The organism is Desulfurobacterium indicum, from assembly GCF_001968985.1.
In the GTDB taxonomy this organism is placed as follows: domain Bacteria; phylum Aquificota; class Aquificia; order Desulfurobacteriales; family Desulfurobacteriaceae; genus Desulfurobacterium_A; species Desulfurobacterium_A indicum.
The window spans coordinates 57672-115342 of sequence record NZ_MOEN01000001.1 but is presented as its reverse complement, the minus strand read 5'-3'; the positions used below and the strand labels follow the sequence as shown (position 1 = coordinate 115342).

Sequence of the window (57671 nt, the reverse complement as noted above, 5' to 3'; positions counted from 1 at the left end):
AAGAACCATTTCTTCCTTTTCCCTTTTCAAAATTTCGTAAAGCTCACTGTTAGAAAAACTTTCTCTTTCAAGTTTTACAGCAAGCTGTCTTCCGCGATAGATGAGATTTTTTATAAGATTTGCCTCATCATCCGGAACCGAAAAATCCTTTAACAATCTATCCACTTCGTCTGCCGGAAGGCTTTCAAGAAAAGCAGCAAAGTAAAGAATGGAATAGTTAGCCTTATGTTTATTAAAAGTTAACTTATGCCAATTAACTATTTTTCTTATTCTCTCAAAAAAATCTCTCTTTTTTCTGTTCCATATAAATCTCGGGCTAAAAGCCTTAAGTATTCCGTACTCTTCCATGCGATTCACAATCCTTAAAGGGTTATCCTCTTCAAAAATATGTTTAAGCTCAAGATAAACCCTTTTCCCTTCAACCGTTCTAAAGAGGTTCTTTCGAACTGCAATCTTCAAAAGCTTTTCCGTATGCTTTCCTATGTTAAAGCGGTAGCGAACGGCAAACCTTAAGGCCCTTAAAATTCTTGTGGGATCCTCGACGAAACTTAAAGCATGAAGCACTCTTATCTTCTTTTCTTTTATATCTTTCAGGCCGTTAAAGAAATCTATAAGCTTTCCAAACTCCCTGCCGTTAAGTTTAACGGCAAGTGTGTTTATCGTAAAATCCCTGCGGAAAAGATCCTTCTTCAAAGGAGCAGTATCAACTTCGGGAAGAGCTCCGGGGGCACGGTAAATCTCTGTCCTTGCAGAAGCAAAATCTATCTTAAATCCGTCCGACAGAGTTACCGTAGCCGTTTTAAACTTGTCAAAAATGTGAACCTTACCCATAATTTTTTTAGCAAAAGCCCTTGCCAGCTCCGTTGCATCACCTTCAACAACTATATCAACATCAAGATTCTTTCTGCCTATAATCAAATCTCTTACAAAACCGCCTATTACGTAAGCGTTTATCCCCTTTTCCGTTGCAACTTCACCAACTTTCCTTAAAAGTTCGTAAACTTCAGATGGAAGTCTTTCTTTTAACATCTGCCTGATGTTCTTAAAGTGAGGAGAAGAAGAACGCCTCAAATAGAATTTTTCCGACTCGTCTATCTCATCACGATAAAGGTTAGTTAAAACATCCGTCCTTGTTATAACACCTACAACCTTTCCTCTGTCTATAACCGGCACAAGTGTCTGCTGATTTGAAACGATTATATCCTCAATCTCACTGACAGGCGTATCAGGAAAAACGCAGGAAAATTCCCTCTCCATCACGGTTGAAACAGGTTCATCGTCCATACCCATGTAATACGCTTTATCGATTAAGCTCCTGTTTATGATACCTACAAGCATCCCCCTATCATCAAGGACAGGTGCAGCGTTTATTCCCTGCTTCATAAGAAACGAAAGACACTCCTTCACCGTCATATCTTCTCTAACAGTCTGCGCCGGTGAAGACATAATGTCCCCTGCCACTTTTGCAGGATAAACTATCTCTTTAAGCACTTCTATTACTTTCTCTTTTACTTCGTAAACCGTCTTATCCCTGATTACGGCAGAAGCCGCTTCCGAATGCCCTCCACCGCCAAGTTTCTCTGCAAGCTTTGACACATCAATAAGAGGTGTTTTTGACCTGCCTATCACAAAAACCGTCCCTTCAACACCTGCCACGGCTATCAAGGCAGGATAGTTGTTGATGTCAAGCAGTTTACTGACAAGGTGAGCAATATCTCCCACATATTTATCAAACTGCACAGTGGTAAGAGCTATCCTGTTTCCATTAATCTCAAGAATTTCAACGCTATCCTTCAAAATCTTCAGTATATCAATCTCTTCAGGAGAAAATTCGCGGGGAAGATAGTGTTTTATTATTTCTGGATTTGCCCCTATGGAAAACAGATAACCTGCCGCTATGTGGTCGAGCGAAGATGTTCCCGGGAAGAGAAAACTTCCTGTATCGGAGTAAATTCCAAGAGCCATCACAGAAGCTTCAAGCGGCGAAGGAATTATTCCCTTTCCTTTCAAAATCATTGTTATGAGAGATGTTACAGCTCCAGTCTCTTTAAAGTAAAGTTTCACATTCTTAAAGCCGGAAGCTTCTTTTGTATGATGATCATAAACAATTACAGGAATATTCTTGCCTTCAATCCTTTTTTTCAAAATTTCAGGAATTCTTTCTATGTCCGACGTATCAACGACAATCAGCTTTTCTATTTCACCGTCAAAACCTGTTTCATCAACATAATCAAGCAGTTTCGGGTTTTCTTCAAGAACCTTAATAACATCCTTTCCCTTTGTTCCCGGAAGAACAACAACAGCTCCAGGATAAAGCTTTTTAACAGCAACAACAGCTCCGAGAGCATCAAGATCCATATTCTTATGAGCGGTTATAACAACAGCCATATCTCCCCTTTATTTAAACACAGTTTTAAAGGTATAATTTAGTTCATCATCTTCTATTTTAAACTACGGGGCAAGGTATGTTTGTAACAATAAGAAAATTTACAAAAAATGAACTTAAAAATTTCTTGCTCAACATCGGAAACACACATGAAGGTGCCGACATTCTTTCAAAAAAGGGTATCCTATATACATTTGTAATAGAAAACATAGACACAAGGGCAGCCAACATTCTAAAACAGGACGCAATAGCTTCAGGAGGCGACTGCGCTTTACCAAGAGAGGCTTCATCTTTTACATGTAAAACGTGCACTGCCGTCCTTATCGGTTCTCTCAGAACTATTGAAAAACTCCTTGAAAGAATGAAAAAGCAACCTTTCGGACTTAAAAAACTTGCTGACGAAATAAAAAGGTTAATAGAGGCCGATCTTAACACAAGGTTCGAGCTTAAAGCAAACGGGAAAACACTTTCTCTTGAAAGACCTGCAATAATGGGCATTTTAAACACCACTCCCGACTCCTTCTCCGACGGTGGGAAATGGACAACCGTCGATAGAGCCCTAAAGCACGCGGAGGAAATGGTAAATGACGGAGCAGCCATAATAGATGTTGGCGGCGAATCAACAAGGCCCGGAGCCAAGCCCGTTCCGCTTGAAGAAGAGATGAAAAGAGTTGTTCCAGTAATAGAAGCAATAAGGAAAAATTTTTCCAACGTGTTTATATCCGTTGACACTTACAAATCAAAAGTAGCAGAGGAAGCCTTAAATGCAGGTGCTGACATAGTAAATGACATAAGCGGTTTTCATTTTGACAGCAGAATGGCCAAACTTGTAGCTGAAAGAAACGTCCCCGCCGTTCTCATGCATATAAAAGGCACACCAAGAGATATGCAAAAAAATCCCTATTATGAAGACGTAATAAAAGAGTTGTGCCTTTACTTTGAAGAAACCATAAAAGAAGCAGAACAAAAAGGTGTGAAAAAAGAACAGATAATCATAGATCCCGGTATCGGATTTGGAAAACGACTTGAAGACAACCTTTCGATACTCAAAAGAATAAATGAGTTTAAAAGGTTCGGCGTTCCAATTCTTCTTGGCACGTCAAGGAAAAGCTTTATAAAAATGGTAACAGGAGAAGAAAACCCGGAAGAAAGAGTTGCAGGCTCTCTGGCATCAATAGTCAGGGGCATTTTAAACGGTGTAAAAATTGTTAGAGTTCACGACGTAAAGGAAACCAAACAGTTTCTGGACATACTACTTGCCATAGAGGAAGCTTAAATGCTAAACGTTTTACCACAGATAACAATAAGAGACCTTATAGACATAGGCATCGTCTCCTTCCTCATATATAGAGTTTTAATCTATCTATCCAAAACACGGGCAATACAGATTCTTTTCGGAATTATGACCATCGTCATGTTAAGCGTCCTGGCAAAGCTCCTTGATCTTTACACCCTTTCATTCCTTCTAAACAACGTCCTGACAATCGGAATTTTTGCCATCATCGTGATATTCCAGCCTGAGATAAGAAAACTGCTTGCAAGACTTGGTGAAGGACAGATGGGACTGTTTGCTCAGCGGTATGAAGCAGAAAAAGTCATCGATGAAATCGTCAGGGCTTCTGCCACTATGTCACAGGACAAAATAGGAGCACTAATAGTCATTGAAAGAGACGTAAAAACGGACAGCTACGCAGAAGCCGGAACAGAAATTGACGGTGAGGTATCAAAAGAACTGCTAATAACGATATTCTGGCCCGGGACTCCCCTTCATGACGGGGCAGTAATTGTAAGAGAAGACCGGATAAAAAAGGCAGGAGTTTTTCTACCGTTAACCCTAAATACCAAACTCCCACAGGTAGTAGGAACAAGGCACAGAGCAGCTATAGGAATAACGGAAGAAACCGATGCAATAGCTGTTATCGTTTCTGAAGAGACGGGAAACATATCAATAGCTTACCATGGCAAATTGATCAAAAACCTTGAACCCCAAAGGTTAAAGAGAATCTTAAAATCACTTCTTGTAAAAGAAATAGAGACGAAAAATGCGATTAAAGAACTAATCACTACCTTTCTGAAGGGCGAAAATGTTGAAAAAGATAGTCGATAAAATTTTCAAAAATTTCCATTATAAGCTATTTGCAGTAATATTTTCATTTCTGCTGTGGTTCTTGGCAGCAAAACAGGAATCCATTGTCTTAACAGTAAAGCTACCTTTAAAAATAGAAACACCACCTACCGTAAATGTGGCAGATTACACTCCTAAAAAAATAGCTGTTGAAGTAGAGGGAACTAAGAAATCCATAGAATTTATAAAAGAAGAAGGCAAAATTTACATAAAACTTCCACCCCGCCACATTAGAAGTAATGGAACTACTATCATATCCATTAATCCTTCCATAATAACTTTAAAACCTCAACTTCCTGATGTTTCTATAATAAATGTTAAAACAAAAAAACTCACCCTAAAACTTGAAAAAGTCATCAGAAAACTGGTACCTGTAAAAGTCGTTCTAATCGGAAAAAAAAGACGAAAATTCAAAGTGGAAAACACCACTCCTAACTACGTAACCATATATATACCCGAATCAAAAACATCCACAATAAACTCTGTTAAAACTGAACCCATAGATACAACTTATCTAAAATCAAACGGCACCATTTACGCTAAAATAGCATCACCTTACAGAACCTTCCCGGAAAGTGTAGAAGTGAAGTTAATCAGGAGGTAAAAAATGCCGAAGAAAAAACTTTTTGGAACTGATGGTATCCGCGGCGTGGCAAACGAATTTCCTTTAACCTGTGAAATGACGCAAAAAATCGGTGTAGCAACAGGATGCTACCTTAAAGCCAAGTATCCCGACAAAAAACATACAGTTGTAATTGGAAAAGACACACGCGCCTCTTCAGATATGATAATTTCGGCACTAATTTCCGGACTCACAGCAACAGGAATCGATGTTACATACCTCGGAACGACAACCACCCCTTCCATCTCCTATATGGTAAAAAACTTTTCTTTATCAATGGGAATTATGATATCAGCATCTCACAATCCCGCAGAATACAACGGCATAAAATTTTTTAACCGGAAAGGAAAAAAGTTTTCAGAGATGGAAGAAGCATCTCTGGAACTTGTAATATTTAACAAGTACGAACTCCCAAAAGCATCACCGCTTGAAATAGGCAGGATCTTTGACGGAAGAGGACTTTTAGAAAGCTACGCAAAGTTCCTTGAGGAAACTGGAACATACCTTGCTGGACTTAGAATAGCCCTTGACTGTGCAAATGGTGCAGCATACATGATAGCACCGGAAGTTTTTAAAGCCTTAGGTGCAAAAGTATTCACTTATAACGCAGAACCCGACGGCCTAAATATAAACAAAAACTGCGGTGCTACACATCCTGAATTTCTAGCAGAAAAGTTAAAAGAAATTAAAGCAGACGTCGGATTTGCATTTGACGGTGATGCCGACAGATGTGTTGCTGTTGATGAAAAAGGAAACATTATAGACGGAGACGAAATAATAGCCCTTTTGTCTGATTATTTTGGTGAATCCGAACCCGTTGTTGCAACCGTAATGAGCAATCTCGGACTTGAAAAATACATAAAATCAAAAGGTATAGAGTTCTACAGAACTCCTGTAGGCGACAGGTACGTATCAGAAAAGATGGAAAAAGTAGGTGCAATAATAGGCGGCGAACAATCCGGACACATAATAATAAAAAGATTCATGGAAACGGGAGACGGTATCTTAACCGCGATTCTTCTTGCTTCAATTCTTAAAAAAAGCGGCAAAACATTCAGCGAACTTACAAACGTTTTCCAGAAATATCCACAAAAACTTGTTAATCTCAGGGTAAAAGATAAAAAACCGATAGACAAACTGGAAGAAGTTAAAAAGGCAATAGCCGACGCCGAACTTACACTTGAAGACAAAGGAAGAGTGCTTGTCAGATATTCAGGAACAGAACCCTTGGTCAGAATAATGGTAGAAGCCGAAAGCGAAGACCTGATAAAAAAAACCATTTCAATAATTAAAAAAGCATTTAAAAAAGAGGGCATTGTTGAAGAATAGACTTCCAAGACTTAAAAAATCTCTTGGACAGCATTTTTTAAAGAATAAGAACATAATTAGAAAGATAGTTAACGCCGCCGGAATAGATTCATCCGACACAGTCGTTGAAATAGGACCCGGTGGCGGCGCTTTGACGGAAGAGATACTGAAAAGAAATCCGAAAATACTTGTATGTGTTGAAATAGACCCGGAAATGGTGGAATTCCTGAAGGAAAAATTCAAATCTCACGAAAATTTCAAAATACTCAACGAAGATGCCAAAAAGTTTGATTTTTCACAGGCAGGAAACAGTCTGAAGATTCTGGGAAATCTTCCTTATAACGTTTCTACTGTAATAATAAGAAACCTTCTAAATCACATTAATACAATCCACAGTGCAGTATTTATGACACAGAAAGAAGTCGCCAACAGACTTACCAGCACCTCCGGAAAGGATTACGGCTATCTGCCGGCACTGCTTCAAAACTTTTTCAAAATAGAGAAACTCTTTGATGTTCCTCCCAGTGCCTTTGTTCCACCGCCGAAAGTCTGGTCAACCGTCTTTAAAATGACTCCTCTAAACTTTCGAATGGAAGAGAAAGAACTCAAAGAGTTTGAGAATTTCCTGAAAAGAGCCTTCTCAAACAGGCGTAAAAAGCTAAAAAACAACGTAGGGAAACCACCTTCAACAGAATTAGAAGAGATATTTCAAAAGAGAGCCGAAGAAATACCGCCGACCGAGATGCTGTCCCTTTTCAGAAAAATCTGGCAAATGGCACCAAAATGAAATTTTTAGTAAAATCAAGTTATGGTTTCCAACGTTAAAAGCTACACATTGATAGGTGTTAATGCCGTTGAGGTTTTAGTTCAGGTTGATGCCAGCAGAGGCATGCCGGGTACCATAGTTGTTGGACTTCCGGATTCTGCCGTAAAAGAAAGTAGAGAAAGGGTAAAAGCAGCAATTGTAAATTCAGGTTATCCTTTTCCTGCAAAGAAAATTGTTATAAACCTTGCACCGGCAGATGTCAAAAAAGAAGGAACAATATACGACCTTCCCATATCAATCGGCATATTAGTGGCACAGAACATCGTATCAGGCAAAAGGCTAAACGAATATCTAATAGCCGGTGAACTTGGTCTCAAAGGCGAGATAAGAAAGGTCAAAGGCGCCCTTGCCGCAGCAATACTTGCAAAACAGAAAGATTACAGGGGAATAATTCTACCTGCAGAAAACGCAGAAGAAGCCTCACTCATAAGTGGTATTGAAATAATCCCGATTAAGCACCTCTCAGAGGCTGTTGCATTTTTAAACGGCGACATTCAGATAGAACCTATTACAAAAAACTTAATAGAAAATAACTTCAGCTTTACCATTGACATGTCAGACATTGCCGGCCAGTATCATGCCAAAAGAGCTGTTGAAATAGCGGCAGCCGGCGGACACAACATACTTTTTGTAGGACCACCAGGCTCAGGAAAAACAATGCTTTCAAGGAGAATCCCAACAATACTGCCGCCAATGACAGAAAAGGAAATCATAGAAACGACACAGATATACAGTGCCGCAGGAATGTTAAACGGCATAATAACAGAAAGACCCTACCGTGCACCGCACCATACTGTATCGGATGTAGCACTGATAGGCGGGGGAAGCAGTATCAAACCCGGCGAGGTGAGCCTTGCTCACAACGGTGTTCTCTTTCTCGATGAATTTCCAGAATTTAAGCGTTCTGCCCTTGAAGCCTTAAGACAACCGATAGAAGACGGAGAAGTTACAATCTCAAGGATTTCAGGAAGCGTAACCTTCCCGGCAAAATTCATGCTTGTAGCAGCCATGAACCCTTGTCCCTGCGGCTTTTATGGATTTGAAGATGGTGTTCATTATTGCACTTGTTCGCCTGCACAGGTAAAACGCTACCGTTCAAAAGTTTCAGGTCCAATACTTGACAGAATAGACATTCACGTATCCTTACCTGCTGTAAAGCCAGAAGAACTTGCAAAGATGGAAAAAGGCGAATCCTCTGAAAAAATCAGAAAAAGAGTCACAAAAGCCCACGAAAGGCAAAAAGAGAGATTCAAAAAACTGTCGTTTTCATTCAACGGAAAGATGGACTCAAAAGCCATAAAAAAATTCTGTAAACTTACAGAGCAAGCGGAAGAGATACTAAACCGCGCCGTTAAAACCTATGCACTATCTGCAAGAGCTTATAATAGAATCTTAAAACTCTCGTTAACAATAGCAGACCTTGATGGATCAGATGTAATCCAGCCAAAACACATAATTGAAACTCTGGGATTTAGAGAAAACATTTCGACAAACTAAAAATGATAGAGATAAAAAAGAGACCCAAAGATTTTATAGTCATTGAAGAAGCTTCTCTTGAAACGGATGAAAATGGAACACACTTTTTATACCTTTTAACGAAGAAAAACCTCACAACGAGAGAGCTTGCATCCTTCTTAGGCTTTTCCTATGCAGGACTTAAAGACAAAACAGCCATAACAGTTCAGCACGTTACATTCCCGGAATTTAAAGGCAACCATATAAGAGAAAACCTTAAAGACGGAACTTATTTTTTAAAATTTATCGGAAAAATAAAAAAGAAGATAAAAATCGGACACCTGAAGGGAAACCGATTTTACATAAAATTGCACGGGCAAAAGGTTAAACCTGCCGATTACTTCATAAACTTTTACGGAATCCAGAGATTGAAAGGAAACATTGACAAAGGAAAAAAACTTTTTAAAAAACTTATGGAAAAACCAAGGAAGCTAAAGTGGCGGGAAAACTTCCTCATAGATGCCTTCCTGTCATTCCTGTGGAACGAAACGCTGAACCTTTATCTATCTGAAACGGTAGAAGGAACATTTAAAACTCATGAAGATTTTCGCTTTTTTATTCCTTCAGAACCCTTTGAAAAAATCAGAGAAAAAGTGCCGAGATTCTGGACAATTGCAGGACATAAAAAGGATTACAGGGAAAGCTGGTCTTTTTACAAAAAGATATTACTAAAAGAAGGCATTTCAACAGATGATTTCATCAAAACCTTAAAGAATTTGAGAATAAAGGGAGATTTTAGAAAAACATACCTCCCGGTTGAAGCGAAAATTGAGAACGACTTTATCTCTTTCTCACTTCCAAAAGGCGCCTACGCAACAGTTTATCTAATTTTTTGTGGTTAAAAATAAGGGGAAACCTTCCCCTTTCTATCAACCTCAGCCAAACGGTGAACAGATATTGATGATGTTTATCACCTCAACATCATCCGAGCCGCATTCCGGACACTTAACATCAAGAACCTGAAGCGGTGCAAAGATTTCCACTTCAAACTCTTTTCCGCACTCGTTACACTTAAAAACGTAAATCTGCATTCTTCCTCCGAAAATTCAGACATCATATAATCATTACTTTAACTGTATTAGTAAATATATGACAAATACAATATTAGTGGAAGACTAAAAGAGTTAACTTCCAGATTTTACTTCTTTCATCGAAATCAAACTTCCGGCAGCTATAATTAAAAAAAGCTCCCAAAACCTGCCGAGCGGTAGGAACTTGAGAAAGAAAAAGATAGGCAAGAATAATTGCAAAAACTATATCAAAGTATTGCAATATAGAAGCAAACGAAACCTTAATATAATTAAGGGCATCATACCAGAGAAAAAGGGCAAGAGCTGTATGAATAATACCTGCAAAGAGAGTAACTAAAAAGCCGTTTACTGTGAAACACCAGTCAGTTAGGAATAGAAAAGGAACAGTAATAAAGATGGATATAAGTATCTGCCAGGCGGTAACTGTAACTGCTTTATGATGAATGGTGGAAACTTTTGAGAAAAATCCAAGAAACCCGTAGCAAGCAGGGCAATAACCGCACCTTTATCTATATTAAATCCGCCGCTGCTGACGACAACACCGGCAAAAGCTAAAAAAATAGAAACAACCGTAAAAAGATTCATCCTTTCTTTCAAAAAGAACGCTGCCAAAAGAATGGAAATCACAGGACCTGCATAATAGATAGTTACAACAGTTGCAATATCCGTAACTTTAACTGCCCAGAAAAAGAAAACCCAGTTAACTCCAAGCATGATACCGCTTAAAAGCAAAGGCCAATAAGGTTTTAAATTAAAAAATTCTTTTAAAGAACTTTTCCTGACGGCAAAGTAAAAAACAAAAGGAAACGCAAAGAGAACTCTAAAAAATACAAATACACCGCTCGGCAGCCCTGACCATATACCCATAAGAGGAACACTGCCCCATATGGAAGTAGCCCCTAACATCTCAAGAAAACCTTTAGATTTCATCAAATTCCCGAAATTAAAACTTAAAACAAAAATTATAAAACAACTTTCAGAAAAGCAATCACCACGCCAAACAGATAATCAGAAAAATATGACATTTTTAGTTCTTTGTTTTCTACTAAAGAAAGCAGCATTAGCAAGAACAATAATGGATAGAAAAATGGGAGGTAATTAAATCCGTTATAGCTACTTCCTGGATGTAAAAGTTTACTGAGAGTAGAAAAATCAACAGTCTCAACCAAGAATAAACTTAAAACTATCCAGTAAAAAAATAATATATCCCGCTAACCTTCCGGCGAAAAAATTTCAAGTTTTTTAAAATTATCTACCATCGTACATCAAATAACACTTGTAAAAATTTACAGAAATCCCTTTTCTTTATTTTTGCCTACCATTCACTTCACTCAGGATGACAAATAACCCTCTCACTTTTAAGGGCATTTCAACTGGAAGACCAATATTGGTCTTCAACATCCTATAGTGACCGGTCGCAATCCCTCTCACTTTTAAGGGCATTTCAACAATGAACAAGGATATATTCGTATTTATACCAGTAAGACTTAAAAGTCGCAATCCCTCTCACTTTTAAGGGCATTTCAACCAGCGAGGACGGCAGCATCATTTTAAGCGTAGTGAACCCCGCGGTCGCAATCCCTCTCACTTTTAAGGGCATTTCAACTTCTCCTCCCCCCAGAAGAGGAGGAGGAGGATTTGGAAGAGGTCGCAATCCCTCTCACTTTCAAGGGCATTTCAACGAGAAAAAAATGTCTCATACCGTAAAGGCAAAACTGTCGCAATCCCTCTCACTTTTAAGGGCATTTCAACAAAGGGATAACTGTATATAAAGAAGGTTATCCCTTGGTCGCAATCCCTCTCACTTTTAAGGGCATTTCAACGCTTGAAGGTTTTATAAAAAACTATTATCCGTCCTTAGTCGCAATCCCTCTCACTTTTAAGGGCATTTCAACAAGAATTCCTTCTTCTCTTCGTAGAGAAGGGGGAAATTAATCTCGTCGCAATCCCTCTCACTTTTAAGGGCATTTCAACTGCACCGAATTTTAGGCATGTACTTTCAAAGGTTTCGAAAGTTAAGTCTTTCATACTAATCTAAAACTCATTGAAAATCAGTATCTCTGAACATACAACTTTTAAAAAACCTTTTTGCATATTCAGATGTAAAAGATCACAGCTATTATACTATTTCAACTCCACAATCGTAATGCCGTCACCACCTTCTTCTATTTTTCCAGCACGAAATGATTTAACATAAGGAGAATCCTTCAGATATGTCCGAACAAGCCGTTTTAAAATGCCTGTTCCATGACCGTGAACGATTTTAACCCTGTGAAATCCTGCAATTCTTGCATCGTCAAGGAATTTTTCAACAGCATCAAGCGCTTCATCTCCTCTCATCCCGAGTAGTTTAATTTCAGGGAAAAAGTTTTGAGGCATTTTTGTGTCTATTCTTATTTTTCTTTCATCTATAACGGTTTCAATAACAGGCTCAAGCTGATTTAACTTCATGTCTATTTTCAAAGCACCTATCGCAACTTTTGCTGTACCTCTCTCTGTATCAACGGTTATAACTGTTCCTTTCCTTCCTGTCTTTTTTACCTTTACAATCATGCCGGGCTTTATTTCCGCAGCAGCTTTCTTTATCTCTTTCTCTTCAGCTGCTTCCACCTTCTTTTTAGCTTCCTGTATAAGCGCCCTTACCTTTTTTCTGAGTCTTTCGTCCTGAATTTCGGCAAGAAGCTTCTCGCTTTTTTCTCTAAACTCCCTTATGTAAGCCTGAAGGTTTTCAACACCTTTTTCTTTTAAAAGTTCTTTTTCCTTCTCAAGTTTTTCTCTTTCTCTCTCAAGTTCTTCCTTTAATTTTGCAACCTGCTCTCTCTCGCTCTGAAGGGCTCTATATTCAGATTCCAGCGCCGCAACAATTTCAGATGCAATTCTATCCTCCGAAGATAGAAGTTTCTGCGCCTTTTCTATAACAACATCAGGCATACCGTAGCGCTTGGCTATAACAAAAGCGTAACTTCTACCTATTACTCCGTAGGCAAGACGGTAAAGAGGCTTCAAACTCTTTTCGTCAAAGAGAACAGATGCAACCTCGTAATAGTCATCTTTATAAGCATAAAGTTTTATCGGCGTAAAGTGGGTTGTTATGATTAAAATGGCACCTTTTTCTTTTAAATATTCCAGTATCGCAACACCAAGGCTCGAACCTTCTATCGGATCTGTTCCGGCACCAAGCTCATCAAGAAGAACAAGGGTATCCTTATCAGCTTCGTTAAGAAGCTCAGAAATATTTTTAACATGAGCGCTGAAAGTGCTCAGACTCTGTTCAATGCTCTGCTCATCACCTATGTCTGCCCTTACTTTCTTGAAAATACGGATTTTACTGCCTTCCGCAGCAGGTATGAGAAATCCCGATTGAAACATCAAAGTGGAAAGTCCCAGAGTTTTAAGTATTACCGTCTTACCGCCGGTATTCGGACCAGTAATAACAAGGCCTTTTTCAACCTTTACATCAACAGGAATAACTTCTTTTTGTAAAAGGGCAAGAAGCGGATGTCTTGCATCTTTAAGTTCTATCCTGTCCGAAATCTCAGGAAGCGTGCCTTTCAACCTGCGGCTCATTTCAGCAACTGCGTATCGTCTATCAAGTTCAACAAGCGTTGAAAAGGCAGCAGAAATACGGAATCTGTTTTCCCTTATCTTTTTACTTATGTAGGTGAGAATCCTCTTTATCTCTTTCTCTTCTTCTGTCGCAAGTTCTCTTAACCTGTTGTTATCATCAACAACAAAGGCAGGTTCAACATAGACAGTATGTCCTGAAATAGACCGGTCGTGAACGATACCTGAAAACCGTTTTTTGTAGCTGTTTTTGGCAAGAACAACGTATCTGCCGTTTCGTATGGTTATAATTTGATCGGGACAGATATCTTCGTTCCTTCTGACAAGGGATTCAAGCCGTTTTTTTATACTGTCTGCAATCTGTCTCTTTTTCTCCCTTATCATTTTAAGGTTAGAAGACGCAGTATCAAGAATTTCACCGTTTTCATCAATGGAAGACTCAATAAGTTCCCTCAATTCAAGAAAACTTGAAAGAGAACTGGAGAAAGCCGAAAGCCTCGGGAATCTTTCCCTTATATTATTGAGGAACTTTTTAACAATTTTAGATTGAGAACAGACAGCATGAACGGAGAGAATTTCAGGAATTGAAAATATCACACCTTCAACTTTTGCCTTTTTTATAATTGATGAAATATCGGGGAAAGCTTCAAGGGGAAAAGATTTTTCTGTCAGAAGTCTTACAAATTCAAATGTAATAAGTGTCTCTTCTGTTATCTCCGAAACATCGGTAGAAGGTGTAATGGAGAGAACCGCCTTTCTACCAGATTCACTCCGGGCAAGGGAGGCAGTTTTCTCAAGGAGAGTATCAAAATCAAGGTGGCGCCACACTCCTTTGAACATTATGATGAATACCCCCTCCAATAGACCAAAGGAGTGCCAGCGCCACGATTATAAGCCATGGTAATTAACTTTCTCCTGAGAGAAGTTCTCTTGCAATCCTGTTAACAACAGAACCGTCAGCCTTTCCTTTAACTTTAGGAATTACAATTTTCATAATTTTACCTAAATCTTTCAGTGAAGAAGCTCCCGTTTCGGCTATAGCTTCTTCAACTACTTTACGAATCTCATCCTCTCCCATCTGTTCTGGAAGATAAGACTCAACAATTGCAAGCTCTGCCTTCTCCTTCTCTACAAGGTCCTGCCTGCCACCTTTTTCATAAAGTTCTATAGATTCACGCCTCTGCTTTGCATATTTCTGGAGAAGAGAAACAATCTCTTCGTCTGTAAGCTCACCACGCTTGTCTATTTCGGCATTCTTTATGAGAGAGTTTATCATCCTGATGGTGCTGAGTCTAACCTTATCTTTGGCCTTCATGGCCTCTTTCATGTCTTTAATAAGTTTCTCTTTTAATCCCATCAGTAACGCCTCTTAAATAATTACTTTTTCTTCTTCTTACCCCTCGGTGGAAGAAGACCGCGCTTCTTGAGAGCCTTGATAAGGCGCTTCCTTGCAGCCATTGCCTTTCTCTTTCTCTTTTCACTCGGCTTTTCGTAGTATTCTCTTCTCTTAATTTCGGTAAGGATACCTTCCTTTTCACACAGTTTTTTGAATCTCTTCAGCGCCTTCTCAAATGGCTCTCCGTCACGCACGTAAATTGTTGCCATTAAGCATCGCCTCCTTTGGTGGTAATTTTGCTAGTGCCATTATATTACCACGATTACCAATTTGCAACTGTTTTCAAGAGATTTAAACAGAGTTCAGGGGAACGACTATACGTTTAATTTTCGCTTTCCCGACGAATCTCTCACCGTCACACCCTCAGCATCAAGAAGTTCAAGATAAGGAATGGCGTGCTTCCTTGAAAGATTAAAAAGCTCCTTAAAATCACCGACTGTTATTTCGCCTTTTTGTTTTAAAAGGTCAACCGTTCTTCTTTCTATCTTCCGATAAACTTCAGGAGAAAGGAGAAATTCTCCTGCCGTTTTGTAACCTTCTTTTTTAAGAAAAGAGAGAAGGGTGTAAAAATCCTCTGAAGAAATATTGAGCTTTTCTCTTAAATTATCCAAACTCGGTGCGGAAAATCCACCCTTTCTAAGCTCTGAATCAAGCTTCTCTTTCAAATTTAAAAACTTTTCATCAAGATGAGGGACAAATCCTTTCTGCCTTATAACTTTTCTCTCTTCTTCAAGTCCTGAAGAAGAGAGAATCCTTAAGAAAAGTTCATCTCCGACATTTAAGAGACTTTTTAACGTTTCTCTATTTATACCTTTTGCCACAGGATATCTACTGTGATAATCTTCAACAATTTTCAGTGCTTTTTCAACCAGACCGCCGAAGGTTTCTGCGGTGTAAACAAGTCCATCTGAAACAACCACCTCTCCGGCCTTTTCAAACTTTTGAGCAAAATGCCTTGCATTATCTGGCGAAATGTTAAGAAGTTGCGGCAAAAGTTCAATTTTAAGAGGCTCCATCTCTTTTACAAACTCTAAAAAGGCATCTTCTCTGCCCCCGGAAAGGGCTTTCAATTTTTTCATAAAAACACCGGCAAACTTTTTCCGGTAACGCTTCTTTTCAAGAGGATGAAGAATTGTGCCGCCTCCTATAACTCTACCGGGGGAAATCGTTCTTACAACAAAGTTATCCCCGTAAACCGGATAAATTTCCCTGTCAAAAATAATCTGAGCAAAACATCTCTCACCGGGATTTAAAACATCTCTATCTATAAGGACTATCTCCGCCTCGGCCATGAGCGTAAGATAGTGAAAGTGCACCTTTATCCTTTTCTCAATAGTAGTTGCCGTTTTTGAAAGTGCAAATGTTACATCAACAATTCTTGAAGAATTCAAAATTCCGGGAAGAGTCAGGATGTTCCCTCTATGGACCTTCTCTTTCGGCACTGTAAGATTCGCAGCCGTCCGCTGACCGGGAAACGCAACATCCACATCAGCACCTGCCGTCTGCAAATTTTTAATCTTTGATTCAACTTTAGAAGGCAAAATCTCAACAACCTCCCCTTTCGAAAGTCTACCACCGGAAAGAGTACCCGTAACGACAGTGCCAAAACCTTTCACCGTAAATACTCTATCTACAGGCAGACGGGGAAAACTCTCTTCCTTTTGTTTCCTGATGGATTCTGCCAGTCTTTTCAACTCTTCTTTTAAAATGTCAAATCCTTCTCCTGTTTTGGAAGAAACTTTAACAAACGGAGCATCTTCAAGAAAAGTTCCTTTTAAAAAATCCTTTACATCTTCTTCAACAAGCTCAAGCCACTCTTCATCAACAGTATCAATTTTCGTAAGAACAACAATGCCTCTCTCTATCCCGAGCATCTCACAAACGGCAAGGTGTTCTTCCGTCTGAGGCATAACACCTTCATCCGCCGCGATAACAAAAAGAACACCATCTATTCCGTGAGCACCGGCTACCATATTTTTGATAAACTTCTCATGTCCAGGAACATCAACGATGCTTATCAGGTAGTCATCAAGGAAGAAATGGGCAAAGCCAGGTTCTATGGTCATGCCTCTCTCTTTTTCTTCTTTTAACCGGTCCGTATCAATGCCTGTCAATTTTCTTACAAGGGATGTCTTTCCGTGATCTATGTGCCCGGCAGTTCCTATCGTTACTACTTTCTTCATTCTTCCTTCACCGGTCTTGATAATAAATCAAGCATTATCTCTGAAGGTTTTTTCCCTTCATACAAGACAGCGTAAACAGCTCTGGTTATAGGCATTTCGACATTCAACCTCTTCGAAAGCTCCACGGCTGCCTTTACTGTGTGAACACCTTCAACAACATATTTTTTATCAACTTCTCCTTCGCCTCTTCCAATAGTAAGGCCGAACTGTCTGTTCCTTGAAAGATTACCGGTGCATGTAAGAATTAAATCTCCCATTCCTGAAAGACCATAAAAAGTCTTCTCTTTACCTCCAAGCCTGACTCCCAGATTTTTTATCTCATGAAGTCCTCTTGTTATCAATGCCGCTCTTGCGTTGTTTCCAAGCTCCATACCGTCAGATATACCGGCTGCAATAGCTATAACATTTTTCATTGCTCCACCTGTTTCAACGCCGATAAGATCATCGGAAGCGTAAAGGCGAAAAAGTTTTGTATTTAAAAGATTAACCACTTCAAAAGTCTTATCTATATTTTTTCCAGCGAGAACTGCTGCGGTGGGCTTTCCAAAAGCAACCTCCCTTGCAAACGTAGGACCAGAAAGGACAAAATAATCGCCCCCAACAACTTCTGCGTAAACCTGCGATAAAAGTTTTAAAGACGAAATCTCTATTCCTTTACTTGCACATATAACTTTTCTCTTTACAAGATACTCTCTATTAGCTTTCCAGAAATCCCCAGTAAACTGGGCAGGAATAACAGAGAAAACGATATCCTTCACTTTTGCAAAAAATTCTTCTATATCTGATACGGCTCTAACAGATTCAGGATAAGGAACACCACTAAGATACTTTCTGTTCTCTCTCTCTCTGTTTATAGAATCGGCAACTTCCTTTTCTCGACACCACTGAATCACATTAAAACCATTATTGCCAAAATGAATTGAAAGAGCAGACCCCCAGCTTCCAGAACCGAGAATACCTATAACCATAATTACACTCCAGCTAAAACACCAAAATTGAGATCTTTCATTTTAATTTTAAGCATACCAATGTCTATGTCAGGTTTATTATACCCGTGATAATCGCTACCGCCCGTGGTATAAAGTCCAAGGTCTTTTGCTATTTCCTTAAAATTTACAATCATTGAAGGAGTATGGTCAGAGTGAATAACTTCAATACCTTCCAGCCCTTCCTTTTTCAAACCGACAACAAAATCGTAAAGCTTCGAACATTTTAGTTTTAAAGTGCAAGGATGCGCCAGCACAGGAATTCCACCTGCTTCTTTAATCAATTTGAAAATCTCTCTATGGTCAAGCTTCCTTCTTTTGACTTTGAACCTTTTTAAAAGAGCAAAGGCACTTTCGCGAGAAGAGACTATATGCTTTTTAACAAGAACTGTAACGATATTTGGTTTTCCAAAATTCTTACCAAAAAGTTTTTCAAGCTCATCGTAATTTATATCAAAACCTTCCTCTTCCAAACGTTCAATAAGGATTCTGTTTCTTTCTTCCCGCGATTTTGAGAAAAAATCCACAAGTTCAAGCATTGATGGAGCAGAAGGATTAACAAAATATCCCAAAATATGAAACTCCGCTGACTCCGGAAGAGTGGAAGTATCCGCTGTTACTTCAATTCCCGGAATAACATCAACACCGTATAATTTCCCGGCACTCATAGCTCTATTTAGCCCTGCAACCGTATCATGATCAGTGATACTTATCAAGGAAAGTCCTTTCAAATAAGCAAGCCTAACGACATCTTCAGGTTTATCTGTCCCATCGGAACAGGTGGTATGGACATGAAGGTCAACCATTATTTCATTGCCGCTATAGCTATCCATTCATCTTCCCTTCTAATCTCATTAATAACAAGGCCTTCATTTTTAAGCTTCTTCACCATATCCTCTTCTTGATGCTTCAAAATGCCTGAAACAAGTAAATATCTTCCCGTCCTTTTGACAAGATCAGGTATTAACGGCTCTAAGAGGTGTTTCTCTATGTTCGCAGCAACCATATCAAAAGTCCCTTCAACAGCATCAACACTTCCGGGAATAAACTCTATACCAGAAACATTATTTATAGTCATGTTAAGTTCAAGCTCATCCTCAACCTCTTTCTGAATATCGCAAGCCACAACTTTTTTAGCACCCAGTTTTCTGGCAAGAATAGAGAGAATGCCGGTTCCGCAACCAACATCAAGAAACGAAAATCCGGGAAGCATAAACTCTTCTATAAGTTCCATCATCAACTTTGTAGTTTCATGAGTACCTGTGCCGAAAGTCTGCCCCGGATAGATGTATATAGGGATCCTGTCACCGGGATCAAAATCATCCTTCATCCATGAAGGAACAACAACAATTTTTTTTCCAATAGGCGTCGGTTTAAAATGCTTTTTCCAGTTTTCATTCCAGTTCTGCTCTTCTATTCTGAAAGATCCAAGCAGATAATCCTTAAGAGGTGAAACCTGAGGATTAAAATCGGTTTCACTGTCAAAATAGACACGAATATACGATATTCCATTCTCCTCTTTTAAATCCTCTATCCCTTTGCAACCAGCCTCAAAAAGTATGCAATCCGCTTTATCTCTCTCTTCGTTCGGAATGGCAAAGTCAAAAGCCATGTAATACCTTTCCATTTCCTCCCTCTCAAACTTTACTCTATAAATATTCTCTTAACCCTTGGACTGACATCACACATAATCTCGTATGAAATCGTGCCTGCTTTCTCTGCCATTTTATCAAAGGTTAGCTCTCTATCGGTAATGATAACTTCATCACCTGGAGAAGCCTTAACCCCTTCAAGTGAAACAATCGTCATATCCATACAGATTCTTCCTCTAACAGAACACTTCCGGCCGTTAATTTTCACAGACCAATTACCAGAAAGACTTCTCATCAAACCATCAGCATACCCAAAAGCAACAACTCCCACCTTCTCTCGTGAAGAGGTAACATAAGTCCTGCCGTAAGAAATTCCCCATCCTTCCGGCAGAGTTTTTACCTGTATCAATCTTGACTTAATCTCCATGACCTGCTCAAGTTTTACAGGAAAATTGGAACTCGGCTTACTTCCGTAAAGAGCAAGACCAATTCTTGAATGTGTCAGTAACGAATCAAAATGGTAAGGAACAGCCGCACTATTATCTATATGAACTGCAACATTTCTATTAACTTTTAGAACTTCCTTAATAAACCTTAAAAAAAACGAAAACTGCTCTTTAGTAAAACACTTATCCTCATCAGAAACAGGAAAATGACTCATAATACCTTTAAAAAGAGGAGACTTAAAAATTTCTGTTAACCTCTGAAAATCTCCGGGCAAAAAACCCAATCTGCCCATACCTGTATCTAACTTTATATGAAATGGAATTCCCGTTTCAAGAGCAATACCTAAACTCTCAAAATCAAAAATTACAGGTGTTAATCTATATTCCAGAAAGTTACGGGCATTTTCAAAAAGAGGATTACTCATCACAATAATAGGTTTTTCCACCCCTCCTTCTCTGAGCTCTATACCCTCGAAAACTGTAGCAACAGCAAAGGCATCTACATCAGTTTTCCTTTCAAGGAAAGAAGCAACTTTTACACTTCCGTGCCCGTAAGCGTTTGCTTTAACAACTGCAATTATTCTTTTATGCCCGGTAAACCTCTTCAGATTCTCGTAATTTCTCTTTAATCTATCAAGATAAACTTCCGCCCATCTCAGCATCTATCTTCTCTCTCAATTTTCTGGCATTCAGGAAAGGGTCTCCGTCAAAAACCGCTCTGACAACTGCGACACCTGCAGGTTTACACATAAGAATACTGCCAATATTATCCGAATTAATCCCTCCAATTGCAATAACCGGATGAACGGATTTTTTCACAGCTTCACATAAACTGTCCACTCCAACTACCGGATCAGGATTCTTCTTCGTATTTGTCGGAAAAACAGGACCAAAACCTATGTAATTAACTTCTTCTTTATTGGCATTTTCAACCTGAAACAAATTGTGAGTTGAAAGCCCCACTATAAAATCTCTTCCTACAATTCTCCTTATAACAGAAACCGGCAGATCGGTCTGTCCGACATGAACACCATCGGCAGACACAGCAAGGGCAATATCCAGTCTGTCATTAACGATAAACGGAATCCTATATTTTTTGGTAACATCCCTAACAATCAAAGCTTCACGATACATAACAACAGAATCTTTACTTTTGGCTCTATACTGAATAACAGAAACACCACCCTCTATTGCCGCTGCCACTTTATCGGCTATATTGGTTTCATCCATAAAACGTTCATCAGTAATTGCATAAAGCCTTAAATCCATTAGAACACCTTTCATAAACGAAAATGTGGAAAAATCAAATCAAAGTAATAGTATAATTTAGTATTACCAGACGTTCAATAGCTAAAGGAGTAAACTATGCTCGGTTTTTTTAAAAGAAAAGGCTTAAGAGAAGAACTGAAAGAAAATCCAAACCAGCCGGAAAAGTGGTTAAAACTGGCCGAGAAAGAAAACGACGGAGAGGCACTTTCAAACGCAATTATTTACAGCAACGGAAACCTTGTTACCGAAGCGGTTAAAATTGCAAAAGAGAAAAAATTAATAGAAGAAACACTAAAACATATTCCCGATTCCGAAAAGGAGATAAAAGCTCTGTTTGCCGGACTTAAAGAGAAAGAAAACAACAAACTCTCAAGGGCTCGTAACTTTTTTGAAACCGCATTTCAATCTGGAAACAAAAAGGTAAAATTTTTTGCCGGATATAATATCGCAGAAATACTAAAAGAAGAGGGGTTAAACGAAGAAGCTCTTAAAATAGTCAAACAGATAGAGGCTATAACTCCCGACAGCGAAAAGAAAACTCTACAAAAGCTAAAAAAAGAGCTGGAAGAAAAGACAGGCAAAAGAAAAGCAGGATTTTTTAAAACCTTTAAAGAAGGCTTAAAGAAAACACGAGAAGCCCTGAATTTCTCCGTTTTTAAAGGAAGAGAAATAGATGAAGAACTGTTTGAGGAATTGGAAGAGAGATTAATTCTTGCAGATATAGGAGTAAAAACAAGCCTTCAGCTTATAGATGAACTTCGGAAAGAGACTAAAAAGAGAAAACTAAAAACCTCAGATGAACTTCTTGAAGTCCTCAAAGAAAAGCTGAAAAATCTGCTGTCAAACTATGCCGGAGAATTGAGAACAGAAAACAGTCCGTCTGTCATTCTGGTTCTTGGCGTTAACGGGGTCGGAAAAACAACAACAATAGGAAAACTGGCAAAGCAGCTTAAAGACAAAGGCAAAAGCGTTCTCCTTGCAGCAGCCGACACATTCAGAGCAGCTGCAATAGAACAACTTGAGGTGTGGGCTGAAAGGGCAGACGTAAGAATAGTAAAAGGAAGCGAAGGGGCAGATCCTGCTTCCGTAGTGTTTGACGCTGTCCAAAGCTTAAAAGCCAGAGGAGAAGATATCCTGATAGTTGATACGGCTGGCAGACTTCACAACAAAGATAGGTTAATGAAAGAAATCAAAAAGATAAAGAAGGTTATAAGCAGAGAGATACCCGGTGAACCTTCCGAAATTCTCCTTGTTCTTGATGCAAACACGGGACAGAACGCAATATCTCAGGCAAAAGCTTTCAAAGAGATAACAGACGTAACAGGTATCGTGCTTACAAAACTTGACGGTACAGCAAAAGGCGGAATAGTAGTCGCGATAGCAAGCGAACTAAAAATACCGATAAAGTATATCGGCATAGGTGAAAAGATAGAAGATTTAAGACCTTTCAACCCTGAAGAATTCGTAGAAGAACTTTTCAGCTAAAGCCTCTAAAAGGAGAAGGCAATGGAATTTCTCATAACAGGTGCCCTTAACGGAAATGAAGAAAGGTTAAAAGGACTACTAGAAGTCTCCGGCGCAGACATAAGCATCTCTTTAGGGCCGTTAAACTTAAAAAAACCTTTAATTTTAAGGAGAACATGGTTTTACATTCACGGAAAAGAGAAAGACTATGAAATCCTCTCAAAAAGTGACGGTGTTGACATAATGTCAAGGATTTTCAAATATAAAGGAATCTATTTCTGCGGGCTCAGCGGTATCTACCATCCACAAACGTGGAAATTCACAAGACAGGAATGGGCAAAAAGAAACAATGGAAAATTTCCGAAGAAAGACACAGGCTATATATTTGCCGAAGATATAGCCGCTCTTTTCGCCACATTCCAGAAACTGAAACTTGAAAGAGTTCAGATATTCGTTTCCAACCTAAAACCCGAAAATCCCATATTTAAAGAGATTATAAAAACCATAAAACCTGAATACTGCCTATTCCCCTCAGACACTTTCAAAAAATTCAAAGAAAACGGAACAAAGTTTATAGGCCTTGAAGAAGCAACATCATTCAACGGAAAATACATAATCCATTTTCAGGAGAAGGAAAAATGAAACATAAAGATTCCTGCGGTGTCGGATTTATAGCAAACATCAACGGAGAAAAAAGCCATGAAATACTTAAAAATGCACTTAAAGCCGTTTCCAATCTGACCCACAGAGGCGCTGTTCTATCAGACGGAAGAACGGGAGACGGCTCCGGTGTCCTATTCCAGCTTCCAGAAGAATTCTTTAAAAAAGAGGCTAAAAAAATTGGAAAAGACTTTCAAGACAATGACATCGCCGTTGGAACAATATTTTTAGATAGAAAAACAGCCGACGGTTCAATAAAAAAACTTGAAACTCTCCTTAAAGAAGAAAAGGTAGATTTTGCACTCCGGGAAGTTCCGATAAAAGTGGAAGAATGTGGAGAAATAGCCAGAAAAGCTATGCCTCTCATCGTCCAAATTATCATCCCATTCTTGGGAGACATCGGACTTTACATACTTCGCAGAAAATTAGAAAAGGCTCTAAAAGAGGTTGCAAAAGAAAACTACATTCTATCTTTATCAAACAATCTGATAGTCTATAAAGGAATGCTCCTTGCACCTGACCTTGAAAAATTTTACCCGGACCTTAAAAACGAAGAATTTAAAACGGCAATTGCGCTATTCCATCAACGATACTCAACAAACACAAACCCCGAATGGAAACTTGCACAACCCCTAAGAATGCTCGCTCACAACGGCGAAATCAACACAATAACTGCAAACAGAAACTTTATAAAAATTGTTGAACCGATAATAAAAAGTTCCCGTTTCGGAACACAGATAAGAGAAATCCTTCCGCTCGTAGACTTTAATGAAAGCGATTCAGCATCCCTTGATAGAGTTTTTGAACTTATGGTGCTTGCCGGATATCAACCGGAAGAAGCCATAAGCGTCCTAATACCGCCTGCATACGAAATGCTTGACCTTGACGAAGATGAAAGGGCATTTTTCCTCTATCATCTTCTTCTCATGAAACCGTGGGACGGACCTGCAGCAGTAGTATTTACAGATGGAAAAACGGTAGGCGGAAAGCTTGATAGAAACGGATTAAGACCTGCAAGATACATAATAACAGATGATAACCTGATTGTCTTTGGCTCTGAAGAAGGAATGATAGAAATCCCGGAAAGCAAAATTGTTTCTCATAACAGACTCTCCCCCGGAGAAATCCTCGTTGTAAACACAGAATTTGGAACGGTAGAAACAAACAAAGAAGTTTTAAGAAAAATCGCCCTTCAGAGAAACCTTAAAAAAGAGATAAGGAGAAAGCTTTTTAAACTTTCCGACTTTTCAACACCTTGCACATTTGAGAAACCGGAAGAAGAAAAACTGAAAAAAGAACTGATGAAGTTTGGTTTTTCAAAAGAAGACCTTGAATTTATTATTGACGAAATGGCAGAAGAGGCAAAAGAACCTGTATATTCAATGGGAGACGACACACCACCACCTTTCATGTCAACAAATCCCTGCTTACTCTTTTCCTGCTTCAAGCAAAAGTTTGCCCAGGTAACAAATCCACCGATAGACCCGATCAGAGAAAGAGTTGTTATGTCCCTGAAAATGAGACTGGGCGGCAAGGTAAACTTCCTTGAAAGAGAAGGGAAATTGCCCAGAAGAGTAGAACTTAAATCACCACTGCTCACACCTTCAGAATTTAAAAGTCTGAAAAACCTTGAATTCATGAAAACCGCAACGTTCAAAATGGAATTTGAATCGGATCTTAAAGAAGGACTCTACAAACTGTTTGAAACGATAGAACTTGAAATCAAGAAAGGTGCCGACATAGTAATTCTTTCCGATAAAGACACCCAAAAACCAATTCCTTCGCTGCTTGCAGTATCAGGACTTGTAAACTACCTGAAGAAAAAAGAACTTATGCATAAAGTTTCCATTGTCGTTGAAACGGGAGAGGTAAAAAATACCCACGAAATTGCCGCTCTTATAGCTTTTGGAGCAAGCGCAGTTTACCCCCATCTGGTTTACAAATATCTTAAAACACGAGAAATTGAACTCAATCTACCGTTTGAAACACTTGTTAAAAACTACAAAACAGCAGTAACCAAGGGACTTCTAAAGATAATGTCAAAGATGGGCATATCCCTCATATCATCCTACCATCTTGGACAAAACTTCGACATTATAGGCCTCTCAAAAGAAATTGTTGAAGAATTCTTCCCGAATACATTTTCCCCGATAGGCGGAATGACATTAAAAGACATAGAAAAAGAGATAAACAAAAGACTCGAAATTGCCGAAAAACTTGATGAAATTCCGGAAAGCGGTGAACTTTATTACCGTCCGGGCAAAGAAAAACACGGATTTTCAGTCCAGGTTGTAAGAGCCATACTGAAATCTTCAAAAACAGGGAACTTTGACGAATATCTGAAAATTTATGACTACTATAAAGAAAACCCCGTCTATATAAGGGATCTTCTGAAAATAGAATCAGACAGAACACCGATTCCGTTAGAGGAATTGGAATCAGCAGAAGAGATTATGAAACAGCTCATGGTTCCCGGCATGTCCGTGGGAGCACTTTCAAAAGAAGCACACGAAGTAATAGCCGAAGCGATGAACAGGATAGGTTCAAAAAGCTGTAGCGGTGAAGGTGGTGAAGACCCCAAAAGATACGGAACCATTAAAAACAGCAAGATAAAACAGGTGGCATCAGGAAGGTTTGGAGTCACCCCGGCTTATCTTTCATCTGCCGAAGAAATTGAAATTAAAATAGCACAGGGGGCAAAACCGGGAGAAGGCGGACACCTACCAGGAAAAAAAGTTACTCCTTACATAGCATCACTTAGATTTTCTGTTCCCGGCGTTACTCTTATATCTCCACCGCCCCACCACGACATCTACTCTATAGAAGACCTTGCACAGCTAATATACGACCTGAAACTTGCAAACCCTGAAGCAAAAATAGCCGTCAAACTTGTTGCAGAATCTGGAGTTGGAACTGTCGCTGCCGGCGTGGCAAAAGCAAAAGCCGATGTTATCCAGATATCAGGATGTGACGGCGGAACTGGAGCATCTCCTATAACCTCAATAAAAGGAGCTGGACTCCCATGGGAAATAGGCCTTCCCGAAACACATAGAGCCCTCAGTGAAAATGGACTGAGAGAAAACGTAATCCTTAGAGTTGACGGAGGAATAAAAACGGGAAGGGATGTCATAATAGCAGCATTACTCGGTGCCGAAGAATTCGGCATAGGGACGGCAGCTATGATAGCAGAAGGTTGCGTAATGGACAGAGAGTGTCATACGAACAGATGTCCAGTAGGAATAGCAACACAAGATGAAGCTTTGAGGAAAAGATTCAAAGGGAAGGTTGAAGCTGTAATAAACTATTTCCGATTCATCGCAGAAGATGTGAGAAGATTCCTGGCAAAGATGGGATATAGAAGCCTGAAAGAGATAACAGGAAAAAGCGGACTTTTAAAACCTGACGTGGAAAAAATTAAAAAGTTCACAAAAGCCTCAGAACTTGACTTAAGTTACATTCTTAAACCCTCAATTCCGTTTGAAAGGCAGTCCTACCCTTACAATGCTGTTGAATCACCTCTAAACGACAGAATCGTTCAAGATGCAGAACCTTACATAGAACACGGAGAACCTTTTATCGGAAGATACATCATCAAGAACACAGACCGCGGTATCGGTATTCCCCTTTCAAACCTTCTTATAAGAAAATTCGGAAAGGAGATTCCAAAAAATATTATTAAACTATACTTTGAGGGAACTGCTGGACAGAGCTTCGGAGCTTTCCTTTCAAAAGGAATAAATCTTTTTCTCAAAGGCGTAGCTAACGATTACGTAGGAAAAGGACTGGGCGGTGGACTCATAGTTATAACATTTCCGGAAAACTTTAAAGGAAATCCGTCAGAAAACGTTATAGCAGGTAATACTCTGCTTTACGGAGCCACGGGAGGTGCACTCTTTGCAGCTGGTAGGGTAGGCGAACGATTTGCCGTTAGAAACAGCGGTGCCATTGCTGTCGTTGAAGGAGCAGGACAACACGCCTGCGAATACATGGTAAGAGGTGTCGTTGCCGTCCTCGGAAAGGTAGGAATGAACTTTGGAGCAGGAATGACAGGCGGTGTGGCTTACGTTTTTGACGACGAAATAGAGAAAAAGATAAACAGTAATTACGTAACCGTAAAAGAACTTTCAAGAAAAGATGTCGACTTTCTAAAAGTCCTCCTCAATAAACATTACAGATTTACAAAAAGCGAAAGAGCTGCGGAAATTCTGGAAAATCACTTTATGTTCGAAAGAATCAGAAAAGTTGTGCCCATAGGAGCAAAAGAGGTTGAGCTTGCAACAATAGGAACGACAGGACTACCAGATTAACAAATTGTTATAATTTTGAATGGTGTATAATACCGCAAACTTTCAGATTCAAACAGGAGGTTTAAAGTGGCATCTATAGATGTAAACCAGATATCAAAAGGTATGAAGTTAGAAATAAACGGCGATCCATACGAAATAGTTGACTACCAGCATGTTAAACCAGGAAAAGGACAAGCTTTTGCAAGAATAAAACTTAAAAATTTAAGAACTGGAAATGTCGTTGAAAAAACCTACAAGGTTGGCGAAAAACTTGAAGTAGCAGATTTTGAAGAGAGAGAGATGGAATATCTGTATAACGACGGAACGTTCTACTATTTTATGGATACAAGAACTTACGAACAGATTCCTGTTCCGGCAGAGAATTTAGGTGAAAAGGCAAACTTTTTAAAAGAAAATGACACCGTTCAGGTTCAGTTCTATAAAGGTGAACCACTATCTGTTAAACTTCCTAAAACTGTGGTTCTTCAAGTTGTAGAAACTGAACCGGGATTCAAAGGCGACACAGTAAACAACGTTCTTAAACCGGCAACTCTTGAAACGGGAGCTGTTGTTCAAGTTCCCACATTCATAAACGTAGGCGAATACATAAAAGTAGAAACAGAAACAGGAAAGTATCTCGAAAGAGTTAACAAGTAATTCGGAGGCCATTGTGATAGAAAAAATCGAAAACCTGTTAAAATCCCTTGAAAACAGTAGCATAGAAGAAGTTGAAATAGAGCTTGAAGGTCTCAAGGTAAAAGCACGTTACTGCCGCCAGAAAGCTTCTCAACCGTTAACGGTTGAAAGAGTTATTGAAACAACTACCGCTCCAGAAGCAACTTCGGAAATAACAAAACCATCTGCAGAACCAACAGAAATACCGGAAAACATACATATTGTTCGCTCACCTATTGTCGGAACATTTTACAGGGCACCATCGCCGGGAGCCGAACCTTTCGTTAAAGAAGGAGACTTCGTAGAGAAAGGACAGACACTCTGCATAATAGAAGCCCTTAAAGTGATGAATGAAATAGAATCAGATGTTTCAGGAAGAGTCGTAAAAATACTCGTTGAAAACGGACAACCTGTAGAATTTGATCAGCCACTATTTTACATAGAGAAAGTGTGAACCGGAGTAGTCTATGTTTAAAAAAATTCTGATAGCAAATAGAGGCGAAATAGCCGTTAGAATAATAAGAACCTGCAAAGAGCTTGGCATAAAAACGGTAGCTGTTTATTCAACCGCAGACAAAGATTCACTTCCTGTGTTTCTGGCAGATGAAGCCATCTGCATAGGAAGTGAACGCCCTGCCGCAAGTTACCTTAACATTCCTGCAATAATATCAGCAGCAGAAGTTTCAGGTGCTGACGCAATACATCCCGGATACGGATTTCTATCCGAAAATCCCGGATTTGCAGAAGTTTGCAGAGCCTGTGGTGTAGAGTTTATAGGACCTTCTTCCGAAACAATGGTTGCTATGGGAGACAAAGCACAGGCAAGAGCGATAGCTCAAAAAGCAGGAATCCCCGTAGTTCCCGGCAGCGAAGCGATGAAAGACCCGGCAAAAGTTCTCGAATTTGCCAGAAAAATAGGATTTCCCGTTCTTGTAAAAGCTGCTCACGGAGGCGGAGGCAGAGGAATGCGCGTTGTTGAGACAGAAGAGGGAGCCGAAGAAACAATAAGAACCGCAATGACAGAAGCTGAAGCAGCTTTCGGAAATGGAGAGGTTTACGTAGAAAAATTAATTCTGAATCCAAGACACATAGAAATACAGCTAATAGCCGATAAATACGGAAATGTTACGATTTTTGGTGAAAGGGAGTGTTCCCTTCAAAGAAGACACCAAAAAGTTCTTGAAGAATCACCCTCACCTTTTGTAGACGAAACTTTAAGGGAAAAACTATACGAAGCTGCAAGGAAACTCGCACTTGCAATAAAGTATGAAGGTGCTGGAACAGTCGAGTTTTTAGTTGACAAAGACAAAAATTTTTATTTTATAGAAATGAATACACGAATCCAGGTAGAACATCCTGTATCTGAAATGGTAACGGGAAAAGACCTCATAGCCCTTCAAATTAAAGCAGCTGAAGGTGAAAAACTTGAAATGGCAGACCCTAAATTAAACGGTCACGCAATTGAATTCAGGATTAATGCCGAAGATTACAAGAGGAATTTCAGACCATCTCCAGGAAAAATAGAGAAACTGTTGCTGCCTGGAGGATTTGGCGTAAGGATTGATACACATGTTTATGAAGGCTATTCAATACCACCTTACTACGATTCTCTCATAGCCAAACTAATCGTTCACGGTGAAACAAGAGAAGAGACAATAATTCGTGGAAAGAGAGCTCTATCAGAATTTTTTATAGAAGGAAATCTAAAAACAACAATACCTTTCCACTTAAAACTTGTGGAAGATGAAGATTTCGTTAAAGGAAACCTTGACACAAAAATATTAGAAGATAAAATTTTAGATAAGATAGTTTCTAATTAAGTAAGAAATATAAGTTAATTGTAACTATTTCGAAAGGATATTTTGTTGAAAAGCATGCTGTTAGTCATTTTCTGTTTAACCATTTTTATTTTTCATTTTCTCACCATTAAAATCTAAATACTATTCAGGAGGTGTAATGTCCGCCGTTGCCAAACATGAAATGGTAAAAAACTGGATTCGGCAGTATTTAAAAGAATTCGGCGAATATACAGGAACATTTGAAGAGCTCGCAAATCTGACAAAAACAAGTAGCTATCTTGTAAAAAAAGCAATAAACGAGCTGGAAGAAGAAGGCTTCTTAACGGCCGAATCTAAAAGAGGAAAGGGATTAACCCTGAAACTCAAAGATAAAGAAAGTGAAGAAATAACAGTTCAGAAAAAAACAACTGAAGAAACTGAACCCAAAAAGGAAGAAGAGATTAAACAAGAGAAGAAAAAAAGAAAAATATCTCTTCAGGATGAAGTTCTTTCATCTCTTTTAGGAAAAGATATAACTGTATTTTTGGTAAGTGGCACCAGACTTGAAGGAAAACTTTTAGATTTTGATAACTTCACACTGTCAATGACTGCTCCAAAAGGAAGATCCTTAGTTTACAAACACGCAATAGCAACGATAATTTATGGATGAACGGGATGAGAAGACACAAAACACTGGAAGAATTACAACTTGAACTAATAGAATTACTTGAAGAGAAAGGTGAATTTAGAGGCTCCGTTTCAGAATTTATGGAGTTACTGGACGTTAGGCAGGAAGTCGTTATTCCCCTGTTAAACAGCCTAAAAGCGTCAGGTGATATAAACTATGAAATAAACGGTGAAGAAATAATAATCAGACCTGCTTCCTTTGCTACCATTCCTGCCGTGCTTACAGAAGAACAGGAAAAAGAAATCAGCAAAAAACTTAAAGAAGGTTATAAACTTATCGCTTCATCAACCCTTGGCGGTGTTCAGAGCAGAACACTCAGAAACATCATAAATAAAAGAATTATCATATTTTTTAGAAATGGCTCAAAAGTCGAAGGGAAACTCAAAGGATTTGATAGGTATGTTCTCAGAATCAACTCATTCATGGGAAAAATGATCGTTTACAAACACGCAATCACAACAATAATATACAAGCCGTAGAGGCAAAGCCTCTACGGCTTTAAAATTCACCTGCTTCCCACCTTCATGTTATGACATGTCATACAATCCATTTTTGTCTTGTAAATACCAGGAGCACTTACAGGCTTAAATGTCCCTTTATGGTAAGCATTGAGAAGTTCAACAGTCTTTTTAGCAACATCTGCTGTAAGTCTTGCACATCTTTCAGATCGCGCCTTACTATCATAGGCAAAACCTGTTTTTTCTATCCATTTCATAACGGAAATGTGACAGAGGGGTGATGTTGCAACACTTGCTGCAAAAACACCTTTATATTTAGCAGGATGTTTTGGATAATACATAGGAAGAGGTGTTTCCTCATACCATCTATATAGAGCATCAATTACCTTTTTCCAACCTTTACAGGAGATAGATATAATGGCTGCTGCTCCATTTAAAGTTCCGCAGATTGTTCCCCAACCGTTGATTCCGCCCCTTCCAAATTCAAAAAGCTCTCCTGGAATACCAAGATAAGGACCGCCAACACTTTCCTTAAGAGTATCAAGAATAGAAGCAAAAACACCGTAAGCACAGTGTCCCTTTAAATAATATCCGTAAGCTTTTTCAGCAATCATGTCAGGATCGATAGACTTATAAGGATAAGGTGGTTCCATTTTCTTAGATCCCGCTGCTGCTGCACCGGAAAGACCACCAACGACAAGACCAGCAGTTCCGATAAGGCTTTTTACAATGAATTCTCTTCTTTTGTTACTCATAATTCCCTCCCTTGCTTTATCTTATTTTCCTTTATTATAGTGCTTTCTTTTTTTAAAAGAAATAACCACATGGTTTAATATTAGTAAATTTTAGTTAAAATCCATTTTAATTTTCTGAGAAAGATTAGCGAATAAAAACGAACCTTAAATAATTTACAAAGAATAAGGATTTAAAAATCAAATTTAATATTTTAAATTAAGCAACAACCAAACAAGCAATCTATTTTTGTAGTTTTACATCAAAATAATCTCTCAAACCATCGCCAAAAAGATTAAAAGCAATTATGACTAAAAATATGGCAATACCCGGAGTGAGAAGCCAGGGGAAAGATGAAAGTTTTGTTATATTTTGAGCCTCCGCAAGCATATTACCCCAGGAAGGGTAAGGTTCCTGAACTCCCAGACCGATCAAACTCAGCGCAGATTCTCCTAAAATGTAACCAGGAATAGACAGGGTAGCAGCAACAACAATGTAAGAAAGAGTATTCGGAATTACATGCTTTCTTACAATGTAAAAACTACTTGCCCCCATCACCTTTGCCGCTTTTACAAAATCATTTTCTCTTATAGAAAGTGCCATCCCCCTAACAACCCGGGCAAGCCCCGTCCATCCAAGAAGGGATAAAATTGCAATAATTATGAAAAAAACAGTAATACTCGGCATATCAACAGGAAACATAGAACGCAAAGCAAGTAAAAGATAAAAATAGGGAAAGACCATCAAAAGCTCCACTATCCGCATCGTAACGGTATCAATCAGACCACCGTAATAGCCTGCTATGGAACCTATTATCAGTCCTAAAGAAAAAGAGATAGCAACACCGATCAAACCTATAGTGAGAGAAATTCTCGTTCCGTAGATAAGCCGGGAAAAAATATCCCTTCCCACACCGTCCGTCCCAAGAAGAAAAATCTTACCTGGAGATTTAACCCCGAAAAGATGAATATCTGTCTTTATAAAACCGAAAAGATAATGGGGTTCACCCTTAACAAAAAACTCAACTGGATAGGTCTCATTCCAGCAGGTTGTATAGATCTTAAAAACGGGATCTACCAATTTATGACCGTAAACAAAAGGTCTCAAATGAAAATGTCCTTCGCTGTCAAAAAAATGAATGGGCGTTGGAGGCTGATACGGATTGTGCCTAAACTGAATGTCGTAGGGATAGGGAGCTATAAAATCGGCAAAAACAGCAACAAAATATAGAATAAGCAAAAAAACAAAAGCAATAAATCCAGTTTTGTGTTTTTTATAAAGTTCTATTAAAAAGCTCCTCACCTTCTGCCCTCTATCTCTCTCTCCCTGATTCGTGGATCGTTAAGGGCAAGTAAAATATCAGCGATAAGATTACCTATAACAAGCATTATTCCTCCTATATATAAAGCACCCATAACGACAAAAAAATCCTGCAACATAACAGCTTCAAACATCAATCTTCCCATTCCCGGCCATGCGGTGATTATCTCAATTAAAGCAGCTCCAGACAACAATCCTGCTATATCAAAACCTATAAGTGTTATAAACGGATTCATTGCATTCCTTAAAACATGCTTAAAAAGAATTACCCTCTTTGGAAGACCCTTTGCAACAGCAAGTTTGACATAATCTTTATGAAGTTCATCAATAACTGTCCCTCTAACCAGACGAACAAGACCCGAAATACTACCAACAACCATCGCAGTAAGCGGAACAACCATGTGCTTTAATCTATCAATTATCTTTCCCGTCAAGCTCAACTTCTCATAATTTTGAGAAACTACACCGCCAATCGGAAGAAGCCCCGTTTTCGCTGCAAAAAACATAAGAAGAAATGCAACAAAAAAACCGGGAATTGAAAGCCCCACAAGAGACACTGAAGTTATAATCCTATCCACAAATTTATTCCTGTAAAAGGCTGCAATTATTCCAAGAGGCACGGCAAAAATCCATGTAATAAAAAAAGCTGTTACAGTAAGCGACAACGTGTTAGCAATCCTATCAGCTATAAGCGAAGTAACAGGCCTGTGGTATGCAAAGGAGTAACCTAAATTAAAGTGAAGAGCATTCCAGAGCCACAGAAAATACTGCTTGATAACAGGCTGATCAAGACCGTAGCTTTTTCTCAAAGCTTCAATCGTCTCTTTTGATATTGAGGGATTCATTTTAAGAGAGGTTAAAAAATCACCTGGAGCGAGCTTAATAATGAGAAAGGAAATAAATGTCATTCCAATTATAAGAGGTATCAGGTGAAGAAACCTCTTTAAAACATATTTAACCATTTTTAAACCTTAAAAGGGGCAAAAGCCCCAAAAGTTACTTTCTAACATATTCTGTTATTACCTGATTACCGCACTGAAAGACTCTTTTAATTTCATACTTCTTAACAAGCTCAAGTCTCTTGAAACCTTCTCCGGAAACGAGAGAAGGAACGTTATCACCACCAACAACAACGGGAAGATGGATGAGTCTTATCTCATCAACAAGATCATTTTTAATAAGTTCCCAGTTAACTTTTGAACCGCCTTCAACCATCAACTTTTTGATACCGCGTTTATAAAGTTCCGGTAAAAGCTGAGTAAAATCAACTTTATCTTTTCCTGCAACTATCACATCGGCACCTTTAGCCTTTATAGTTTCTATTTTCTCTCTCGGTGCCCTTTCGCTCACGGCAATAATTGTAGGAGCCTTCTCAACATTAAGAACGTTTGAACCAAGCGGAATATCAGCGGTTGAAGCAGGAATAATCCTCGTTGGATTCTCACCTTCAACATACCTTACTGTAAGATTGGGATTATCTATCCGAACCGTATTTGAACCAACCATAATACCGTCACATTCTGCCCTTATTTCATGAAGATATCTATTTGCCTCTTCATCCATCAGTTTCATTATCTCCTTGCTCGAAACACCCTCATCAAGCGTCAGCTTTCCATCAATCGTTACCTCGGAAACTATCACAACGTAAGGTCTTTCCATATCTTACTCCTCGTACTCTTTTCCATAATGTTTGTAAAGATAAATAATTCTCTGCATAAGTGACATAAAACTCATAATACCAATAAACTCGATACCATATTTTAAAATGGCGTGATTAAAAGGATATAGAAGTGACGCAATAAACAGCGTTATAAACGTCTCAGGCCTTCCGAAAAACCCGGTGCTTTCAAGAGGATCTTTTATTTTCCCTGTCTCCCTGACCTGATAACCTATCTCTGAATAAACAACAGGCTTAATAAAGGTATGAAGCATTGAAACGACAACCACAAACAGGGCAATCCAGTTTCCGGCATATCTCAAAGCAACACTTCCAAGAACAAATCCGTCAACCCACTTATCCGCAATCCAGTCAAAGACAGCTCCAAATTTAGTAGCCTTTCTGTTATTGACAGCAACATAACCGTCACACAGATCAAGGACACCTGAACAGAAAAGTAAAAAAGCTCCTATAACAGGATGACCCTGATAATATACAAACGCAGCTATCGTTCCTAAAATTAAAGCTGCAAGCGTTATTACGTTCGGATGAATGTTCGCCTTTGCAAAAGCATAACCGAACGGCGAGTATAACTTTTTAAGAATATCTCTTTTACTTGTAATATTCATTTACTGCCTCTTTTTCACGGTTTTCCTATACCTTCATACTTCTCTGTGTATCTTCTCACGATAGAAGGTTCCCAGAGATTCCTTCCATCAATTATAACCTTATTCCTGAACCTTTCAAAATCAACGTCTTTAAACTCCGACCACTCCGTAATAAGAAGAAGGGCATCGACGCCCTCAAGTGCCTCATATTTATCTTTTACAAATATAAGCTTTTCAGGATATTTTTGTAGTTCTTCTTTAAACACTTTTCTGGCATTTTCCGTAGCAACAGGATCGTAAGCCTTAACTGTAGCACCTGCAGAAAGCAATCTCTTAATAATAGGAATGGAGGGAGCTTCTCTCATATCGTCAGTATCAGGCTTAAAGGCAAGTCCCCAAACACCAACTATCAGACCGGAAAGAGATGGATAATACTTTTTAAGCTTTTCAACCAGAACGAGTTTCTGCCTCTCATTAACATCAAGAGTGGCCTCAAGAAGTTCAGGTTTAACATCATACTGTTTCGCCGTGTAAACAAGTGCCTTAACATCTTTTGGAAAACAACTACCACCAAAACCGCAACCTGCGTTTAAAAAGTGAGGACTAATTCTATGGTCAAGCCCCATTCCTCTTGCAACGACAGTAACGTCAGCACCGGCTTTTTCGCAAATGTTGGCTATCTCATTGATAAACGAAATTTTTGTAGCCAGGAAGGAGTTAGAGGCGTATTTGATCATTTCAGCTGTTGGAAGGTCGGTAATAATCATAGCTGGCTGAAGTTTTTCATACAAAGATGCAACCATACCGGCATAATCTCTGTTGTCGGCTCCTACGACTACTCTGTCAGGCTTCATAAAGTCTTCTACCGCTTTGCCCTCCCTCAAAAATTCCGGATTAGAAACAACCTCAAAATGGTCTTCGGGATTTTCTATTCCCCTATTTCTTAAAAGATCTGATATAAATTTTTTAGCCCATCTACCGGTCCCAACCGGAACGGTAGATTTATTGACAATAATTTTAAAATCCCCCTGTTCTATTTGACTAACAATACTCCTGTAAGCACTTTCAACATAAGAGAGATCAGCCGAACCATCCTCTCTTGAAGGTGTACCCACCGCAATAAAAATAAAATCAGAATTTTTAACAGCATGAGAGTAATCTGTTGTAAACTCTATGTTTCCGTTATCTATCGCCTGTCTCAAAATCTTGTCAAGACCAGGCTCATATATGGGAACTTCCCCTTTTTTCAACCGCTCTATCTTTTCAGGATCAATATCAAGACCTATAACTTTATGTCCGAGATAGGCAAAACACGCCCCTGAAACAAGACCAACATAACCGGTTCCAATCACTGCTATCTTTTTTGACATTTTTTAGCCTCCCTTAAAGCTAATCCATATAAAAGTCCGAGCTCACTGACTGTTATTTTCTCTATGCCGAATACTTCACAAAAAACTTTAAAGAACGCAAGGCCTGGAACTATCACGTCGGCCCTTCCCTCTTCAAGTCCAACAATCTTTTTTCTCTCTTCAACAGAAACAGAGGAAACTCTCCTATACCACTTATCAATAAGCTCACAGGTAACCTGATATCCGTGAACTTTCTCAGAATCGTAAACAGTCATGGCCTCTTCCATAGCTACAACCGAGGTAATTGTACCTCCAACTCCGAAAACCTCAAAAGGCAGTTCTATTCCCGCCCTATTCTTAAAACCTTTGAGCTGTTCCTCAATAAACACTTCAAGAGACAAAAGCTCCTCTTTAGCAGGCGGATCACTCTTTATAAACTTCTCAAGAAGGACAACAACACCAAACTTCAAGCTTTCATAGTAAATTAAATTTTCTCCTTTACCGTAAGCTATTTCCGTGCTTCCTCCACCAAGATCCACGGTAACGGCAGGAACCAAAGGCTTAAAGTGAGAAACATTCGCTATATAAACAAGCTCAGCCTCTTCTCTATCAGAAAGAATCTTTATTTCAATACCGAGAGCCTTTACCTTATTCAAGAATTCATCGGCATTTTTTGCAAGTCTGGCAGCTTCTGTCGTCACAGCAACAACTTTTTCAACACCAAACTCTTCTATCTTTTTCTTAAACTCTTCCAGAACAGCTATCGTTCTCTCTATGCTGTCTCTACTCAGATAACCGGTCTGTTTTACTCCCTGTCCCAACCTTGTTACCTTTCCCGTTTTATAAAGAGGTTCAACTTCTCCATTCTTAACTTCTGCAATGAGCAATCGGGTAGAATTCGTTCCTATGTCTATCGTTGCTATCCTCAATCTTCTCCCCGCAAACGTTATAATTTGAAGGTGTCTTGCAATTTTACCACGAGGAGATGAAAAAATGTTTACCGGCATAGTAGAAGAGATTGGAAAAATAAAAGAGATAAAACGCTCAGGAAAGGATGCTGTTTTAACGATAAAATGCTCCAGAATAATAGAAGGAACAAAAAACGGTGACAGCATAGCTGTAAACGGAATATGCCTGACCGTAACCTGCATCGGTCCAGAAGAGCTGACCTTTGACGTTTCGTTTGAAACTATAAACAGAACATCCTTCAGGTATTTTAAAGCGGGAGATTTTGTAAATCTTGAAAGAGCTCTTCAGGTTGGAGACAGACTCGGCGGGCACATTCTCCAGGGACATGTTGACACTGTAAGTAAATTGTTATCGGTAAAAAGAGTTGAAAAAAGCTATCTCTTTTTATTCAAACTTCCACCTGAATTTAAACATCTTGTTGTTAAAAAAGGTTCTATCGGTATAGATGGTATCAGTCTGACGGTAGCCGAGCTCTATCCTGACAGTTTCTCGGTAGCTGTAATTCCTACTACATTTAAAGAAACAACACTGCAGTTTAGACATCCCGGAGCAATTGTAAATCTTGAATTTGACATCATAGGAAAGTATGTTGAAAGGATGATGGAAAGCAGAGTAAAATTGTAAAATAGTAAGGCTAAAAATCAACCTAAGGAGTCCGCAATGAAAGAAAAATTCTATGTAACGACACCTATTTACTACGTTAACGACGTCCCTCATCTGGGGCATGCATATACAACCACCGCTGCCGATATAGTTGCAAGGTTTGAAAGGTTTTGCGGAAAAGATGTGTTCTTTCTGACAGGAACGGACGAACACGGCCTTAAAATCCAAAAAGCCGCAGAGAAAAAAGGACTGTCACCAAAAGAGTTTGTAGATTCTCTCGTTCCAAGATTCAAAGAGCTGTGGGAAAAACTTAACATTTCTTACGACAGATTCATCAGAACAACAGATAAAGATCACATAAAAGCCGTTCAGCACATATTTACGAAGTGTTACGAAAACGGTGACATTTACCTTGGCGAATATGAAGGATGGTATTGCGTCCCATGTGAAACATACTACACGGAAAAAGATCTTCTTGAAGGCAATTTATGTCCCATGTGCAAAAGACCTGTGGAAAAAGTAAAAGAGGAATCCTACTTTTTCCGTCTCTCAAAGTATGAAGACAAGCTGCTGAAACTCTACGAAGAAAATCCAGACTTTATCAAACCGGACTTCAGGAGAAACGAAATAATAAACTTTGTAAAACAAGGATTAAAGGATCTCTCCATAAGCAGAACAAGCTTCACGTGGGGCATCCCGGTACCTTTAAACGAAAAACATGTTATATACGTGTGGTTTGATGCTCTGACAAACTACCTGACTGCCGTCGGATATCCGGACGATATGGAAAAAGTAAACCGCTACTGGCCGGCAGACCTTCACCTTGTAGGAAAGGATATTTTAAGATTCCACACTGTCTATTGGCCTGCATTTCTCATGTCAGCCGGCCTTGATATTCCGAAAGAGGTGTTTGCACACGGATGGTGGACTGTTGAAGGTGAAAAGATGAGTAAATCAAAGGGAAATGTCGTTAATCCATATGATTTAGTTGAAAAATTTGGCGTTGACCAGGTAAGATTTTTCATGTTCAGAGAGGTAACATTCGGATTAGACGGAGACTTTTCATACTCAAAGCTCATTGCAAGAATAAACGGAGAACTGGCAAACGACCTTGGAAACCTTTTCAACAGAACACTCTCCATGATTAAGAAATACAGAGGAGGAGTGATTCCGGCACCTTCAGGAAATGAAGATGACCTTGATGTAAAAATCGGAAAAAAAGCAGTAGCAACGGCCGAAAAACTTAAAGAGATAATCCCAAAAGGTGAACTTACAAAAGCTTTAGATGAAATATGGCAGTTTATAAACTTTGTTAACCTTTACATTGACAGAAGAGCTCCATGGAGCCTCAACAAAGAAGGGAAAGAAGAACTTAACAGAGTTCTTTACAACATGGCAGAAGCTTTGAGATTTATAACCGCCTTTATATACCCTTACATGCCTTCATCAGCAGAAAAAATGGCAACAATGCTAAATCTTGGTAAGAAAGCTTCCGAACTATCCGTTGAAGAATTTGCAGAGTGGGGAGGATTAAACGCTGAAAAAGAGATTGGAAAGCCGGAGATACTCTTCCCACGGATAGAATATGTTGACGGCGAAGTAAAACTGGCAAAAACAAAGAGAGGTTAATTTGGGGCGTTACGCCCCTTTTAAAATGCAAATTCCCTCTCTTTTTCAGGTCTTTTCAGATCATCAAGCCATCCTGCATTAGGAGTAAGAATCCTTTTAAAAAGCTTTCCTACCTTCCTGTAATCCTTTGCCTGATGGTATTTTAAATATATCTCTTTTCCGATTATGCCGACTATCTCTATCTTCCCCGTTTTGTGAGACATGACGTATTTAAAACGTTTACCGAAACCGTCAAGTCTCTGTTTTGCCTTTTCAACAATCTCGTATCCTGTTTTCAGAGGAACCTGAAAGTGACTCTTAACCCTCTTAACAGGACGACACTGAAAAACATAGTAAGGGAAAACGCTAATAGAAACAATAGATTTCATAAGAGATGAAAGCACTTCCGGGCTATCGTTTACACCTTTTAGAAGAACGGTTTGATTGCTAACAACAACCCCTGAACGGGTAAGCGCCTTTATAGCTTCCGCCGCCTCTCTGGTAACCTCTTTCTGATGATTAAAATGAGTAACAACATAAAGAGCTTTTTCTTTTGAAAACTTCTCAAAAATTGACAGCAGTCTGCCGTCCTCGTAAATTCTCGCAGGGTAAAAAACGGGAATCCGGCTCCCGATCCTTATAAATTTCAAATGGGGCACTTTTTTAAGCTCTTCTAAAAAGTAATCAATTACCTGTGTCGGAAGAGTTAAAGGATCACCACCGGAGATAAGAACGTTTGTTATTTCCTTGTGTTCTTTTATATAATCAAGGGCCATATCAAAAATTTTGACAGTCTCCTCCGTAGGAATACCAACCATTCTTTTCCTGAAACAGTGTCTGCAGTAGCCTGCACATCTGTTTGTAACAAGCAGCAGGGCAGTTTCCTTGTATTTATGCTGAAGCCCTGTAAGAACAGTATTTTCCTTTTCTCCGCTTGTATCGTAAGAACCCGAAACGTTAAGCTCATCAACTGATGGAAAAACCATCTTTTTAAGCGGATCTTCGGGATTATCCCAATCTATAAGGTTTGCGTAGTAAGAAGAAATAAACATGGGGTGTTTCTTTATAACCTTCCTGAGCTTATTCTTATTTTCAAAAGCAACCTCAAAAAGGGACTCTATCTCCTCAAGGGACGAGAATCCCGGTATTTTCAAATTCACCTCCTTTTAAAAGATTTTGATAAATAGAACAGGCAGCTGGAGGGCAATCTACATAAAAATATAAGAATGAAAGGTTAGACTGTCAAGAGCTTACAGGAGAAAGGTTAGAAGGGAAGGTCACACCTTCCCTTTTATAACATCAACAAGAGCAGGACCTATTTCAACAAGTCCCAGTTCAGTGATGTTCATTATGTGAAGTCTTGTGTCATGCCCGCACATTCTGCAACCGTCTATTCTGAAAAGCCTCACAATATCCCCAAATTCAACTTTGTAATTTTGAGCTCTCGTCTTTGATAGAACTATCTCCTTTGAAAGAACCATTGTAGAATCAACAATGTGTCCGACGGCATAGCCTCCTGCAGCCTCTGCAGAAAGCTCTTCGTGCCCGCTCCTTTTCTGCGAAACAAATATCGCAGTCTGATACCACTTTTTCATAAAGTTAAAAAAAGCTCTGACAACTGACCTTGCCAACATCTCTTTTGATTCAAAGAGTCCTGTAATTGAATCTATAACCGTTCTGTGTGCTTTATAAGTTCTGTAAACGTAAGCAAGCGTATCAAGCATAGTAGGAATATCCTCTCTTAACCTTGAATTACTTGCAGCATCTATAAGAATAATGTTGTTCTCTATCTTCTCAAACTCAACACCCATGGCAGTAGCTCTCTCTTTCAAAGAAGCCGCCACAAATGAAGCCGGACTTTCAACGGTAATAAAACAGACCTTCTGACCAAGAGAAGCTTGCTTTATAGTAAACTGTTCAGCAATCAAACTTTTACCTGTATCAGGCATTCCGGTCAGGTTTACAACACAGTATTCAGGAATACCTCCGAGGGGCTTTTTAACAGGCTTGCCCTCTTTCCATTCAACGGTAAAAAACAGATCATCAAGTCCCTTAACACCTGTCGGAACACCCCTCAATTTCGGAGCTTTTTCCATTGCCTCTTTAAGAAGATAGACATTATCCTTCATAACCTGCGGCTCTCTTTCTCTGAAATAGTCCCCCATGATCTTTACCCCCTGATCAATCTACTCTCTTATAAATATACTCCACATTTGTGGCACTTTCCTGAAGCGTGTAATCCTTCAAAAACGGAAACAGATCCTTTACGCCCTTGTTAATTTTTATTACAACCCTTTTTCGGGCAACTCTTTCAGCCTCTTTCAACGTTTCCGGTTCTATAAAATCCTTAACAGCAACATCTCTAAAAGGCTGCATAACATCACATTTCCACTTAGGTTTTATAAACATCGGAGAAAAATAGACAATATCAAAAGAGTTATCGGACAAACTTTTAAGAAATTCCCTATTATCTCCCACCTTTACCTCTACCCTTCTAAAAGCATCTTTTGCAATAGAAAGTTTTCCTTTCGGCTCATAGCTTCTAAGCCCCCTCTTAACTATCTCTGCTATTACAGGATCTTTTTCAACTCCAACAACCATTTTCTCCGAAACAAAAGCAGAAATTACAGCATCTTGAGCAAGGCCAAGATTACAATCAAGAACCGCATCTCCCTTTCTCAAATCCATTGCTTTAACCATCGCTTCCTTACCTGTTTTCAGGTAATTCAAAAGACGTATCTTTAAAAGTCCAGGATGGAAAAAGAGTTTACTGCCCCTAAGTGTATGAAGAACAAGACCTTCTGATGTCACAACGAGAACATTTTTTCTATAATGCTTTTTAAAACTTTCAATGGTATTGTGGCGTCTTGTTACATAAGAAGTTTTAAACTTCCTTGCAAGTTTTTTAGCTTCCTCTATAATCTCTAATGAAGGTCTCTTTTCAGTTGTAACTATAACTTCCAAAACTTCCTCCTCAAGAGGTAAAAATTATGAACATAAAGATTATAAGCCTTGAAACGGTAGATTCCACAAATGAATACCTGAAAAGAGGAAATCGCAAACCTATAACCGTCGTTACCGCCAATCATCAAACAGGCGGAAAGGGAAGGCGGGGAAAAAAATGGATATCACCGCCGGGGAAAGGACTTTACGTATCGTTTTTATTTGAAAAACCGAAAAATTTCTTAAATGTTCAAACAGTCAGTTTATCAACAGCAGTTGCAGTCGCAAAAACGCTAAATACCCTAAAAAAAGGTTTTGAAATAAAGTGGCCTAACGACATTCTATTTAACGGAAAAAAAGTGTGCGGCATTTTACCGGAACTTTCAGGGAACAGAATCGTTGTAGGAATAGGCGTAAACCTTTATCATTCAAGGGAAGAATTAAAAGAAACAGACTATCCCGCAACATCTTTAAAAATTGAAAAAATTCACTTTGACAGAGAAACGCTAACCATCAGTTTAGTAAAAAACGTCATAAACTACTTTGATAAAACTGCAAAAGGAACGTTTGAAATAAAGGAATTTGAATCTCTATCAATTATAAAACCAGGCAACAGGATAACCGTTAAAAAACAGAATGGAATAGAAAAGGTAACCGTCCTCGGTATTGATAGAGAAGGCTACCTGATTGTTGAAAAAGATGGAAAAGTAGAGAGACTTTTTTCCGCAGAGATAAGTATAAGGTTTTGAACTTTTGCACAAATGCAAAAATTAAGAGAGAAACAGAAGGGTACCAAAGCTGTTAAGGCAATGAATATAAAACCGTTAGATCTATGTTAAAGAAAACTATTGATATGGCATGCAAATTGCTATACTTTCACTGAGTGAAAATACAAGGAGATGATGGAAGAATGCAGGTTTATCAGCAAACGATAGAGAGAGAAGTAACCTTTAGCGGTATCGGCCTTCACACTGGAAAGAAAGTAAATGTGAGAATTGTTCCTGCTCCCGTTGACACGGGAATAATTTTTGTCAGGAACGATATTCCGTCTCTACCTGAAATAAAGGTATCTCCTGAAAACACGACACAGCTTTTCTACGCAACAAACCTTGAGAAAGACGGCGTTATCGTTAAAACTGTAGAACATCTCCTTGCAGCTCTTTCAGCTTTTGGCATTGATAACCTTTACATATACATTGACAGCGAGGAAGTGCCAATACTGGACGGAAGTTCCGCACCTTACATATACCTGTTTGAAAATGCTGGAATAAAGAAACAGAATAGAAAGAGAAAATATCTCAAATTAAAAGAGCACGTAGAGGTAAAACGGGAGGACAAATACATAAGTGCAAAACCTTCCGATGCCTTATCCATAAGAAATACGATATCTTTCAACCATACATATAAAAAAGTTCGTTATCAAACAATAGAGTACGTCCATTCACTTAAAAACTTTGAAAAACTGCTATCAAAGGCAAGAACATTCTGTTTTGTCGAAGAAGTTGAATGGCTTAAATCAAAAGGACTTGCAAAAGGCGGAAGCCTTGACAATGCAATAGTGATAGACAAGTACGATATTCTTAACCCAACCGGATTAAGAATGGAAAACGAATTCGTAGCACACAAAACACTGGATCTGGTTGGTGATCTTTATGTGCTTGGACATCCTCTACTTGCAGACATAGAAGCCTACAAAACGGGACATGCACTAAACGCTACTTTTGTGAGAAAAATTTACGAAGAAAAACTTTATGAAGTCGTGGAATTCGAGGAGGAAAGGGAAAATCTGGAACAGTTTGTAATGGGTAAAATTGAAGGAAAATTATCTCCAGAATAAAATTCAAAAACTGACGCTTGCCGATTTTAGTATAATCTCCCCGCAACCGCTACTTTGAAGATACACACCCAATTTAAAATAGTTTTTACACCCCTCCCAGTATCCAACATCAAATTGCTTTTCTACACTTTTTCCCAGCTTTATGAAAAGTTTATTCTTAAAAATCCCTAGCTTTATGCTAAAAAAACCTTCCGGACTCTTTCCAAGATCTATTTTTTCATAAAAGTGACTATACATATTTTTTCTCAAAATAGCCCAGATATGCCCTTTTAACCAGGCGATTCTAAGAAGCGGCTTATTGACACTACAATACTTTGATGGTTTTGAATGTATCTGTATAAACGTAAACTCCTTAACATTGTTTAACGGCATCAATCTCAAAGTTAACTTCAACCATTTCTCTTTTTTTACAGGTATTTGCCATTCATCTTTAAACCTTAATTCGCATCTCCTGCCAACACCACACATTCTGAAAACTATACTTTTATCTTTTGCATAGAAATATTTTGTTTTAAAATTTTTGAAATTTCCGTAATGAGTCGAATAAATTTTATTAAAGGTACTATACGGTGCCTGCAATTTACAGGTATTAAGAAGTTTCCGAAAAGATTTAATATCATAAGGATAAAGAACATCTGAAACGGCAGGCCTATATGCTGACATCAACACAAAAATATACAAAAACAGCAACTTTTTCATGTCTATTCAATATCTTCAACAACTGAAGGTGCCATAAACCATTCCAGAAAGAACCTTCCATCCTTTTTAGAAACCTTTGCAATACTACCTTTTTTAAACTTTATGCGGGAAGGATTTACACAGATAAGCTCGTTTAAAAAGATGGAAAGGTCAGGCTGATGTGCAACAATAGCAATATCTCCTTCGAACTTTTTCAAAACCTTCAGGTAATCATCAACATCGGCATCGGGAAGCAAAAGTTCTGTCGTTTTAACGTCTGATCTGATAATCTCAGAAAGTATTTTTGCCGTTTCAACTGCTCTTGCGCAGGGACTTGAAACAATTGTAATTTTTTCCGGAAACAGATTCTTTATTCTCTCGGCAAAAGCCCTGAACTCTATTTTGCCCTTTTCTTTTAAAGGTCTGTCACAATCGTCACCTTTCCAGTTTTCTCTATCAACAGCTTTTGCATGCCTTATCAGAAAAATCTCCCTCATACCTTAACCTCTCTTATCCATCTTTCAAAATACTCCTGGGAATTAAAGTCTCTCTCTTCGGGACGAACATAATCACCGGTTGGAGTCAAAATCCTCACCTTTGCCGTATCTTTCAGCTGAATCTCAAGAATCTCTTTTAGAAAAGATTTTAGCTCAGGGTTCTCTATTGACACCATTGTTTCTATTCTACGGTGAAAGTTCCGCGGCATCCAGTCAGCACTACTTATGTATATCTCCTCATCACCGCCGTTTTTAAAATAGAAAATCCTCGCATGTTCAAGATATTTACCTACAATACTTATTACCTTTATATTTTCACTTACACCTTCTATTCCCGGCCTTAAACAGCAAATACCTCTGACGATAAGGTCAATTTTTACACCTTTTTGCGAAGCCCTGTAAAGTGCCCTGATAACTTCAGGATCAACAAGAGAATTCATCTTTGCAACAATCCTTCCCTCTTTCCCTGCTTTCGCTTCTCTTTCTATCAGATGAAGAACCTTCTTTTTAAGGGTAACCGGTGACATATAAATTTTGCTGAGTTCAGGCGGATGAAAGTATCCAGTAATAACATTGAAAAGTTTTGAAACATCCTCGCCAATTACAGGATCAGTGGTAAGAAAACCAACGTCCGAATAGATTTTAGCCGTAGAAACATTGTAGTTGCCTGTCCCTATATGAACATAACGTTTAAGGGTATCGTCTTCACGCCTCACTATCATCAAAAGCTTGGCGTGGGTTTTAAGTCCGGGAATTCCATAAACGACATGAACACCTTCTTCTTCCAGTTGTTTGGCCCAGGTAATATTACTCTCTTCGTCAAACCTTGCCTTTATCTCGACAACTGCAACCACCTCTTTCCCGTTCTGAGCAGCCTTTTTAAGAGCTTCAACTATCGGCGAATTTTTTCCTACCCTGTAAAGAGTCTGCTTAATGGCAAGAACATTAGGGTCTTCTGCAGCCTCTTCAACAAGTTCAACGACGGGATCTATCGACTCGTAAGGGTGAAAAAGGATAAAATCTTTCATTTTTAGAGCGGAAAAGATATCAATATTGAAAGCTCCAGGGTAAAAAGGCGTATATATAGGAAATTTCAATTCCGGTCTATCGATGGTTTCGTAAACATTCCACAGATCAGAAAGATTGAGGGGAATATTCAGAGAAAAGATATCTTCCTCTTTAAGTTCAAGCTCGTCCTTCAAAAAGTTAACCATGTATTCGGAACATCCATTTATCTCAAGCCTGACAGGCTTTCCAAAACGCCTTTTCCTTATTCCTTTTTCCACTTCTTCCAGAAGGTCGTCTGCCTCATCTTCCTGAATAACAATATCAGCATCTCTCGTAATTCTCATCGTTGCAACCTTAGCAATATTCTGTTCCGGAAATAGACTCTCTATATTATGAATAATTAAATCTTCAAGCAAAACGTAATGAACCTCATTATCGTCTTCTTTCAGTTTTATAAATCGCGGCAAATTTTTAGGAACGGGAACAAGGCCGAATTTCAACTCTTCCTCGTAAATCTCAACAATAACGTTAAAACTCAAATTCGAAAGATGAGGAAACGGATGCGTTATATCAACGGCAAGCGGCGTTAAAACAGGATAAACAAATTCGTAAAAATATTTATCGGCAATCTTTTTTAACGATTTATTTAGTTTATCGTAACGGTGAAAATAAATTGAGTTATTTTTTAACTCCCTTATAAGTTTTCTGAATTGTGTTTCAACACTTTTAAGTAAATTCTTTGTTTTTGAAGAAACTTTTTTAAGCTGCTCTTTGGGTGTCAAACCATCCGGTGACGGACGGTTAATACCTGCAGAGATCTGTTGCTTTAAACCGGCAACCCTTATCATAAAAAATTCATCAAGGTTTGTAAAAAATATTGCAAGAAACTTTAAACGCTCAAGGAGAGGATTAGTCTCATCTTCCGCTTCCTGTAAAACTCTACGATTGAATTCAAGCCAGCTTAACTCCCTGTTTATCAGAAGTTTCGGACTTGAAAGGTCTATCTCTTTTCTCACCTTTTATCACCCTCTCGTAAATTATTCCTTCTCTTATACCGTATTTCGAAATCACAAGCTCTTTACAGTTAAATATATCCATTATTTGCAAAGCAACCACGGAAGCCGTTAAGACGGTCTTTGTCCTTTCAATAGGAATCTTATACTTAAAAGCAAGCTCAGCCGATGGTATTTTTTTTATCTCTTTTATAACATCCTTTAAAAGCTTTTTCTTTATTTTTCTCTTTCCCGTTATCTTTTTTATAGCCCTTATGCTTCCGCCTATTCCGACAAGACGGGAAGTATTTTCAAAAATAGATTTATCAGGAGCAACATACCTTTTAACTTTTCCCCTGATACATTTAACATCATAGTTTCCACCCTCGGAAGAGATACATTCTTTAAATTCAAGCGTCCCCAAAGGATAACTTTTACATTTTTCTATCTTTCTATTTCTTATTCGGCAAATTTCAAGACTTCCACCTCCTATATCAAATGTAATAAAGGTTTTATATTTAACATCGGCCAGAGCACCGAGAGTAGAATAGTAAGCTTCTTCTTCACCTGAAAGAATCTCTATGTCGAAAAGATCTTTCATCCTCTCAATGAATTCATGACGATTTTTTATCTCCCTTATCACAAAAGTGGCAAAAGCTATAACCTGATCAGGGTGAAAGAAATGGATTTTTTCTTTAAAAGATTCAAGGGCAATACGCGCCTTTATAAACCCTTCTTCTGTAAGACAACCTTTTTCATCAACGCAGTTAAGAAGCCGGGCATAAACCGATTCCTTGTAAACTTCTTTAAATTTCTTTTTTTCTACGTCAACACGATAAACAGCAAGCTTTACCGTATTTGACCCTATATCAACAACGGCTACCGTTTTCAAAACATCATCCATTTAAATATTTGAGACATTCTTCCACTTCCCATTTACTACCAAGGATAACAGGCACTCTCTGATGGAGTTCTTGAGGAACAACATCCAGAATAGGTTCCTTACCTGTTGTCGCCAGTCCACCTGCATTCTCTACTATAAAAGACATAGGATTGGCTTCATAAAGAAGTCTCAACTTTCCGTTTTTATTTTTAACATCGGCAGGATAAATGAATATGCCTCCCTTAAAAAGCGTCCTGTGAACATCAGCAACCATTGAACCCACATATCTTAATGTATATTTTTGCTCTTTCAATGAATCTACAAATTTCCTCAACCCATCTTCGGTCCATTTGTGATAGTTTGCTTCATTTATAGAGTATATTTTCCCTTTCTCAGGCATTTTAAAGTTATCTTTAACAAGAATAAAGTTACCGCTTTCAGGATCAAGACAGAAAACAGAAACAGAATCCTTGAATGCAAGAACAAGCATCGTGCTTGGTCCGTAGATAACGTAGCCGGCTGCTATCTGTTCTCTTCCTGGCTTTTTAACATCCTCTTTTTGGATGGAAAAGATAGTCCCTATACTAACGTTAACATCGATGTTTGAAGAACCGTCAAGAGGATCAAAGGCTATTGAATAACCGGTATCTGAAAGAACAAGGCAGTCTTCAACCTCTTCAGAAGCAAGCATACATGCTTTTCCTGTGCACTTTAAGGTTTCAATTATTATTTCATTTGCCAGTTCATCAAGCTTTTGAACCTCTTCTCCCTGAACATTAGTTTTCCGAGCGGAACCCAAAATATCAAGAAGGGCAGCTTTTCTAACCTTTCCTGAGATAATTTTGGCAGCCGATGTTATCTCACTGATTATAAGAACAAGAGCATCATCTATTACTGGATTTCTAACTGCTTTCTGAAAGAGATATGTCGTCAAAGGAATCATCAGAACCTCCTTTAAATTTTCATAAGTGTAGATATGAAAGCTTCCTTTATTTCATCCTGGTCAAGCTCAAAATTTGCCTTTTCCCTTTCATCAACAACAGCCATTATCGCGGATCTGGAATCAAGATTATAAACTGCATATATGAATTTCGCACCCATATTGACAATTATATCTATAAATCTATCCTGACATATATCTGAAATAACCTCAGCAAAATTCTGAAAAGGCTCCTTCAAATCAATAGAAACATTATCAATCCTACCTTCAATCTTAAAAATTCCATCTTTATCAAAAAAAAGAATGGCATCAATCGTTCCCTCAGAAAATATCCTTGCACAAGTATTAAGAAGATCGTTAAAATTAGAAACTAAAGGTTTCTTCTCAGACTTTATTTTAGAAAGATTATCCATTACTTCCTGAACCGCTTCTTTTTCTATCTGAAGACTTTCAAAAATCGACATCAATTTTGAAAAATCACAACTTAAGTTTTCCTCGACATCACCTTTCAACGGCTGCAAATCCATACTTTGAACAACATCCGTAACTTTTATAATCTCCTTTAAAGCCCTTTCTCCCGAAAAATCATCAAAAGGTGTAGAATATTTAACTGAAATAATAAGACCGTTCTTTATAGAAATAACACCTTTACCATCGGGCATTCTCAAATAAATCTGCCAGCTTCCACCGGTACCAATAAGGCCAAAGAGTATTTCTTCAAGTTCCATTCCGTTCTTTCCTCTTCTCCAATATAGTTGCCAGCTCTTTAGAAACAGATTTAAGCCAAAAAGATAACCTGGTCATCATCTTATCAGTCGAAAAATTAGAAGAAGTTGCAGCTGGATCACATATCCAGATAAGATATATTTCAAAATCAAGACATTTATTTTTAAGAATAAAAATCTCTTCCATAGATTCTGTTCTATAAACGACCACTTCCGGTTTCTTAAATAGGTTATCCTTAAAAGAAACATTGGACTTATTATGAAATTTCAAAACGGTATCATAAATTTTTACACCGTATGGAAATAGCCTCTCTATTTTATAGTAAGGATTTTTCACTTTTGAATAGATAGTTAAACCTTCAGAAGAAACAATTCCGTGTCCTATCCATTCTCCTGTCTCTATTTCTTCAGATTTTTTTTCGAAAAGATCTGTAATAGTTTTAACTTTCTTCTCTTCAATGTTGAAAAATTTTTTAAGAAATCCAAACATAAACTCTCCCCATCATTTCATGCTATCCGATAAAAGGACAACCCTATCCTGAAAGTTTTCAAAATTTCCACTATGGGTAAATTATAGCATTAATAATTTCTTAAGAAAATCTCTCCAATTGCCTCCCGGTACTTCTACATAATTTTTGTTTTCAATGAGGTATGGATTTAAAAGATATACCCATGCATCAACAAAATCTCCATAAGGCAACAATCTAACAGGTTTGATTGTTCTTATATATAAACTTCTTTCTGGTAAAGATTCAAAGAAATCTTCGAAAAAATCAATGGCTTTAAGCGTCCAAGTATCCACCTGATAAAGCTCACCAAAAACCTTTCCGCTACCATCTATAACCGCAGGATATCCATCTTCAAGATGCAATAACCGGGCACCGTAAAGAACACCGTAACCGACAAAGTGATTATCAGATAAGAATATATTTGCCGAAAATCCTGACATTAAAGTCCCATAAACAAAAAGAAGATGAAACATATTTTTCCCCACATACAAAATTGACTATTTTATTTTACTCCTAGAGAAACTGAGTAACAAGGGGGAAAAGAAAATTAAACAAAAAGCCCCGCAAAGGCGGGGCTTTTAATGCATTCAAAAAATGGGGTTACTTACCGAGAACTTTTCTAAGAAGATACCTCTTCTTTTCAATTTCACTTTCAAGTTTTGCCTTCTTAACAGCTTCCTCTTCAGGAAGGCTCTTAAGCTCTTTCTCAAGTTTTTTAATCTCTTCTTCTATCTCTTCCGCTGTTATCTCTCCAGGACGGAAAATGTCTTTTGCAGCTATAAGCACCTGATCCTGCTCAATTTCAAGAAATCCATCATAAACAAAACAATTTTCTTCTTTATTTTCAGGTGTTATAACCAATACCGCTGCAGCAGCAAATTTATAAAATTCTGGCTGGTGTCCAGGAAGAATACCAACAGCAGAATCATCCATATCCACATATACTTCTTTAGCAGCACTTGCAATATGTTTTCCTGTCATTGAAGCGATGCGAACATCTAATGCCGTTAATGTATTTTTAGCAGCCATCAATCAGCTCCTTAATTTAAGCTTTAGCTTCTGCTTCTTTTAAAAGTTTTTCGCCTTTCTCTATAGCCTCTTCTATGTTACCAACCATATAGAAGGCGTTTTCTGGAAGATGATCAAGCTCACCGCTGATAATCTTTTCAAAACCTTCAATCGTTTCTTCAACTGTTACATACCTACCTGGCATACCTGTAAATACCTCAGCAACGTGGAACGGCTGAGTCAGGAAGAGCTGTATCCTTCTTGCTCTATGAACAACAAGCTTATCTTCTTCTGAAAGCTCTTCCATACCAAGAATAGCGATAATTTCAAGAAGCTCCTTATATCTCTGAAGATATCTTTGAACTTCTCTTGCTACCCTGTAATGTCTTTCGCCAACGTATTCTGGTGCAAGCATTCTTGATGTTGATTCAAGCGGATCAACAGCAGGATAAATACCCTGTTCTGCAAGTGCCCTTGAAAGAACAGTCGTAGCGTCAAGGTGAGCAAATAGTGTAAACGGAGCTGGGTCGGTAAAGTCATCAGCAGGAACGTAAATAGCCTGCACGGATGTAATAGAACCTTTGGTGGTAGATGTAATTCTTTCCTGAAGTGCGCCAACCTCTGTAGCAAGTGTAGGCTGATAACCAACTTCAGAAGGGATCCTGCCAAGCAGAGCCGAAACTTCTGAACCAGCCTGAATAAATCTGAACATGTTATCTACAAAAAACATCATATCACGACCTTCAACATCACGGAAATACTCAGCCATTGTTACACCAGTCATAGCAACACGCCACCTGTTTCCAGGAGGTTCGTTCATCTGACCGTAAACGAGAACTGTATTTTCAAGAACACCTGACTCTTTCATTTCAAGCCAAAGATCTGTTCCTTCCCTGGTCCTCTCACCAACACCAGCAAAAACAGAGAAACCACCGTGCTTCATAGCAACGTTATGGATAAGTTCCATAAGAAGAACCGTCTTACCAACACCGGCACCACCAAACAGTCCTGTCTTTCCACCTTTCGCATACGGCTCAAGAAGATCAATAACTTTAATTCCAGTTTCAAAAATTTCAGCTGTTGCTTTCTGCTCTGTAAGAGGTGGAGCAGGTCTGTGTATAGGCCAGTATTCTTCCGCTTCAACAGGACCAGCAGCATCAACAGGTTCTCCAACAACGTTAAAAATCCTTCCTCTTGTAGCGTGTCCGACAGGAACTTTTAGATAATCACCGGTATCAACAACTTCCATACCCCTTTTAAGTCCCTCTGTAGCACCAAAAGCAACACATCTAACCTTGTTATCACCAAGGTGCTGGTGGACTTCCATATAAAGTTTTCCTTTCGTAATCTTACCGTCCCATGTTACCTGCTTTACATCAGGAATATAAAGCGCATGGTAAAGCTCTGGTAATTTGCCATCAGCAAACTCAACATCTATAACAGGTCCTACAATCTGAACAATTTTTCCTCTGTGCTCAGCCATTCCTATCCTCCCTATTTCATTGCCTCAATAGCTGTTGTAATCTCGATAAGCTCTTTCGTAATTGCCGCTTGCCTTGCTTTGTTAAATGAAAGGGTGAGCTTATGAATCATGTCTTCTGTATTCTTAGTAGCGTTATCCATTGCAGTCATACGTGCAGCGTGTTCAGAGGTTTCAGACTCTTTAAGTGCTCTTAAAACAGCAGCACGTATATAGGCTTTTACCGCTTCGTCTATAACAGATTCATCCTGTTCCATGTAATATTCACCTTCTGACTTAAATTCCATCTCTTCAGGTTCCAGAGGCAGAATTTTTTCAAAAGTTACCTCCTGGACAAGCGGATTAACAAACTTATTGTAAACCAGGTAAATTTCATCACAGTATTCAGTAACATAACCTGTATAAAGTTCTTCTGCAATTTCCTCTGCAAGGGGAGCACCGATTCTCCTGAATACGTTTCTATATTCCTTACGGACCTTCAAATTTGAATGTCTTGTGAAGAATTGAGAAAGCTTATTGCCAACTGTAGTTAAACTTATCGTTATACCTTCTCTCTTTTTCTCTTTCGCAAACTTGTTCACTTCTCTAATAATGTTTGAATTAAAAGCTCCACATAGTCCCTTATCAGAACCTATAAGCACAAGTTCAACTCTGAAAACAGGCCTTTTTGCAAGTATAGGAAATTCAACAACATTTCCTCTATAACATAGATTCTGAAATATCCCTTTCATAACACTTGCATAAGGACGAATTCTGTAAAGTTCGCCTTGAGCTTTACGGAGCTTGGCAGCGGATACCGCCTTCATTGCAGACGTTATCCGCTTTGTTCCTTTCAAACTCTTAATTTTATTTTTAATGTCTCTCATACTTGGCATTGTTATACCCTCTCTTAGGCTTCAAAGGTCTCCTTGAATTTCCTTATAGCTTCATGGAGTTTTTTCTCAAGCTCGTCATCAATCTTCTTCTTCTCAAGAATTTCATTGAGAATTTCAGGATATTCAGCATCCATGAATGCGTAAAGCTCTCTCTCAAACTTTGTAACGCTCTCCACTGGAATGTCATCAATGTAACCGTTGATAGCTGCAAAGAAAGCTACTATTTGCTTCTCGACAGGAATAGGATTGTAAGGGGGTTGCTTGAGAAGTTCCATCATTCTCCTACCACGCTCAAGCTGAGCTCTCGTAGCAGGATCAAGATCGGAAGCAAACTGTGAAAAGGCCTCAAGTTCCCTGTATCTTGCAAGCTCAAGACGGAGCTTACCGGCAACTTGCTTCATAGCCTTTATTTGGGCCGCACCACCGACCCTTGAAACAGAAAGACCAACGTTAATAGCAGGTCTCTGACCCTTGTAGAACAGGTTTGTTTCAAGGAAGATCTGACCATCAGTAATAGAAATAACGTTTGTTGGAATGTATGCTGAAATATCACCAGCCTTTGTTTCAATAATTGGAAGAGCTGTAAGAGAACCTGCCCCAAGCTCATCATTAAGCTTCGCAGCTCTTTCAAGAAGTCTTGAGTGAAGATAGAAAACATCACCAGGATAAGCTTCACGACCTGGAGGACGTCTCAAGAGAAGTGACATTTCCCTGTAAGCAACAGCCTGCTTGGAAAGGTCATCATATATTATAAGTGCTGCCCTTTCGGTATCTCTAAAATATTCAGCAATTGTTACTGCTGCAAACGGTGCAAGATATTGGAGAGCGGCAGGTTCAGATGCAGTAGCAGAAACAACGATAGTATAGTCAAGAGCACCTAATCTTCTTAAAAGTTCTATTGTTTGAGCAACAGTTGACCTTTTCTGTCCAACTGCACAGTAAACACAGATAACATTTTCTCTTTTCTGGTTAAGAATTGTATCAATAGCAATTGTTGTTTTTCCTGTCTGTCTATCACCAATAATAAGCTCTCTTTGCCCTCTACCGATAGGAATCAGAGCATCAATAGCTTTAATTCCCGTCTGGAGAGGTTCGTGAACAGGTTTCCTGGTAACGATACCGGGAGCAATTCTCTCAACCGCTCTTCTCTCAGCATAATCGATATCGCCTTTTCCGTCTATAGGATTTCCAAGAGCATCAACAACTCTTCCTATAAGAGCATCTCCAACAGGAACATCAAGGATCCTTCCTGTTCTCTTTACTTTTCCACCTTCGACAATTCCTCTTCCCTCACCTAAAAGAACGATACCGACGTTGTCCTCTTCAAGGTTAAAGGCAACACCTTCCGTTCCATCTTCAAATTCAACAACTTCCCCATACTCAACATCATCAAGACCGTAAACTCTGGCAACACCATCGCCAACTTTAATAACAATACCTGTTTCTTCAAATTTTATGGAGTACTCAAACTCTTCAATCTGCTTTTTTATCAGCTCCAATACTTCTTCTGATCTCACCTGCATCCCTTCACCTCTCTATCTTATTCTGCAAGTTCTTTTTTCAGGTTTTCAAGTTGTGTCTTTATGGAAGCATCAATAACCCTATCGCCAACCTTTACTATGAAGCCACCTATAATTGAAGGATCTATAATAACTTCAAGACCGACTTTCTTACCTGAAATCTTCTCTATCTGCTGCTTAACAAACTTTATTGTTTCTTTATCAAGCTTGGTGGTACTTATAAGTTCTCCCTGAACTCTACCAAGTATAAAGTCAACATACTTTTTAAACTCTTTCTCAACAAGCTTGATAAGATAGAAATCTCCCTTTTCTGCCATTTCAAGAAGAACTTCTTTCAGTTCAATAGTAACATCGATCTTATCGAGTATTTTCTTAACGAATTCAAATTTTTCTTTCTTGTCAACCGCAGGACTTGCCAGATACTTTATAGCTTTTTCATCAAAGAGAGAAGCTACCTCGTAAAGCTCCTCGTGAACCTCCTCGAGTTCTTCTTTGGAAAGCTTATTTACAAGCTCTTTAGCGTACTTTTTGGCTGTTCTCACATCCGTTTTCAAAGCACTCCCTCCTTAGCGATTTGGGAAAGGCTTGTTTTGATGATTTTCTTGTTAAACTCTTCATCAACCTGACCTTTTATCTTTTCCTTAGCAAGCTCTACCGCTTGAGCAGCAGCATAAGCCTGAAGTTCCTTCTTAGCCTTTAAAAGCTCTCTTTCTATCTCTTCGTCAGCAGCAGAAAGAATTCTCTCTGCCATTTCCTTGGCTTCTGCAACCATTTGAGCTTTTTGCTTTTCTGCCACTTCTTCAGCATGCTTGATGATCTCTTCAGCTTCTGCCCTGGCTTCCTTTGCCTTTCTCTCAGCCTCTTTCAAAAGCTGAAGCGCATCTTCCTTCTCTTTTTGAGCTGACTCAAATTTTTCAACAATACCGCTTATACCCTGGGAAATCATGTTTCCAAGCGGTTTTTTTAGAAACTTGTAGAGGAGCGCGATAAGAATAATGGTATTAATAGTTTTCCACATAAGCATAGAATCCATACTAAAACCCCCTTACGCCGCTTTCTTAAGAAGCTTTTCAACAATTTCGTTGGCGATTTCATCAACTCTTTTAGCAAGCTTCTCTTTCTCCTGCTCGAAAGATGCCCAGATTTCAGCTTTGGCTTTCTCAACTTTAGCCTGCATCTCTTCTTGAGCCTGAGAGATAATCCTTTCTCTCTCTTCTTTGGCTTCTTTAAGAGCAGCGTTGAGAAGCTCTTTGGCTTTCTCTTTAGCTTCGGCTATTACAGCCTGATACTCTTGTAAAAACTTCTCAGCACTCTTTCGTAACTCCTCCGCCTCAAGCTTCAGAACATTAAGCTCCTCTTCTCTCTTGGCGAGATGGGTGATCATAGGTTTAAACAGGACTTTGTCCATAATCACCATAAAAACAAGGAAGTTGATCATCTGAACGATGACCGTGGCGTTGAGACTTACAATATTTCCTTCCATAGCCTAACCCCTCTCACAATGTAGTTAACTCTCCTCCTCCAAGGAGTGTGTCACCATTATAGAAGGCGCACACCTGCCCCGGAGTAGGTGCGTCTAAACTCGGCTGTAATTTTACAAAAATTCTATCATTTTTCAATAGTGAAAACTCTTTAACTACCGCTGTTTTGCCACGATATCGAATCTGAATCT

At 38.7% G+C, this 57671-nt stretch carries 58 protein-coding genes and 1 CRISPR repeat array (2 of these 59 cut by a window edge); of the genes, 19 read left to right on the top strand and 39 right to left on the bottom strand.

The window, feature by feature from the left end; all coding sequences use genetic code 11:
* Nucleotides 1–2388 carry the 5' portion of a CBS domain-containing protein gene (locus BLW93_RS00555; RefSeq protein ID WP_076712157.1) on the bottom strand. The gene continues 255 nt to the left of window position 1, outside the view, so 2388 of the gene's 2643 nt are visible here — the first part of the coding sequence; the start codon lies at nt 2386–2388; its stop codon lies beyond the left edge, outside the window.
* Nucleotides 2389–2465: 77 nt separating this feature from the next.
* Here BLW93_RS00555 and folP point away from each other — a divergent pair, with 77 nt between their 5' ends.
* Genes folP through truD form a run of 7 tightly spaced genes read left to right on the top strand, consistent with a single transcriptional unit; the run spans nt 2466 to nt 9624 of the window.
* Nucleotides 2466–3662: a dihydropteroate synthase gene (gene folP / locus BLW93_RS00550; RefSeq protein ID WP_076712156.1), complete on the top strand. Its 1197-nt coding sequence runs from the start codon at nt 2466–2468 to the stop codon at nt 3660–3662.
* Nucleotides 3663–4493, top strand: coding sequence for a diadenylate cyclase CdaA (cdaA, locus tag BLW93_RS00545; RefSeq protein WP_076712155.1), 831 nt, complete (start codon nt 3663–3665; stop codon nt 4491–4493).
* Nucleotides 4471–5115, top strand: coding sequence for a YbbR-like domain-containing protein (locus BLW93_RS00540; protein ID WP_076712154.1), 645 nt, complete (start codon nt 4471–4473; stop codon nt 5113–5115). Before cdaA ends, BLW93_RS00540 begins: the two co-directional genes overlap by 23 nt.
* A gap of 3 nt (nt 5116–5118) precedes the next feature.
* Nucleotides 5119–6462 carry a phosphoglucosamine mutase gene (gene glmM, locus BLW93_RS00535; RefSeq protein WP_076712153.1) on the top strand — a complete coding sequence of 448 codons (1344 nt, stop codon included), beginning with the start codon at nt 5119–5121 and terminating at the stop codon, nt 6460–6462.
* Nucleotides 6452–7228 carry a 16S rRNA (adenine(1518)-N(6)/adenine(1519)-N(6))-dimethyltransferase RsmA gene (gene rsmA, locus BLW93_RS00530; protein ID WP_078058039.1) on the top strand — a complete coding sequence of 259 codons (777 nt, stop codon included), beginning with the start codon at nt 6452–6454 and terminating at the stop codon, nt 7226–7228. The genes glmM and rsmA overlap by 11 nt, the downstream gene beginning before the upstream one ends.
* Before the next feature lie 21 nt (nt 7229–7249).
* Nucleotides 7250–8764: a YifB family Mg chelatase-like AAA ATPase gene (locus BLW93_RS00525; protein ID WP_076712151.1), complete on the top strand. Its 1515-nt coding sequence runs from the start codon at nt 7250–7252 to the stop codon at nt 8762–8764.
* A 2-nt stretch (nt 8765–8766) separates the two neighbouring features.
* Nucleotides 8767–9624 (top strand): tRNA pseudouridine(13) synthase TruD, encoded by an 858-nt coding sequence (gene truD / locus BLW93_RS00520; protein WP_076712150.1) that lies wholly within the window; start codon nt 8767–8769, stop codon nt 9622–9624.
* Nucleotides 9625–9657: 33 nt separating this feature from the next.
* Here the strand turns inward: truD and BLW93_RS00515 are convergent, their stop codons facing one another.
* The 12 genes from BLW93_RS00515 to thiE form a co-directional block, all read right to left on the bottom strand.
* Entirely contained in the window at nt 9658–9813 is a 156-nt protein-coding gene (locus BLW93_RS00515; protein ID WP_022846941.1) for an FmdB family zinc ribbon protein, read from the bottom strand.
* 73 nt (nt 9814–9886) lie between these two features.
* On the bottom strand, nt 9887–10258 hold the full coding sequence (locus tag BLW93_RS09010; protein WP_216818644.1) for an EamA family transporter: 372 nt from the start codon (nt 10256–10258) through the stop codon (nt 9887–9889).
* Nucleotides 10180–10743, bottom strand: a complete 564-nt coding sequence (locus BLW93_RS00510) for a DMT family transporter (RefSeq protein WP_216818642.1) — start codon at nt 10741–10743, stop codon at nt 10180–10182. Before BLW93_RS00510 ends, BLW93_RS09010 begins: the two co-directional genes overlap by 79 nt.
* 409 nt (nt 10744–11152) lie before the next feature.
* Nucleotides 11153–11787: a CRISPR direct-repeat array (repeat unit 35 nt; unit sequence GTCGCAATCCCTCTCACTTTTAAGGGCATTTCAAC).
* A gap of 150 nt (nt 11788–11937) precedes the next feature.
* Complete coding sequence (locus tag BLW93_RS00500) at nt 11938–14217, bottom strand: endonuclease MutS2 (RefSeq protein ID WP_076712148.1); 2280 nt, start codon at nt 14215–14217, stop codon at nt 11938–11940.
* 64 nt (nt 14218–14281) lie between these two features.
* Entirely contained in the window at nt 14282–14734 is a 453-nt protein-coding gene (locus tag BLW93_RS00495; RefSeq protein ID WP_076712147.1) for a GatB/YqeY domain-containing protein, read from the bottom strand.
* A gap of 20 nt (nt 14735–14754) precedes the next feature.
* The gene (rpsU, locus tag BLW93_RS00490; protein WP_022846945.1) at nt 14755–14982 is read right to left on the bottom strand and encodes a 30S ribosomal protein S21; all 228 of its coding nucleotides are present in this window, start codon (nt 14980–14982) and stop codon (nt 14755–14757) included.
* 105 nt (nt 14983–15087) lie between these two features.
* Nucleotides 15088–16956, bottom strand: coding sequence for a selenocysteine-specific translation elongation factor (selB, locus tag BLW93_RS00485; protein WP_076712146.1), 1869 nt, complete (start codon nt 16954–16956; stop codon nt 15088–15090).
* On the bottom strand, nt 16953–17924 hold the full coding sequence (locus BLW93_RS00480; protein ID WP_076712145.1) for an NAD(P)H-dependent glycerol-3-phosphate dehydrogenase: 972 nt from the start codon (nt 17922–17924) through the stop codon (nt 16953–16955). The genes selB and BLW93_RS00480 overlap by 4 nt, the downstream gene beginning before the upstream one ends.
* 2 nt (nt 17925–17926) lie before the next feature.
* Nucleotides 17927–18775: a PHP domain-containing protein gene (locus BLW93_RS00475; protein ID WP_245791967.1), complete on the bottom strand. Its 849-nt coding sequence runs from the start codon at nt 18773–18775 to the stop codon at nt 17927–17929.
* A complete protein-coding gene (locus tag BLW93_RS00470) occupies nt 18748–19569 on the bottom strand; it encodes a 50S ribosomal protein L11 methyltransferase (RefSeq protein ID WP_076712144.1) in 822 nt (273 codons plus the stop codon). The genes BLW93_RS00475 and BLW93_RS00470 overlap by 28 nt, the downstream gene beginning before the upstream one ends.
* Nucleotides 19570–19586: 17 nt before the next feature.
* Entirely contained in the window at nt 19587–20642 is a 1056-nt protein-coding gene (alr, locus tag BLW93_RS00465) for an alanine racemase (RefSeq protein WP_076712143.1), read from the bottom strand.
* Nucleotides 20614–21249, bottom strand: coding sequence for a thiamine phosphate synthase (gene thiE / locus BLW93_RS00460; RefSeq protein WP_076712142.1), 636 nt, complete (start codon nt 21247–21249; stop codon nt 20614–20616). Before thiE ends, alr begins: the two co-directional genes overlap by 29 nt.
* Before the next feature lie 96 nt (nt 21250–21345).
* Here thiE and ftsY point away from each other — a divergent pair, with 96 nt between their 5' ends.
* The 8 genes from ftsY (at nt 21346) to BLW93_RS00420 (ending at nt 31279) form a co-directional block, all read left to right on the top strand.
* Complete coding sequence (gene ftsY / locus BLW93_RS00455) at nt 21346–22734, top strand: signal recognition particle-docking protein FtsY (RefSeq protein ID WP_076712141.1); 1389 nt, start codon at nt 21346–21348, stop codon at nt 22732–22734.
* A gap of 21 nt (nt 22735–22755) precedes the next feature.
* Nucleotides 22756–23355 (top strand): hypothetical protein, encoded by a 600-nt coding sequence (locus tag BLW93_RS00450; protein ID WP_076712140.1) that lies wholly within the window; start codon nt 22756–22758, stop codon nt 23353–23355.
* Nucleotides 23352–27680, top strand: a complete 4329-nt coding sequence (gene gltB / locus BLW93_RS00445) for a glutamate synthase large subunit (protein WP_076712139.1) — start codon at nt 23352–23354, stop codon at nt 27678–27680. Before BLW93_RS00450 ends, gltB begins: the two co-directional genes overlap by 4 nt.
* Before the next feature lie 66 nt (nt 27681–27746).
* Entirely contained in the window at nt 27747–28316 is a 570-nt protein-coding gene (gene efp, locus BLW93_RS00440; RefSeq protein WP_076712138.1) for an elongation factor P, read from the top strand.
* A gap of 13 nt (nt 28317–28329) precedes the next feature.
* A complete protein-coding gene (gene accB, locus BLW93_RS00435) occupies nt 28330–28788 on the top strand; it encodes an acetyl-CoA carboxylase biotin carboxyl carrier protein (RefSeq protein WP_076712137.1) in 459 nt (152 codons plus the stop codon).
* Nucleotides 28789–28801: 13 nt separating this feature from the next.
* Nucleotides 28802–30154, top strand: coding sequence for an acetyl-CoA carboxylase biotin carboxylase subunit (gene accC / locus BLW93_RS00430; protein WP_076712136.1), 1353 nt, complete (start codon nt 28802–28804; stop codon nt 30152–30154).
* Between the two features lie 136 nt (nt 30155–30290).
* Nucleotides 30291–30782 (top strand): RNA chaperone Hfq, encoded by a 492-nt coding sequence (locus tag BLW93_RS08700; RefSeq protein WP_078058037.1) that lies wholly within the window; start codon nt 30291–30293, stop codon nt 30780–30782.
* Between the two features lie 5 nt (nt 30783–30787).
* The gene (locus tag BLW93_RS00420; RefSeq protein ID WP_076712135.1) at nt 30788–31279 is read left to right on the top strand and encodes an RNA chaperone Hfq; all 492 of its coding nucleotides are present in this window, start codon (nt 30788–30790) and stop codon (nt 31277–31279) included.
* A 26-nt stretch (nt 31280–31305) separates the two neighbouring features.
* Here BLW93_RS00420 and BLW93_RS00415 read toward each other — a convergent pair whose 3' ends face one another.
* From BLW93_RS00415 to BLW93_RS00385, 7 genes are all read right to left on the bottom strand, one after another.
* On the bottom strand, nt 31306–32013 hold the full coding sequence (locus tag BLW93_RS00415; protein ID WP_076712134.1) for a C-GCAxxG-C-C family protein: 708 nt from the start codon (nt 32011–32013) through the stop codon (nt 31306–31308).
* Between the two features lie 220 nt (nt 32014–32233).
* A complete protein-coding gene (locus BLW93_RS00410) occupies nt 32234–33292 on the bottom strand; it encodes an ABC transporter permease (RefSeq protein ID WP_144443966.1) in 1059 nt (352 codons plus the stop codon).
* A complete protein-coding gene (locus BLW93_RS00405) occupies nt 33289–34272 on the bottom strand; it encodes an ABC transporter permease (protein WP_076712133.1) in 984 nt (327 codons plus the stop codon). Before BLW93_RS00405 ends, BLW93_RS00410 begins: the two co-directional genes overlap by 4 nt.
* 34 nt (nt 34273–34306) lie before the next feature.
* The gene (locus BLW93_RS00400) at nt 34307–34969 is read right to left on the bottom strand and encodes a 2,5-diamino-6-(ribosylamino)-4(3H)-pyrimidinone 5'-phosphate reductase (RefSeq protein WP_076712131.1); all 663 of its coding nucleotides are present in this window, start codon (nt 34967–34969) and stop codon (nt 34307–34309) included.
* Nucleotides 34970–34972: 3 nt separating this feature from the next.
* Nucleotides 34973–35596, bottom strand: a complete 624-nt coding sequence (locus BLW93_RS00395; protein WP_076712130.1) for a CDP-alcohol phosphatidyltransferase family protein — start codon at nt 35594–35596, stop codon at nt 34973–34975.
* Between the two features lie 14 nt (nt 35597–35610).
* Nucleotides 35611–36945 carry a UDP-glucose dehydrogenase family protein gene (locus tag BLW93_RS00390; RefSeq protein ID WP_076712129.1) on the bottom strand — a complete coding sequence of 445 codons (1335 nt, stop codon included), beginning with the start codon at nt 36943–36945 and terminating at the stop codon, nt 35611–35613.
* The gene (locus BLW93_RS00385; protein ID WP_076712128.1) at nt 36930–37853 is read right to left on the bottom strand and encodes a Ppx/GppA phosphatase family protein; all 924 of its coding nucleotides are present in this window, start codon (nt 37851–37853) and stop codon (nt 36930–36932) included. The genes BLW93_RS00390 and BLW93_RS00385 overlap by 16 nt, the downstream gene beginning before the upstream one ends.
* A 64-nt stretch (nt 37854–37917) precedes the next feature.
* Between BLW93_RS00385 and BLW93_RS00380 the strand changes: the two genes are divergently transcribed.
* Entirely contained in the window at nt 37918–38517 is a 600-nt protein-coding gene (locus tag BLW93_RS00380) for a riboflavin synthase (RefSeq protein WP_076712127.1), read from the top strand.
* A 36-nt stretch (nt 38518–38553) separates the two neighbouring features.
* On the top strand, nt 38554–40125 hold the full coding sequence (gene metG, locus BLW93_RS00375) for a methionine--tRNA ligase (RefSeq protein ID WP_076712126.1): 1572 nt from the start codon (nt 38554–38556) through the stop codon (nt 40123–40125).
* 20 nt (nt 40126–40145) lie between these two features.
* Here the strand turns inward: metG and BLW93_RS00370 are convergent, their stop codons facing one another.
* The 3 genes from BLW93_RS00370 to BLW93_RS00360 form a co-directional block, all read right to left on the bottom strand.
* Nucleotides 40146–41258 (bottom strand): KamA family radical SAM protein, encoded by a 1113-nt coding sequence (locus BLW93_RS00370; protein WP_076712125.1) that lies wholly within the window; start codon nt 41256–41258, stop codon nt 40146–40148.
* A gap of 123 nt (nt 41259–41381) precedes the next feature.
* Nucleotides 41382–42269, bottom strand: coding sequence for a KaiC domain-containing protein (locus BLW93_RS00365; protein ID WP_076712124.1), 888 nt, complete (start codon nt 42267–42269; stop codon nt 41382–41384).
* 16 nt (nt 42270–42285) lie between these two features.
* Nucleotides 42286–43068 carry a class I SAM-dependent methyltransferase gene (locus tag BLW93_RS00360; RefSeq protein WP_076712123.1) on the bottom strand — a complete coding sequence of 261 codons (783 nt, stop codon included), beginning with the start codon at nt 43066–43068 and terminating at the stop codon, nt 42286–42288.
* 26 nt (nt 43069–43094) lie between these two features.
* Between BLW93_RS00360 and BLW93_RS00355 the strand changes: the two genes are divergently transcribed.
* Both BLW93_RS00355 and lpxC read left to right on the top strand, forming a co-directional pair.
* Nucleotides 43095–43796: a biotin--[acetyl-CoA-carboxylase] ligase gene (locus BLW93_RS00355; protein WP_078058036.1), complete on the top strand. Its 702-nt coding sequence runs from the start codon at nt 43095–43097 to the stop codon at nt 43794–43796.
* A 161-nt stretch (nt 43797–43957) separates the two neighbouring features.
* Entirely contained in the window at nt 43958–44884 is a 927-nt protein-coding gene (gene lpxC / locus BLW93_RS00350) for a UDP-3-O-acyl-N-acetylglucosamine deacetylase (RefSeq protein ID WP_076712122.1), read from the top strand.
* A 3-nt stretch (nt 44885–44887) separates the two neighbouring features.
* Here the strand turns inward: lpxC and BLW93_RS00345 are convergent, their stop codons facing one another.
* The 16 genes from BLW93_RS00345 to mnmA all read right to left on the bottom strand — a co-directional run.
* The gene (locus tag BLW93_RS00345) at nt 44888–45583 is read right to left on the bottom strand and encodes a polysaccharide lyase family 7 protein (RefSeq protein WP_078058035.1); all 696 of its coding nucleotides are present in this window, start codon (nt 45581–45583) and stop codon (nt 44888–44890) included.
* Nucleotides 45584–45585: 2 nt separating this feature from the next.
* The gene (locus tag BLW93_RS00340) at nt 45586–46059 is read right to left on the bottom strand and encodes a SixA phosphatase family protein (RefSeq protein ID WP_076712121.1); all 474 of its coding nucleotides are present in this window, start codon (nt 46057–46059) and stop codon (nt 45586–45588) included.
* Nucleotides 46056–48083: a polyphosphate kinase 1 gene (ppk1, locus tag BLW93_RS00335; RefSeq protein WP_076712120.1), complete on the bottom strand. Its 2028-nt coding sequence runs from the start codon at nt 48081–48083 to the stop codon at nt 46056–46058. Before ppk1 ends, BLW93_RS00340 begins: the two co-directional genes overlap by 4 nt.
* Entirely contained in the window at nt 48019–48951 is a 933-nt protein-coding gene (locus BLW93_RS00330) for a Ppx/GppA phosphatase family protein (RefSeq protein ID WP_078058043.1), read from the bottom strand. Before BLW93_RS00330 ends, ppk1 begins: the two co-directional genes overlap by 65 nt.
* Before the next feature lie 4 nt (nt 48952–48955).
* Nucleotides 48956–49885 (bottom strand): class 1 fructose-bisphosphatase, encoded by a 930-nt coding sequence (gene fbp / locus BLW93_RS00325; RefSeq protein WP_076712118.1) that lies wholly within the window; start codon nt 49883–49885, stop codon nt 48956–48958.
* Nucleotides 49886–49896: 11 nt separating this feature from the next.
* The gene (locus BLW93_RS00320; protein WP_076712117.1) at nt 49897–50610 is read right to left on the bottom strand and encodes a hypothetical protein; all 714 of its coding nucleotides are present in this window, start codon (nt 50608–50610) and stop codon (nt 49897–49899) included.
* Complete coding sequence (locus tag BLW93_RS00315) at nt 50600–51097, bottom strand: hypothetical protein (protein ID WP_076712116.1); 498 nt, start codon at nt 51095–51097, stop codon at nt 50600–50602. Before BLW93_RS00315 ends, BLW93_RS00320 begins: the two co-directional genes overlap by 11 nt.
* Nucleotides 51098–51178: 81 nt before the next feature.
* Complete coding sequence (locus tag BLW93_RS00310) at nt 51179–51589, bottom strand: gamma-glutamylcyclotransferase family protein (RefSeq protein WP_076712115.1); 411 nt, start codon at nt 51587–51589, stop codon at nt 51179–51181.
* A 127-nt stretch (nt 51590–51716) separates the two neighbouring features.
* Nucleotides 51717–52145, bottom strand: a complete 429-nt coding sequence (locus BLW93_RS00305; protein WP_076712114.1) for a hypothetical protein — start codon at nt 52143–52145, stop codon at nt 51717–51719.
* A gap of 16 nt (nt 52146–52161) precedes the next feature.
* Nucleotides 52162–53607, bottom strand: a complete 1446-nt coding sequence (atpD, locus tag BLW93_RS00300; protein WP_076712113.1) for a F0F1 ATP synthase subunit beta — start codon at nt 53605–53607, stop codon at nt 52162–52164.
* An 11-nt stretch (nt 53608–53618) separates the two neighbouring features.
* Nucleotides 53619–54479 carry an ATP synthase F1 subunit gamma gene (gene atpG / locus BLW93_RS00295; protein ID WP_076712112.1) on the bottom strand — a complete coding sequence of 287 codons (861 nt, stop codon included), beginning with the start codon at nt 54477–54479 and terminating at the stop codon, nt 53619–53621.
* Nucleotides 54480–54493: 14 nt separating this feature from the next.
* Entirely contained in the window at nt 54494–56002 is a 1509-nt protein-coding gene (gene atpA, locus BLW93_RS00290; RefSeq protein ID WP_076712111.1) for a F0F1 ATP synthase subunit alpha, read from the bottom strand.
* A 17-nt stretch (nt 56003–56019) separates the two neighbouring features.
* Nucleotides 56020–56553 carry an ATP synthase F1 subunit delta gene (gene atpH, locus BLW93_RS00285; protein WP_076712110.1) on the bottom strand — a complete coding sequence of 178 codons (534 nt, stop codon included), beginning with the start codon at nt 56551–56553 and terminating at the stop codon, nt 56020–56022.
* Nucleotides 56550–57032, bottom strand: coding sequence for a F0F1 ATP synthase subunit B (gene atpF, locus BLW93_RS00280; RefSeq protein ID WP_076712109.1), 483 nt, complete (start codon nt 57030–57032; stop codon nt 56550–56552). The genes atpH and atpF overlap by 4 nt, the downstream gene beginning before the upstream one ends.
* A 12-nt stretch (nt 57033–57044) precedes the next feature.
* Complete coding sequence (locus BLW93_RS00275; RefSeq protein ID WP_076712108.1) at nt 57045–57482, bottom strand: F0F1 ATP synthase subunit B; 438 nt, start codon at nt 57480–57482, stop codon at nt 57045–57047.
* A gap of 13 nt (nt 57483–57495) precedes the next feature.
* Nucleotides 57496–57671, bottom strand: partial view of a tRNA 2-thiouridine(34) synthase MnmA gene (gene mnmA / locus BLW93_RS00270; RefSeq protein ID WP_076712107.1) — the final stretch only. Its footprint extends 850 nt past the window's final position; only the last 176 of its 1026 coding nucleotides appear in the window; its start codon lies off the right edge, out of view; it ends in the stop codon at nt 57496–57498.

Coding starts and splice junctions, on each gene's coding strand:
- folP (WP_076712156.1), top strand. CDS start 2,466: ATGTTTGTAACAATAAGAAAATTTACAAAAAATGAACTTAAAAATTTC.
- cdaA (WP_076712155.1), top strand. CDS start 3,663: ATGCTAAACGTTTTACCACAGATAACAATAAGAGACCTTATAGACATA.
- BLW93_RS00540 (WP_076712154.1), top strand. CDS start 4,471: ATGTTGAAAAAGATAGTCGATAAAATTTTCAAAAATTTCCATTATAAG.
- glmM (WP_076712153.1), top strand. CDS start 5,119: ATGCCGAAGAAAAAACTTTTTGGAACTGATGGTATCCGCGGCGTGGCA.
- BLW93_RS00525 (WP_076712151.1), top strand. CDS start 7,250: ATGGTTTCCAACGTTAAAAGCTACACATTGATAGGTGTTAATGCCGTT.
- truD (WP_076712150.1), top strand. CDS start 8,767: ATGATAGAGATAAAAAAGAGACCCAAAGATTTTATAGTCATTGAAGAA.
- BLW93_RS00515 (WP_022846941.1), bottom strand. CDS start 9,813: ATGCAGATTTACGTTTTTAAGTGTAACGAGTGCGGAAAAGAGTTTGAA.
- BLW93_RS00510 (WP_216818642.1), bottom strand. CDS start 10,743: ATGAAATCTAAAGGTTTTCTTGAGATGTTAGGGGCTACTTCCATATGG.
- BLW93_RS00500 (WP_076712148.1), bottom strand. CDS start 14,217: ATGTTCAAAGGAGTGTGGCGCCACCTTGATTTTGATACTCTCCTTGAG.
- BLW93_RS00495 (WP_076712147.1), bottom strand. CDS start 14,734: ATGGGATTAAAAGAGAAACTTATTAAAGACATGAAAGAGGCCATGAAG.
- rpsU (WP_022846945.1), bottom strand. CDS start 14,982: ATGGCAACAATTTACGTGCGTGACGGAGAGCCATTTGAGAAGGCGCTG.
- selB (WP_076712146.1), bottom strand. CDS start 16,956: ATGAAGAAAGTAGTAACGATAGGAACTGCCGGGCACATAGATCACGGA.
- BLW93_RS00480 (WP_076712145.1), bottom strand. CDS start 17,924: ATGGTTATAGGTATTCTCGGTTCTGGAAGCTGGGGGTCTGCTCTTTCA.
- BLW93_RS00475 (WP_245791967.1), bottom strand. CDS start 18,775: ATGGATAGCTATAGCGGCAATGAAATAATGGTTGACCTTCATGTCCAT.
- BLW93_RS00470 (WP_076712144.1), bottom strand. CDS start 19,569: ATGGAAAGGTATTACATGGCTTTTGACTTTGCCATTCCGAACGAAGAG.
- alr (WP_076712143.1), bottom strand. CDS start 20,642: ATGCTGAGATGGGCGGAAGTTTATCTTGATAGATTAAAGAGAAATTAC.
- thiE (WP_076712142.1), bottom strand. CDS start 21,249: ATGGATTTAAGGCTTTATGCAATTACTGATGAACGTTTTATGGATGAA.
- ftsY (WP_076712141.1), top strand. CDS start 21,346: ATGCTCGGTTTTTTTAAAAGAAAAGGCTTAAGAGAAGAACTGAAAGAA.
- BLW93_RS00450 (WP_076712140.1), top strand. CDS start 22,756: ATGGAATTTCTCATAACAGGTGCCCTTAACGGAAATGAAGAAAGGTTA.
- gltB (WP_076712139.1), top strand. CDS start 23,352: ATGAAACATAAAGATTCCTGCGGTGTCGGATTTATAGCAAACATCAAC.
- accC (WP_076712136.1), top strand. CDS start 28,802: ATGTTTAAAAAAATTCTGATAGCAAATAGAGGCGAAATAGCCGTTAGA.
- BLW93_RS08700 (WP_078058037.1), top strand. CDS start 30,291: ATGTCCGCCGTTGCCAAACATGAAATGGTAAAAAACTGGATTCGGCAG.
- BLW93_RS00420 (WP_076712135.1), top strand. CDS start 30,788: ATGAGAAGACACAAAACACTGGAAGAATTACAACTTGAACTAATAGAA.
- BLW93_RS00415 (WP_076712134.1), bottom strand. CDS start 32,013: ATGAGTAACAAAAGAAGAGAATTCATTGTAAAAAGCCTTATCGGAACT.
- BLW93_RS00405 (WP_076712133.1), bottom strand. CDS start 34,272: ATGGTTAAATATGTTTTAAAGAGGTTTCTTCACCTGATACCTCTTATA.
- BLW93_RS00400 (WP_076712131.1), bottom strand. CDS start 34,969: ATGGAAAGACCTTACGTTGTGATAGTTTCCGAGGTAACGATTGATGGA.
- BLW93_RS00395 (WP_076712130.1), bottom strand. CDS start 35,596: ATGAATATTACAAGTAAAAGAGATATTCTTAAAAAGTTATACTCGCCG.
- BLW93_RS00390 (WP_076712129.1), bottom strand. CDS start 36,945: ATGTCAAAAAAGATAGCAGTGATTGGAACCGGTTATGTTGGTCTTGTT.
- BLW93_RS00380 (WP_076712127.1), top strand. CDS start 37,918: ATGTTTACCGGCATAGTAGAAGAGATTGGAAAAATAAAAGAGATAAAA.
- metG (WP_076712126.1), top strand. CDS start 38,554: ATGAAAGAAAAATTCTATGTAACGACACCTATTTACTACGTTAACGAC.
- BLW93_RS00365 (WP_076712124.1), bottom strand. CDS start 42,269: ATGGGGGACTATTTCAGAGAAAGAGAGCCGCAGGTTATGAAGGATAAT.
- BLW93_RS00355 (WP_078058036.1), top strand. CDS start 43,095: ATGAACATAAAGATTATAAGCCTTGAAACGGTAGATTCCACAAATGAA.
- lpxC (WP_076712122.1), top strand. CDS start 43,958: ATGCAGGTTTATCAGCAAACGATAGAGAGAGAAGTAACCTTTAGCGGT.
- BLW93_RS00345 (WP_078058035.1), bottom strand. CDS start 45,583: ATGAAAAAGTTGCTGTTTTTGTATATTTTTGTGTTGATGTCAGCATAT.
- BLW93_RS00340 (WP_076712121.1), bottom strand. CDS start 46,059: ATGAGGGAGATTTTTCTGATAAGGCATGCAAAAGCTGTTGATAGAGAA.
- fbp (WP_076712118.1), bottom strand. CDS start 49,885: ATGATTCCTTTGACGACATATCTCTTTCAGAAAGCAGTTAGAAATCCA.
- BLW93_RS00320 (WP_076712117.1), bottom strand. CDS start 50,610: ATGGAACTTGAAGAAATACTCTTTGGCCTTATTGGTACCGGTGGAAGC.
- BLW93_RS00315 (WP_076712116.1), bottom strand. CDS start 51,097: ATGTTTGGATTTCTTAAAAAATTTTTCAACATTGAAGAGAAGAAAGTT.
- BLW93_RS00310 (WP_076712115.1), bottom strand. CDS start 51,589: ATGTTTCATCTTCTTTTTGTTTATGGGACTTTAATGTCAGGATTTTCG.
- BLW93_RS00305 (WP_076712114.1), bottom strand. CDS start 52,145: ATGGCTGCTAAAAATACATTAACGGCATTAGATGTTCGCATCGCTTCA.
- atpD (WP_076712113.1), bottom strand. CDS start 53,607: ATGGCTGAGCACAGAGGAAAAATTGTTCAGATTGTAGGACCTGTTATA.
- atpG (WP_076712112.1), bottom strand. CDS start 54,479: ATGCCAAGTATGAGAGACATTAAAAATAAAATTAAGAGTTTGAAAGGA.
- atpA (WP_076712111.1), bottom strand. CDS start 56,002: ATGCAGGTGAGATCAGAAGAAGTATTGGAGCTGATAAAAAAGCAGATT.
- atpF (WP_076712109.1), bottom strand. CDS start 57,032: ATGGATTCTATGCTTATGTGGAAAACTATTAATACCATTATTCTTATC.
- BLW93_RS00275 (WP_076712108.1), bottom strand. CDS start 57,482: ATGGAAGGAAATATTGTAAGTCTCAACGCCACGGTCATCGTTCAGATG.